Below are 57671 nucleotides of genomic sequence, written 5' to 3' on the forward strand. Positions count from 1 at the left end.
CCATCGGCGTCAGTCTTTCTTGAATGGAGGGATCGTTACTACGCCATAAGGGAGAAACGCGCTTAACGCGCTTCCAATCGATTCGTCGTTGGCCGTCCTCACCGACAATATCCAAAAAGTACTGGTCATCGTTTAAATAATCTGTTACCGCAACTGAATCGGCTACCCAGTTTACAAATTCCCGATACTGTTTGTTGGTAACTTCGGTTTCATCAATAAAGAATGCACTCAGACTAATATTTTTACCCACATTCCCACTATCTAAAGAACTCTTATAGAGAATGGTTCCAGATGGAACATACACCATGCCTGGAGGCGCAGGTAGTTTACCGCCTCGAAAAGCAGATACTTTGGGAGCATTATAGAAATTGTTTGATTTACAAGCCGCGACGACTATTAAGGATGTTAACAGAGCGATAACAATAGTCCGAGGCTGGGCTAATCTGTGTCTCAAATTCTTCTTATTCATTATAATAAATTTATAAGCTATGGATGTTTGATACTAATTACGATTAAACAAGGCTAATTTTACGCCTAAAGAAAGATAGGAGTACTGGTCCATCTTGCTGTTAATAACACCATCAACATTATCTTTTGGAAGCAAGGATTGTTGATAATTGATGTTGATTGCCCAACGTGGACCGTAAAGTGTTCGTCCTATCGGTATATCTAAACCGATGTTGAAAGGAATGGCCAATTGATAGGCGTTTAAATCTTCGGAAATTTCTCCTCCCACATTTTCGATTGATGTCCGATAGCTACCGTCTATGCGGTGATTAATATTGTTTTTCATTGCCCCTACACCAGCACCTACATAGATGTTAGCCAGAATCTTACTAAATGTGCTTGCACCTAGTGTATAGTAGCTGTAGTTGGCTGGAAGGGATAGAAACTGACCGAGCCTGACTTTCGCATTGGCATTGATGGCGAAGTAACGGTTCTCGAAATCGCTATTCCATCCATAAGCACTTAACATCCCTTTTTCGCCTTTCACACCGACCGAGATAAAAGGAGTTATTAATCCTTCGGCTTCTAAGTATCCCGCAAATCGCGTGTCGGTATTTCCCAAATCGGCCCAGACCATGGTCCCACCTGCACCCGCCCCTATACTTATAGGACGAGAAAATTGAGCAAAAACAGCTTGTGTCGAGAAAAAAGCGAACAAAACAAAAGCGGAAAATATACCTTTTTTCATTATATATAAATTGTTTTTTTAAAATCGATACTAGGAAAGCAATTATCTTGCCTTAATTTCTATGTTGTATTTTTTTTATTCTTTTTCCTATATTTAGCGCTATGAAGATAGCTTTCTTTTCCACCCAGCCTTATGACCGTATGTTTTTCAATCGCGAAAACCAAGACGAACGGTTTACATATCAGTTTTATGAAACACACTTAGGCCCGCATATTGTGCAAGCGGTAAACGATGTGGATGCGGTATGCGTTTTTGTGAACGATCGTGTGAACCGGGAAGTAATTGAAGTGCTCGCATCGCGTGGCGTGAAAATAATAGCATTGCGCTGTGCCGGCTTCAATAATGTAGATTTGGATGCAGCACGAGAATTTGGTATAGCTGTATGTCGTGTACCGGCCTATTCTCCGGAAGCAGTCGCAGAACATGCTATGGCACTGCTCTTGACGTTGAACCGCAAAACGCACAAAGCCTACAACCGGGTGCGAGAACAAAATTTTTCGTTAAATGGTTTGTTAGGTTTCAACCTTCACGGAAAAACAATTGGTGTTGTTGGAACCGGGAAGATCGGCAAAGCCTTTTGTCGGGTAGCAAAAGGGTTTGGCTGTAAATTACTCGCTTTTGATATCTATGAAGATGAACAACTAAAGGAAATGGGCGTGTCGTATGTTGATATGGATACGTTATACAGGTCTTCCGATATTATTTCGCTCCATTGTCCGCTAACGCCTGAGAACAAACACATGATTAATAACACGTCCATACGACAAATGAAAGATGGTGTTGTGGTGTTAAATACCAGTCGAGGGGCGTTAATCGATACATCGGCAGTAATCGACGCGTTAAAAACACGCAAAATCGGTGGTCTTGCTCTTGATGTGTACGAACAGGAAGAGAAATTGTTTTTTAAAGATTTAAGTGGTACCATCATCGAAGATGATACGATTCAACGGCTGATGAGCTTTCCAAATGTATTGGTCACTGCCCATCAGGCATTCTTTACGGAAGAGGCTTTGACACAGATAGCTGGAACGACACTTAGCAATATCGAAGGATTGCTCTTAGGACATGAACCGTCTAATAAACAAGCTATAGTGGTGTAGACACTACGATAGCAATAAAAAGGAAGATATAGTCGGTGTAAAGCGACTATATCTCCATACGGAAAGGCTCATTAAATAACTGAAACATCAATTACCACTAAATTTTACATACCTTATATAACCTTTGCCATCTGTTTTTGAAGACAGCCCTTCTTTAGTGAGCGGTACTTCTGCGTCCTTTTGGTAATAAGGATGATGCTCTACTGCACTTTCAAAACGGATCTTATAACCGGCATTAATCTTGGATTTGTCGATATTAATGATTACAATGGTACGGTCTCCTCCAGATATAGATGCGCCCGTTATAGCGCTGATGTCCGTTGGTTTCTTTTTATAAGCCTTATGTCATGCCTTGAGATCTGGGTACCATTTTTTGTCATCCCCTAGCACATACAGCGTTTTTTCGTATTCGTCGTTTTTGTTGATGAGCAATACGACAATATAAGCACCTTCCCCTGTGTAATTGTTCAGCTGTAGCATGCACTTATATTTCGTACTAGGTTGTGCATATACTTGGACGGTCGAAATGATAATAGCTAAGCAAGGTAATATGTATTTTATTTTTTGTAGCATACGCCATTACTTTAAAAAATCAATTGAAATATTAGCCTGCTTTAGAAGCTCATTTTCGTAGGCAAGGTCATAAGCAGTCTCCCCAAAAGAAGTGCCTATATCTTTTTTTGCGCCGGCAGAAAGCAGATAACGTAGAATTGTATCATCTTTGGCAAGCATGGCCGCTTTGTGCAAAACTGTAAGCTCTTCCTCATTTTTAACATTGATATCTATTCCGAAATACGAAATCTTTTTCATCAGTGCCAGATCGTTTTTGGTTATTGCCACATGATAGAGTGTACTGCCGTCGTTGAACGGAGAAGCAAGGTTCAGTCCGTTTTCTTTTAATACATGCAATTTGGCTCCCAGCTCGTCTGCCGGAGCGGTCTGGGCTGTTGCATTTTGACGACTGCCACGGCCACCGGCGCCTCTGTACGCATCGATTAAAAGATATGCCAGGTTCTGACCGTCTTTGTCTATGACGTTTACATCGGCGCCATTCTTTAACAGTAATGCCACTACCTCCGCATTCGAGCTTTTTACGGCATTGGTTAACGCGGATTCACCGTTACTGTTGACGGCATTTATATTTTTTACCGTTGGCAATATGCGTCCAATAAGCTCAACATTTTTGACACCTGCGGCGCCGATAAAAGGGGTATTACCTTCGGCATCCGTTTTATTGATATCTACGCCTTTTTTGAAAAAATAATCAATGACATCTCCTTGATTTTGCTTACGCACAACAAGGTGCAGGACATTGCGTCCATTTTTATCTGTTATAAGCGGATCGATATTCAAATCGTCTACCAGATATTGGTACACTTCTAATTTATTGGCACTGCGATAGGTACCACCCGCAGCCGAAAATAGAGCGGCTGGAGTATATTTTGCCCCTCTTTTTAACAGACCTTTCAGCACATCGAGATTACCGATCTTTGCCGCGTGGTTAAAAATGGTATTGCCACTGTTATCGGTAGAGTTAATAGACAGACCCTTGGAGATTAGGTAGTCCGTAGTGCTTAAATCTTTGTCGTAACCAACTGCCAACATCGATAGATTAGCACCATCTTTTTCGGTGTATTTTTGCTGGATATCCAGACCATGTTTGACAAATACATCAATTACTGCTGGGCTTAGGTGAGTGTTGAATGCTGCAAAGCTCAAAGCAGTATGATGGTTCGCATCCAAAAAGTTCATATCCGAACCTTTGGTTAAAAGATAGTCTACTACCGGAGCATTATTTTTCTGTGCGGCAACATGTAAGTAGATACGTCCCTCCATCAGTGTACGTTTTAGATCTACACCGGGTTGATCTATTAGATATTTGATGACCTCTATCGGAGCATCGTTGTTTATTGCCAAGAGGATCGGATCAGCTGTGCTGGTTATTTCTTTGAAATCAAACCCTTTTGCCAATTCAGCTTTTACGGTATTAACATCGGGTTTGCCCGCCCAAAATTCCTTGTTCAGTAAAATGTTTTCCTGTGCACCTGCATGCAAAGCGGCAAGTAAAAGTGCCGCGGTTAATAATCTCTTCATTTAGTGTTTTATTTAAATATGATTTCCCGATGATAATGTTCCGTAGCCTCTTTTGTTAAGTTAGACGCAACTATTATTTCGGGGATTATTGATAAGTATTTTTAGATTTCTCCGTGTCTACCAAGAGATAAGATACAAGTCTATGACCTTCGCTTTCACGTTGCAGGATACCACAGAGGGTCATTAATCGTAAGGTACTGTGAATTGTTGACCAAGAAACAGGTCGAGTTTCGCGCAATTCTAACCAAAACGTCTCAACATCTGGAATAAAGCCGGCTTGGCAGATAGCTTTCACAATCCATATCCGCTTCTCGGTCATCACCAGACCACGTTCTTTTAATGCTTCAATAATATCCGCTTCCATAATTTTTGTATGTCAGGTAATACTTATGGACGTCAAAGGAGCTATTATAGTCTCTTTGAGGTTTGTCCACATTAGGTAGCCTTATAAACTAATCCGAGAGATGATATCTCCGTTTGGATCATTGGACGGCTTTGGCTTTTCTCCTTGTTTAGGACGACCGGCACCGTTGGCTTTGTGGCTCGTATACGCCACACCATTTTGGTCAACAACGATGGTATTCGGTAACGATCCGGCTTCAAGATTAGCTTTCACACTGTAATCTTTGGCATCAATGATTGTCACCGTCTGCGCACCGCGATTGGCAACATAGATGATATCATTGGCCGGTGAATAGCGGATGCCCAAAGCGCCTTTGCCTGTCTCGACAGATTTAACGACTTCACCAGTGTTGGCATCCAATACAGAAACCGAGCCCGATCCCGTATGGGCTATGTACAAGCGGTTACGTTTTGCATCAAAATCCAGATTGATTGCCTTTTCACCTCCCGAAGGGAAGCTATCTATCACATTCTTTGTCTTTAGGTCGATAGCTACGATATTGCTCGTCTTGAAGTTGATGGCAAAAAGTTTACTGTTCTTGCCGTCTAAGGCAAGTCCGGTCACTGACGGGCCTGCTCCATTAATTTGTTGGATGTGTTTATTGGTTTTTCCATCGATCTCCCATATACCGCCACCAACATCCGAAACATATACCTTATTGTTTGCCTCGTCGACAACTACTTCACGGGTGTGGCCTTTTTCCTGACCATTGGTAATCGTAGCCAGGGTTTTGCCGGTTTTAATGTCTACCGCTATTACCGAACCGGCGCGTGTAGCCGTGCCGTATAATGTCTGTGTTTTTTGGTTAATCCCTAATCCAAAAGCACCGGTTTCCAATACAATGGAATCCTTAACCTGCAGTGTTTTACCATCCAAAGCATAGATGGTAGGCTTCTCGGCATTACCACGTGTGGTGGTTACATAGACCAGACCGTTTTTATGGTTATAGACCAGTTCGTAGACACCATCACCAATCTTACTTGATTTGGTAGCGATTTGGGCTGCACCATTTTGTGTAAGTCCTGCTACAAGAATACAGGCAGCCGTTATTTTTAATGTTTTTTTCATGATTTTCTATTTTTTCTACCGGCATATAATGCCATCGGTATCTGTCTTTTTTTAAAATTTAATACCGTAAAGTTTTTCGCCTATATCCGTGATCTTTTTATTGACCGAAAGAAGTCCGCTGCCGGACAGGTACCATATGGAACCCGGCAATAAGAATACTTTGTTGTTTTTATAGGCTTTTGTCTTTTTAACGTCGTCATTCAGCAAGTCCGTCCATACAGGCATTTCGCCTTTTATCCCCGTAGCACGGTCAAAAACGAACAGGTAATCCGGATTGATACTTTCCAATGATGGCGCTTGTACACGTTGTCTCTGTGTCTGCTCGCCCTGTTGTGGTGCAGATTCTCTTTCCGGGGCTGGTTCAGGGGTATAAGCCGGCTTTAGATCCAGCACATCGTAGGCAAAACCGAAACGGGAGTTGGGGCCGCTTGGATTGAAGCGACCATTTATGTGCATGGCCACAACCGTTTTCTTAGGATCAGCTTTTGCCTTTGCTTTCACTAAATCCTTTTTCTTACGCAAGGCAGCCAGTTTTTCCCCGGCAAGCTTTTCCTTTTCAAAAATAGACGCTATCGAGCGGACGTTAGCCTCGAATGTCGACCAGAAATTTTCTGTTTCCGTTCCAAATAACAGTGTAGGCGCTATCATTGCCAGGGAATCGTGCTGCGCACGCTGCCTGTTGGACGTAATAATCAGATCAGGTTTCAGCTGTGCTACAGTAGCGATATTTGCTTTCGGTACATTACCCGCCACGGTATATTTGGTAGCATCGCCATATTCGGGCATAAACTGCTTCACATTGGCCAGAACACCCACAACAGGGATACCCAACTCGTAGCAAGTCTCCAAGCTCCCCAGATCCAACACGACAACACGTTTTGGGTTTTTCTTTACCTGTACATCGCCGGTCGGTTGCTTGATGGTAACAACGTTATTTGACTGTGCCTGGATACCTTTAACCGATAGCAGTGCCAAAACAACGAGCAGAAGGCTTGTTGCTTTGAATAATATGTTGCTTTTGTTCATTAGCAGATTACTATTACATTAATTATCTTGAGGCGTCAAATATGCCACTCTCGGGATAGATGTAGCGCCACCTTTCACCACGATACCCGCTTTTCCAACACCTGTTTTTCCGTCGATGACATATACGGTAGGATCCTCATCAGGTGTTGTAATACCAATATATATTTTACCATTATGGATATATGGCCAACCTGCATTTGTAATCTCGTCTTTTGCAGGAATACCGGTCACCCAAGTGAAAGACTGAGTAGACATTTTGACGATGGCATATTGGGTTGCAGGGCTTTGGGATCCCGGTGCGCCTGTTTCGTTATACATCTCCAACAAAAAGTAGTCTTCGGAAATAGGGAATACTTTACGGAAACGGTGGCCACCTGACTTGGTCTCGATATCAAAGTAGTAGTCCGCATCAAAGTTGTTTGCACCACTATTTATCTTTAATGCCCCAGCCTTCTTCGTGGTTGCTGCACTGTACGAACCGGAGAAGACATACGTGTTCCCGTTGTTATCATTTCCAATCATGCCATAACGGGCACTTCTCATTTGGCCTGCCGAATAGCTTAGGCGATTATCGGTATAGAAATTCTTTACGACCATATTATCGGAATTAGCATCAAAGCCCACCTTAGCCACATAGACCATGTTAGGATCGCCATCCGTCAAGATTACTCCGGTGAAAAACTCATTGTTTCCGGCATCTACTACACCAACAAAGGAAGCCTCCAAGCCTGTCCCCTGAAAATTTTCGGATTCCAGATATTTTTGAAGCACAACGTTGTTGTTTTCAAAATCTATAAAATTGAATTTTCCAGCTTTTTTATCATTTGCCAAGGTTACCGTACGTCCGGCACCCACCACGTATCTGTCGGTAGACCCTACTGTGGTAAAGCCGTCCACGATTAGGATGTCTCCACCTGTACGCTGTAATTTTCCTTCTGCGCTCAGTTCAAATCCTGTGGCTGAGTAATCATTGCCCTGACCGTACAAAAAGCCAAAAGCTGCGTTGGTTCCACTTTCCGCCCAATGGGTAAAGGTATTTGCTTGGATGATTCCGTTGTCCACAATGGTGGTCTCACCACTTTCTACATCGCCTACCTGAAGAAAATAGGTCGTACCCTGTCCGGTACCGCCACTACCACCGCTACCGCCACTCAATGCCGCGGCAATCATAAACTGCGGGTCACCAGTGACATTGTTATCGCCACCGGGACCATCATTTTTTGAGCAAGAAGCCGTTGCCAAGAGCAAAAGGACTGCTCCCCATGGTCTCAATTTACTTACTGTTGAATTTTTCATTTTATATCTATTTTTAATATGTAATGATGAATTGTTATTTGTTCCTTTTCATAAAGAAGTATCTAAACTTCACATTAAAATTTCTACCCATTTTTTCTAACGCATAGTTGTCATATAACAGAACATTAGTGATATTCCTACCCTCGAGGGTAACATTATACTTACCGCCATCCATGATATAGGTGAGTATCACATCGTGTGATAGTTGTCTTGGGATGAGTGGCTTGTTTTCTGCGCCCAAACCTTCGGGACTTTGAGAAAATTCTTCCACAAAATTTAGCGTGTAGCCTACGTTTAAAGTATTACCTTTTTTAAAGAGGTCATGGAAATAATAGGCAGCATCCATATTACCGTAGAAATAAGGCACATTGGGCAACCTTTTGTTGTAGGTGCCGCTCAATGCCGTGCCGTTTGCGCCTCTGTACTTCTCTTTGTCCCGAAGATCCATCCAAGTAATCGTTCCGCCTATCATGGCCTTATTCTGATAGTAATATCTCACTTCGGTATCCAGCCCGATGTTGCGCGCTTTACCGTGATTAGAATTATAAGCTAGCCCATATCTGTCTTCAATGGTTCGGATAATATAATCTATTACATGTCTATAATAAGCATTGACATCTACATAGATCGTATTACTGGCATCCAGTTCTTTATTCAGTACGGCCCCGAGGTTGAAATTGTAAGAAGTTTCTGGTTTTAGGGAAATATTACCTGTTTCAAATAGTTCATCCCCAAAAAGTTCACGGTCTGTCGGCAATCTCAATGCCTTTTCAAGAGACGTTTTTAACTGTATATCCTTTAAAAAATAAGTTGTAGCCACGCCGTAACCCCAAGCAGGATACGTCACACGCTGTTGGTCGTACACCTCTTCTGCATTGCTTTCCGAGATATCCCGTGGTCCTTTGGATATGGTCAAGTATTGCTTTACAAACGTGTTGACGTTCCAGTTTCGGTTATGATTATAGCGGTGTGAAATGCCCAATACGTTCTTAATATTAACCCGGTCGATGAGTTCGCTTGCTGTCAGATCTTCAGAATTGTCCATGTTGGGTCTCCGCACAAAATAAGTATAGACATCATTGACAGAGATAGAATGCTTTGGACTGATCTGATAACCGATATTGGCGTTCCCGGAAGCATTTCTGTTAATGAATTGTGATAAGTTGTTGTTGGAAAAGCGAAACTCGCCTCTCCGGGCAGTTTGGAAACGTTCTCCATACCAGTTGTATCTATAGGTAGAAGTATCTGTTGTAACATTGTTATTTGCGTTGTAATTACCCGAAAGTCTTACACTTAATCCTTCCACAATAAGATTTCGCTTGTCATAAGAAAAGGACGGCTGAAAAGTAGTGGCGTGACTTGTCACTTCACCGAAGGAAGAGAAGAAGTTATTGGCATTCTGTATGCCTTTGTCTACTTGCCCTACAGTAAGATTTAAATACGCCCTGTCCGCCCAGGGTTTCCCCACAAAACCGACGCGACCGACAAGGCTATAGTTTTTATACTGATCGTTGAAACGTCTTACCTTCACAAGGTCTATAGACTGTGCTCCAGTTTCATAATCCACTATTCGTGCGTGTACAGGATAGTCGTTGTTCGAATAATTATATACCGCATTGACTTGTGCAGAGAAACCTGATTTTGCAGTGTAGTTCAAGTTGACGTTCGCACGATGGGTATTGTAGGATCCGTAAGAATAGGAAGCGTCCACGGAAGTATTGGCGCGTTGATTTGTCACAATGTTGATGACACCGCCCAATGCATCGGCACCAAACTCGATAGGAACGACACCTTTGTAAACTTCAATGCGCTCGGCCATCGTGACAGGGATGTTGTTTAGTTGAAATGCCGATCCAAAACCCTGCATGGGCAGACCGTCCATAAAAACTTTCACGTGTCTACCAGTAAATCCATTTAACGATATCGCCATATCTGATCCTACACCACCCGTTTCACGGATACGCACGCCCGAAGCTTTATTTAGCATGTGTCCGAGATCTAATGTGGTATTGTATTGTGATTTGGCATCTAAAGCCACAACGTTGAACGGCGATTCCCGCACTTCCTGAATAGCCGATTTACCATCCACAACCACCTGGTCAATGGTCGTATTGGGATCTACCCGAAGGCGAAACTGTAAACGTCTGCTCTCCCCTCTGGTCATCGTCACAACCTCGGTATGTGCCAGATAACCGGTTGCCGAACCGGTAACGTTATATGAACCTGGGGACACAACCAGTATGTAGTGCCCATCTTTGTCCGTCTCGGTACTATAAGCGGTATTATTTATATAGACGGTAACCCCAGGTAATCCTTTTCCTTCGCTGTCCCTGACATATCCGATTATTTTTCCCGCATCTCTATGCTGTGCGACAACCTGCAAAGTGATGAATAGAATAAATAAGAGTATAAGTTTCTTCATTTTTAATAACTGACCTAATTGATTTGTGATGCTTTAACTATTTGTTTTATTTAGATTAATTTTAAACTAACTTTAAATTGTGGCAAATGTAGAAAACGCGGACATCTCACATGTAACGTAAACCGGATTTTTGATACTGTTTTTGGGATTATCGTAAACTTTTCGACCAAAGGTAAATCAGCATCGACGAAATCCTTTTTGAGGCGATATAAACCATGCAACTTTGCACTGTTTAGAATGGTTAAAAATAATAGGTGGTGAAAAACGAGTCTGATATAAGAGTCTCTTTGTGGGAGGGCTATGCAAAATCTTTGCTGGAAATAGGAGTTCCTACTGAATATGCTGAAAGTGACATTTTGAATTATGAGCAACAGGACATCCATGGAGAGTGTGGAAATATCCATGTAAAGAAATGGTCGATGCCAGGTCTTTGTATTTTATGGCAGGAAATAGAAATGCTCAAGGACAATAGCTGTACTATTTTAGATATTAGAGAGCCTCATATAGCCATTGCCTGCTTTGGCAGTGACGGAAATCGGGATTTAGGAGATGAATCGATGTTGGGAAAACAACTTCCCGGAACATTGGAGCTTCATAATGCAGATAGGACTTTGATCCGGACATATCCAATGGAAAATGGTAAAAATAAGCAACTATCAATTATCTTGTCAAGACCTTTTTTGTCAAAGTTATTGTATGGAGAATACTGGTTCAAGAATCATAGTTGGCGAGATACGCTTCTTACAGATAAGGAAGGTTTTTATCAATATTTTATGGAGTTACCTCTACAGCATATTCTAAATGCTTTATGGAATGAGGATATTTTTGCACCATTAAAAAGATACTATTTCGAGATCAAGTTAAAGGAACTGTTTTTTATGCTGCACCTGCAGTCTGAAATATCCGATCTTGGTTCGGAGGTTCCGGTTGATATTCGGTCGAAACTGGTTGATGCAAAGGCATATTTACTTACGAACTACCATAAGGCACCTACGATAAAACAGTTGTCAAGAATAATAGGACTCAATGAGTTTAAATTGAAACACTTTTTTAAAATCATGTATGGTATGACCATAAAATCTTATGTGATCACTTTGCGGATGGAACAGGCGAAAAATCTCCTGTGGAATGGTTACGGCGTAAATGAAGTGGCCGGCCAACTAGGCTATAAGAATGTGTCTCACTTTATTTTGATTTTCAAAAGAACGTTTGGCGAAACACCCCGGCAAATGATACCGGAATCAAAAAAACACAGAAATCAGTCATTAACGATTTGATATGCTTCGTCATTTTTCCTCGAATCTGTCCGTCAATATGCGTCCACAGGCGCAGAAGGATACGCTTATTTGATCAACCCGGAGAAAACCGGATGTAGAGAATCTTTGTACTGTTTTCCAATAGTTATTTCCAGACCATCTATCCAGAGGCTGTTGGTCGCTAAAGAAGTGACAGCATCTAATGCCACAATATAGGACTTCTGCACGCGGCGAAATCTGTCCTGTGGCAATTTTTCGGATAAAGATTTCAATGTAGCGAGCGCAACGATACTTTTTTCGGAAGATTTAAGATGGATTTTTATATAATCTTTCAGTCCTTCTATATATTTAATCTCTTCCCACGGTACCCTAATTTGTTGATATCCCGACCGGACAAAGAGCGCATCCTCTTGTAAAAGTTCTGGGGCATGAAAGTCTGGTAAGGATTTAAAATACTTTATTGCCTTATCAACGGAGAGCAGGAAGTCTTCGTATTCGAACGGTTTTAATAGATAATCTAGCGCCTCCACTTGATAGCTTTCCATAGCAAATTGGTTGTAGGCTGTTGTAAAAATAATTTTAGGGCTGAATGGTCTGTCCATCTTTTTTAATGCGCGGGCTACTTCGATTCCGTTAATACCGGGCATGTGGATGTCAAGAAACAATAGATGGAAGTCAAGTTCTGTAACTTTTGCTATAATGCCCGAAGATGTATCGTAGGACTGTAATAAATTTAACACCGGAGTTCTTTCGACAAAAGAAGTGATCAACCCCAAAGCAGGTGGTTCATCATCAATGGCAATGCAGTTCAGTATCATGTCAGTTGTAAGATTAACTTTAGTTCAAACTCATTATTATCCGTGTCTATCGTAGTTGATAGCTGATGACGGCCGGGATATAGCAGCTCTAACCTTCTTTGCGCGTTTTGCAACCCTATTCCTCTGGAATTCCCATCTTCCAAAGATCCCGCTGTCGCGACGATCTTGTTTCTTGTCATAAGCGATAAAGTAGTTTCAGTCTGCTCGATAGCAATCAACATATTCCCTTTGGCTTCGGTATCTACGCCGTGCTTAAACACATTTTCGATGTAGCAAATCAATATCATTGGCGCGATGGGCATGTCTTTGACCGTTTTCGGTAAATGTAGCGCTACATTTATCTGTTCGTTCAATCTCGACCGCATGATATTGACATAATCTTTGATAAAAGCCAGTTCTTTTACTAAGGTAGTCTCTGCCCGCTGTACTTCGTATAATTGATACCTTAACAGTCGTGACATCCGCGCAAGTACGCTACGGGATGCTTCTTCATCAACAAAGCTGAGCGCATAAATGGTATTGAGCGTATTGAAAAGGAAATGTGGATGAATTTGTGCCCGTAGTGTAGATAGTTCAGACTGTATCTTCTCCCTTTCGAGCGTTGCAAGCCTAGTACTGTCTGCGCTCCATTTGCGCATGATAGACAGCAGCGTACTTATTCCGAGCACGATCAGTGTTGTCCATGTGGCAAATCGATCTAAGTATAACTTGTTCCATATCGATGGAATATTCAAAAATGGTATCTTATTATGCAAGTCAAGAAATCGCGATACGAAAGCCATAAAAAAAGATGCACTTAATAAGAATAGAATAATACTTATGGTAAAAAGCAGATATCGCTTCTTTATAAGAAACTTTGGCACCACGTAATAAGCGTTGAAATAATAGGCAATAAGGATAACACAAAAGTGTACAATCTGCTTGGTTATGAATTCCGGCGGATAAGATATTTCTTTTCGAACAGCGTGGGGATACCCCAGCAAAATAAAAGCAAGTAACGTCCAGATTAAAACATGTAATAAAAATTTGGTGTATCTATATCTGTTTATATCCATCTCAGCACATGCATATACCTATTCCTATAATTTAAAACCATTCCAATCTAGGGAAAAAGTAAGATAGAAAAAAAAGCTAATCAATAAAAATTACAGATTTTTTATTGTCATGATTTATCTATTAGGAAGAGGGATTTTGATGCAGATTTTTTTTAGTCTCTGTAATAAAATGTTATTTTTACATTTGTAATCAAGAAATCTAAGTAAACCTAGTAGAGCAGTGAGAGGAAGATTTGTTTGGAATAAAAGAATGTTGTTTGTCATCATGATGACCATCGGTGCTGTAATAGCAGCGGCTCAAGAACACTATATTTTCAGACATATTGATGCGAATAGCGGGTTGTCGGATAACATGGTCAAAGGCATAAATAGCCTGCCCGATGGTCGCATAGGTATCCGCACCCAAACCATCCTGAACCTCTATAACGGTGCAACATTTGATTATTTTAGAAAAGGAATCAACTCCGTATACCAATGGAATTTTAATGGCTATGAACGTGAGTACATAGATGCCCATGAGCGCTTATGGATTAAGCAACAGCAGCAACTTCAGTTGCTGGATCTAAAAACGAATAGGTTTGTCGGAGATATTGACGATGTGATTACATCCTGCGGTTTTCAGAAGAAACTTGCCGACTTTTTTATAGATAAATCAAAAAACCTCTGGTTTCTTGCTGACGATAACGAATTTTCATACTACGATATAGCGAATAAAGAATTGGTTTTTTTGCCAAAAATGGATTCGGTGTCGCGTAGAAGATATGGTGTGCCTCGACAGATCGAACAGGATGGTGATGATTGTTGGATTCTCTATTCCAAAGGACTGATACAAAAATGGAATTATAAAGCAAAAAAGATTATTGGCCATGACGAGAGTCTGGTCGAACGCATAAACCCCGATTCCCACAATATGGTCATGCGAATATCCTCCACGAGGGGGCTTTGGTTGATGCACCATACAGACGTTCTCTTTTATTCCTTTTCATCCGGACGTTGGGAAGTCATTAACAGCATTTCAGGTCTGTCCAACTTCTTCACCTGTATGGATGTCGATAAAGAAGGAGTGGTCTGGATTGGGACATCTCAATCCGAAATACGCATTGTCCGTGGAGGGGGGCAGAAGGTACAATCATTTGTGGGGATGCCATTGACTTCTGGCGGTGTATTGATAAACGACATAAGTTCACTGTATATTGACGATGATAATGGGGTGTGGATAGGAACATTGTTTCAGGGGGTATGTTACTACCATGCGAGTATGCGAAAGATTCATCTTTTGCACACGGTGGCACATGATAGCCCCATTACCAATGAAAATGTACGTTGTTTTCTGGAAGAACCAGACGGCTCGATACTCGTCGGTACGATAAACGGATTATTTCGATATTTTCCGCATTCTGGAAAGATTGTGTCGGTCTATAAAGAGTTGAATGGAAAACTCTGTATGTGGATTTATCGGGACAGCAAAGGACGCATATGGATTCCTACGTTTCTCAATGGGATTTTCTGTATTGAAAATGGAAAGGTAAGGCAATATGAAAAAAAAGGGATATCCATACATGCTGATCCCAATCCCAATAACGGACGTATGATTATGGAAGATGGGCAGGGGCAGTTATGGGTCAGTGTGTACGGAGGCGTTGGGCGTTTCGATCCAAATACGGGAAATATTGACTTTTTGCATGAAAAACATCCTGAGATCAAGCATCTCAAATTGGGGCTGACATTTTCACGCATGGATGACGAAACAATTGCTGTTGCCGCAGAGGAATTGTATTTCTACAATACCGTCAAGGACAGCGTTTGGTTTCCTTCTTATCGTAAACAGATAGATACACATGGTGCCGAATTTAACTTCATCCATCCCGATCACAGAGGTTTACACTGGATTAGTGTAGATGGGTTGAAAGTATGGGATGAGCAAGGCAAGAAACTGTATGAAGTCATGTTGCATGACGATATACCGAATCAAACCGTTTCAGCTATCCTAGAGGACAAGAATGGTGATATCTGGGTGTCTACGGTGAACGGAATAAGCAAAATTACAACAGAACGTCAAGAAAATGGATACATTTTTTCGGTCACGAATTTTGGACGTATAGATGGGGCGGGTACGCAGGCAGGGCGGTTCAATATTGGAGCATCCTTGAGAGCAAGCGACGGTACGATGTATTTTGGTGGTGTACATGGGGTCAGTGTTTTCAATCCCAGCCGCTTAATATACAATACAAGTAATCATAAACCTATTTTGACCGGTTTCCGGTTGTTTAATATACCTGTTCGGTTTGGAACGGAATATAATGGACGGGTTTTACTGGAACAACCAATCAACCATAGCCATCAAATTCGTCTCAAGCATGATGAAAACTTTATTACGCTTGAATTCGCTGGGATGAACTTTGTCAATCCATCTCGAACCTATTTCCGTTATATGATGGAAAATTACGATCAAGGTTGGACAGAAATACAATCTGATGGTGTGGGGCGTATCAATTATACCGGTTTACCGCCCGGAGATTATATATTTAAAATTTATACCGCCAATAGTGACAAAGTGTGGGGTGAGGAATATACCGAAATAAGTATTGTTATTGCTCCACCTTTTTGGGCGACCGTATGGGCCAAGATTTTTTACAGCCTGCTTTTTATTCTAGCTGTGATAGTGGTTCTCCGTTACTTCAACGAACGGAACCACCAACGACTTCTGCGACAACAAGAATTAGAGTCTCAACGCCAAAGGGAAGAGCTGGACCAGTTTAAGCTGAATTTTTTTACGAATCTTAGCCATGAGTTAAGGACGCCGCTGTCGCTCATCATGACGCCGCTGGACCTATTGATCAAAGAAGTGGCAGATTCATCTATAAAAGACAAACTTACATCGATATACCGGCGTTCTAAGGATTTACTCGTGATGGTCAATCAGCTGCTTGACTTCCGTAAGCTGGAGGTGAAGGGAGAGACATTACGCCTGAGCCATGGCGATATTGTCGAATTTGTGGAAGGTATTTATACCGCGTTTAAACCCTTGGCAGAAAGCAAAAAGCTGAATTTTATTTTTGAAGGACCCGATACAGCAATATATTTATATTTTGACAAAGACAAGGTATTAAAAGTTATCAATAATCTTTTGTCCAACGCTTTCAAGTTTACGGATATCGGCGACGTCGTTCGATTAACCATATCCAAGGAATATACTTCTTCACGCGATTATGTAAAGATTACGGTGACAGACACTGGGGAAGGTATTCCAGACGCAGATCTTTCGGGGATTTTTGATCGCTTCGGACAAGCTAATAATCAACGAGACGACCATACTGGCACAGGAATCGGGTTATATCTGGTAAAGGAATATATAGAATTGCATGAGGGAAAAGTTGATGTCCAAAGCAAACTAGGAGAGGGAAGTACCTTTATGGTGAAGCTTCCGACTGATCTATTTGAAAAGCAAGAGGAATCATTGCAAATGGAAGAAGTTGAAAAGCCTAAAGAAAATCTTTTAAAGCCTACCTCGACAAAAAAGATTCTCATCGCAGAAGACAATTCTGAATTTCGTAAGTTTCTAAGCCACGAGCTCGGCAAATATTATACGGTAACGGAGGCACCCGATGGAAAGCAGGCCTACGAATTGGCGTTAACGGAAGAACCGGATCTTATTCTCTCCGATATGATGATGCCCAATGTTGATGGTATTGCTTTATGTCAACAGCTGAAAAGCAATATCCAAACGTCACATATCCCCATCGTATTGCTCACAGCGCGTATGTCAGATGAGGTGCGTATGTCTGTATATGCAGCGGGCGCTGATTCTTATCTGTCCAAACCTGTTGTGTTCGATGTTTTGCACACTCGTATAGAGAATTTGATCGAACAGCAGGAAATGCGGAAGAAATTATTTCACACGACGATTGAAGTGACACCAAGCAGTATTACGATCAACTCACTGGATGAAGAACTCGTACAAAAAGCACTACAGAGTGTTGAAGCTAATATCGATAACCCGGATTATAGTGTTGAAGAGCTTGGTAGGGATATTGGTTTAAGTAGAGGTCATCTCTACCGTAAGTTACAATCCATCACCGGACAAAGCCCCGCTGATTTCATTCGGGCTATACGTTTGAAACGCGCTGCTCAGCTACTGCGCGATAGCCAGCTGAATGTAACGGAAATTGCCTACATGGTGGGGTTCAATACACTGAAGTATTTTAACAAACATTTTAAAAATACTTTCGGCGTGACACCATCACAGTTTAGAAATAGCGAAAACGATTCAATTTAAGTCCTTCCCCTCTCTTATAATACTATTTAAAACGGATGATTTGTAGTATTTTATGTGCTTATTTATGCCTTGTTAATATGTTATGCGCTCATCCATAGCGTTTTACATGATAAAACAAATGAACCCATTATTTGAGACAAAATGTACTAGTGTATCCGCACTAAAGGGCTGATATTTGTTTCGTTCAAGGTTGTAATACCAAGAATTGTCACGATGTTGATAGCCAATTTTAAACAGTTAATTATAAACTAATATGTATGAGACAAATTACAAATTTTAGATTTTTCGCGTTTGTTGCGATGTGTAGTATCTCGCTGTTTTATTTAACACCGATATTCGCACAGCAGATACAAGTGCGAGGACTTGTGAAAGATGCTGTTACAGGTAGTCCGCTAGCTGGCGTATCCATTCGTGTGAATAATGTTTCTCTTGGAAGTTCGGGAGAAGATGGACGATTTTCTCTTGGAGATGTTGCATCTGGTAGTTCAGTAGAGTTCCGGTTGATCGGTTACGAATCAATAATACAAAGAGCAACGGCCAATATGGAGGTATCGTTGGTTTCTAACGGTGATGAATTGGAAGAAGTGGTTGTTATTGGTTACGGTAGCGTAAAAAAATCCGACTTGACTGGTTCTGTAGGAAGTGTTTCTAACCAGACACTGACGAGAGGTGGCCAATTCAATGCTGCGGCAGGTATGCAAGGTGCAGTATCAGGAGTTAATATTGTTCGGAGCAATAATAAACCTGGTGGAGGATATGCTATTGAGGTGCGGGGATTAAGTTCTATTTCGAGCAGTAATGCTCCTTTAGTCGTTATTGACGGGGTGCCGGGAGCCGACTTAGATAAAATTAATCCAGACGATATTGAAAAGATCGATATTCTTAAGGATGCATCAGCTACAGCGATTTATGGTTCTCGCGGTGCGAACGGTGTAGTCATTGTGACAACCAAGCGCGGATTGGACGGTAAGCCGGCCATCTCATATTCGGGTTATGTCGGATTACGTAGATACATGAACATACCAGATATGATGTCGGGAGAAGAATATGTTCAACTTGCCCGGGAGGCACGCAGGGCGACTAATAACAATGAGTATGTTGCAGATGAGGCTATATTTTCGGATCCTTCAGAATTATTAGCTGTACAGAATGGTAATTACTTCGATTGGGTTGATGCTATTTCAAACAACGCTATGCAGACTAACCATACCATATCAGCTAACGGCGGGACGGAGGATGTAAAATATGCCCTGTCCGCTGGTTACTATAATGAAGGCGGTGTGTTGTACCCCCAAGGATACGACCGATATAGTCTGCGAGCAAACCTAGATTTAAAGGCGAACAGTTTTTTGGATTTTGGGGGAAGCCTTTATTTAACCCATGATATTCGGGAAACGGGAAATTCTGATTTGATGCAAGATGCAATACGCATGCGACCAACTCAACATCCTAACAGCCTTGTTGACGGTACAGAGCTATGGCGGTATCCCAGCAACGGATTATTCAATCCATTGGTAACGCAGCAAAACGAATTTAACAACACAAAGGGAACGAATATTTTAGCCAATGCTTATGTGAGTTTAAAACCGATAGCAGGTTTTGAACTACGTTCAACATTCTCTCCTTATATTGTCAATACGCAAGTGGGCCAATATCGCGGAGTATATACGAAAGCACTCCAGGGTACTGCGGCAGGCGCTACCAACAGCCTGCGCAAGTACACAGATATTAACTGGGTGTTTGACAACGTCGCTAATTACAAATGGGAATCAAGTGGGCACAAACTGGATTTTACAGGTGTTTTTTCCCTACAGCAGGATCAATACGAAAATATGCAGGCGGCTTCTCGCAATTTAAGTTTCAATTCATTATGGTACAACCTGCAGGGGGGCGAAATGACGGCACTTAATTCAGCTTATACACAAGTTAACTTAATGTCCTATCTTTTTAGAGCTAATTATACATTCAATGAAAAATATCTGTTGACGGCAAGTACCCGTTATGATGGATCTTCTAAATTGGCTCGGGGCAATAAATGGGCGCTATTCCCATCTGCAGCTATGGCGTGGCGACTTAAACAGGAGTCTTTTTTGAATGATGTGAATTGGTTGGACGACCTAAAACTCCGCATAAGTTACGGTAGAACCGGGAATGATTCGGTCTCTCCATATTCCACGGCTGGAACTATTTCTGGTCCTCGTTATTATGTTTTTGGCGAAGATGTGATTGGAAATATTCCGAACAATCTACGCAATGATGCCCTTACTTGGGAAAAAACAGCAGAATATAACCTGGGAGTTGATTTTGGATTATTCGGTAATCGGCTAAGCGGTAATGTAGAACTCTACAATCGGTTGACCACCGACTTGATTATGACAAGGAGTGTGCCCACCCACTTAGGCTACGGGTCCATTATGGACAATGTAGGTTCTGTTCGTAATAAAGGGATTGAAGCAACACTAAATAGTGTCAACATCAATAACGGCAATTTTAAGTGGAGTTCTGTTATCAATCTTGCCTATAATCATAATGCCATTGTCGATCTTGCCTTTAAAGAAGACTTGGGGCGATATTCTCCACAACTGGAAGGAATGGTCGGCGATTACAACAACCGTTGGTTCATCGGCCAACCTATCCGTTCGAACTGGAATCTCATGACGCTCGGTGTATGGCAGCTTGGCGAAGAAGCGGAGGCGGCAAAATATGGACAAAGTCCGGGGCAGTTTCGTGTCCGTGATTTTGATGGTGATGGTGCAATACATGCAGATCGTGATCGAGCACTTGACGGAAAAAGGCAAGCCGACTGGAATGGTGGTTTTACGAACATCTTTGAATATAAAGGATTTGATCTAGCTGTCCATGCGTATTGGAGAACCGGAGCTCGAGAAAGAAACCAATTTTATGTTTCATATGCCTTAGAAAACAATAACCTGAATTTCAATAACCTGCGGAAGAACTATTGGACGCCTGAAAATCCGTCGAATGATATGGCGCAACCTTCAAATATGGGGCCATATCGCGATCAGAACAGCACGGTTGCTTCGGTATCTCATGTCATGCAAAGTACAGATTTCTTGAAAATTGCTTACATGACTATTGGGTATACTTTCCAAAGTTCGTTTGCAGAGCAGATCAAAGCAAGAAATATACGTCTTTATGCAACTGTACAAAACCCGTTTATTTTTACCAGTTGGTCAGGATTCGATCCAGAGCAACCTAGTGCAAGTATCGGGGGAACTGATCTGATGACACGGAGTATTTTCTTCGGATTGAATGTATCATTCTAAAAATTAAGAAAGATGAAATTGAAAAAATATATCATTAAAGGAATCGCTATTTTGAGTATTACAGGTACCATGACTGCTTGTAGTAATTTTCTGGATGAGATAAATCATTCCAGCCAGTCCGCCGAAGAATTTTTTACCACGGCTTCGGGTTATGAAAATCTAATCATTGGATGTTATGCTGATTTAAGGAGTATATATAATAGCAAGGACTATCTCAACATGTCGCAGTTGGGTACGGATATCGTAACCCAGAATTTCATAGGTGCAATATCACCATTAAACCAGTATACGGTTACGTTCGATACTAATCAGGGAAGCAATAATGCACATTGGAATCGGCTTTATAGTGCGCTCAAAAATGTGAATGCGGCAATCGGGCGTGCACCAGATGTAGTGACGAAAGAGCAGGATTTAGACGGTATCGAACAGGACGTCTTAGATGTTCGGGTGGCTGAAGCGAAATTCTTACGTGCTCTTTATCTTTTCGAGATTGTAAAAAATTGGGGGCAAGGTCCATTATTAATAGAAGAACCGTTGGCTCCGGAGTATACTGTCCAAATGAGTTCTGCTCCCGCATTCTATGAACAGATTTTTACCGACTTGAATGACGCCATTACTAAATTGCCTGCGCGTCAGACCGGAAGCAACTACGGACGTGCTTCTGCTTCTGCTGCGAAACATCTCCGTGCATTGGCTTTGCTTACAAGAGGCTACGAAGATTACGGTACAACATCTGATTTTGAAAATGCGTATAATGAAGCCGTAGATGTAATTAACAATTCAGGTCACGTACTTGTAGATGATTATTTACAGATACATAGACGTGCAAACCAAAGAAATGAGGAGATCATATTTTCTATTGGCTTCTCTACAACGGCAAACAATAATGTAAACGAGCAGCATAAATATTATCTCTTTCCTTATCGCGAAGGCTGGCCGGGTTTGAGTAAAGATAATTATTATAGTAATGATGACGCCAGTTTTGTTCCTACGAAATACTTTTATATGCTGTTTGATTGGGCCAACGACCGTCGTGCTGAAGTAACCTTTATGAGTCCATTGAACGCGGAACCGGCGACCTCAATAGATGGCAGAAATACCGGCAAAAACTGGTTTCAGTGTACATCGCCTGTAGCGGGTCGATTTGCGCTTGGAGATACTGTTATTTATTTTCCCGTACCCAGTGATCCCAATTTTAAATTTTGGACACAGGCAGATAAAGATGCTGTTGAATTCACTGTTTACAATTTTCCTTCTGGTGATCCGGACGATATGTCACAAGATGATTATTTTCGTAACGCTTACCAAACGAGTAACTCCAATACCAGGGCATTTTTGCCGGTCTGGAAATTTAAAGATCCCAATACCATTTTCAATGAAAGCGGTGCTGCATCAAGTACCCGGGATATCTATTTCTATCGGTTAGCAGAAACGTATCTCATCGCTGCGGAAGCTGCTCTCCAAAAAGGTGACAATGGACAAGCGTTACACTATTTAAACGAAATTCGAGAACGGGCGGAAAAAGTTCCTGGTAGTTTGTCTAAAACCGGTACGGTAACACTGGATGACATCCTGGATGAACGGGCATTAGAATTGTTTGGTGAAGTGCCCCACTGGAATGATCTACAACGGACTCGTCGTTTGGGAGAGCGCGTACTGGCACACAACTGGGATGTAACACATATATACGGAGGAGCCCAAACACAATTGACGACAGGAACTTCAAAATTCTATTTGCGTCCCCTTCCATTGGCATGGTTGAATTCGCTCACAAATGGTTCTGAAATCGGAAATAATCCTGGCTGGTAAAATTATGAAAAGAAATTGGTTGTTATTTTTTTGCCTGTTGCTGAGTAAGATGATCTCTGCGCAGCAGGTTGGTGATAAATTTATTCATCCTGGAATATTGCATACCGGGGGGGCTCTTGAGGCAATTAAACAAGCCGTCACCGAAAAAAGAGAGCCTTGGTTATCAGCTTATCTTCTGTTTCGGCAGGATACGAGGGCGTCTTATGCGTATAGTGTCAATGGACCTTATGAGCTGGTGTCGCGTACTGGAAGTAAGCCGGGAGAGTCGAATCTGTATAAAAAAGAATTTGAAGATGACTGTCTGGCGGCATACTACAACGCACTACAGTGGATATTAACCGATGATCGACGACATGCGGACAAAGCAATCGAAATTTTAGAAGGTTATTCTCAAACATTAAAAGGTGTTATCAATAGGGATAAAGAACTCATGGCATCGCTATGTGGTCATATCCTAGTCAATGCAGCCGAGCTCATAAGATATAGCGACGCTGGATGGAATCAAAATCAAGTGGCTGCATTCGAACTGATGGTACGACAGGTCCTGTACCCAGTCATCGCCGAATTTGCCACATTTGCAAATGGTAATTGGGATGCAGCCTGTATCAAAGCAATGATGACGTTTGGCGTATTTTTGGACGATCGTCAGATGTTCGGTCGTGCAGTAGAATATTTTCATAATGGTGAAGGAAATGGACGTCTGACACACTATGTCATCAACGAGACAGGTCAATGCCAGGAAAGCGGGCGCGATCAGGCACATACTCAGTTTGGTCTCGGATGTCTTGCAGAGGCATGTGAGATAGGTTATAATCAGGGATTGGATTTATATAGTGCTTCAGAAAACCGTCTGCTTGCAGGATTTGAATATACCGCAAAATATAATTTGGGATTCGATGTTCCCTTTTCGAGTTGGCTAGATAGGACGGGTAAGTATTATCATACAGAAATAGCACAACATGATCGGGATAAATTTCGAGGAGTTTTTGAAATTGTTCTTAATCATTATGAAAAGCGTGCAAAATTGAACCCCTTCTACACACGTAAGGTAGTGGGAATAATTGCTCCTGAGGGAGAGCCTTGGACTGCCGATCATCCGGGTTATGGTACATTGTTGTTTCGATCTCCAAATTAATTTTCTCATACTAATGAAGCAGCTAATTTTTATAATTATATTTTTCATCTCGTATGCACGAGTCGGTTATGCACAGTCTTATACGCTGGAATCGCCGGATGGAAATTATCAAGTCGAGGTTTATACGGCGAACGATACGCTTTGGTATTCGATAACTTATCAAAATACGCCCATTATCCTCAAATCTCAACTTGGTGTCCATGCAGCTGAAAGTTGGTCGACTGAACTGGAAATAATAGGTAAACAAGAGAGCGCGATAGATACGTGGTGGAAACCTGTGTATGGAGAGCGTTCAACTGTTAGGGACCATTATAGATTTTGCGAAATAACGATAAGAAAAAAACAACAGCCCGATGGATTACTGAAATTGGAGTTTAGAGCTTATAATGAGGGGATAGCTTTTCGGTACGTATTTCCGGGAGGAAGATATCTTCAAATAACCGAAGAATTTACCGAGTTTCAAATGCCGACAAATACCCACGCTTATTTTACAACTCGGGCTCAAAGTATGTATGAAAAATTGCCATTAAAAGACTGGCCTGGAGAAAGCGAACGACCATTGATTCTCGCGTTGGATAACGGACCGTACGTGTTATTAACCGAAGCGGCAGTGACCGACTATGTGCGTAGCAAATTTTCCCTCAGTGACCATCAATCTAATACGATAGCGACATCCATGTATGGTCCGGTAGATCAAATCGCACCTTTCAAAACACCTTGGCGGGTGGTTATGGCTGCGGAGCAGCCAGGGGAGTTTATCGAGCATAACGATCTGCTGCTTAACCTCAATCCTTCTAACGAAATTGATGATCCGTCGTGGATTAAGCCGGGCAAAGCCATGCGAGAAGTAACGTTGACCACCGAAGGAGCAAAATCTGTTGTTGATTTTGCAGTAAAACGTAATATGCAATACATTATGTTCGATGCCGGTTGGTATGGGCCTGAAGGTAGCAAAGCCTCTGATGCGACAACAGTTACATTGGATCCAGCACGTAATCCTGACCCGGATGCACTTGATCTCAAAGCGGCTATCGCTTATGCTAAACAACATCATATTCGTGTGATTCTCTATGTCAATCAGCGTGCATTGTTCCAGCAATTAGATGAGATTTTGCCGCTGTACAAATCATGGGGAGTGGATGGAATAAAATTTGGATTTGTCATGGTGGGCTCACATTATTGGACAGCGTGGGTGCACAATGCAGTTCGAAAGTGTGCCGAATACGGTTTGGTAGTTGATATTCATGATGAGTATCGCCCCACGGGGTTCAGTCGTACATATCCAAATCTATTGACGCAGGAAGGAATTTACGGTAATGAAGAGATGCCGGATGCCACGCATAACACCACCTTGCCCTTCACGCGCTATAGTCAAGGGGCTGCGGATTATACGATTTGTTATTACAGTAATCGTATCAAAACAACTCGTGCCCATCAGCTTGCGTTATCTGTCATTTATTATAGTCCGCTACAATTTCTGTATTGGTACGACAAGCCAAGTGATAGTCAAAATGAACCTGAGCTGGAGTTTTTTGACCAAGTGCCGACAGTATGGGATGATACCAAAGTCTTACAGGGAGAAATTGGTAAATATATTACTGTTGCGCGCCGAAGTAACGAACAGTGGTTTCTCGGGACAATAAGCAACAATGATTTCCGTGAACTACGGATTCCGTTAGATTTTCTGGAAAAAGGAAAAGAATATACTGCTAAAATCTATAAAGACGACTTGGATGTACAGACGAGGACAAAAGTCGGAATTAAGGAGATAACGGTAAATCACTCCACAATCCTTGAAGCGAACCTATTAGCCTCGGGAGGACAAGCTATCTGGATTTTTCCAAATGAATAAAAGATAAAATATTTCAGTGTTCACTATCTTGAAGATAAAAACGGGGTATATATGAGAATAAGTGGTGTTTATTTGCAGTCTATATCTTGTTGTAGGTTCATAATAAGTGTTTTATGTGTTTGAACAAATGAACCTATTATTTGAGACAAAACGTCCTAGCGTATCCACGTTAAAGCATTGATATTTGTTTCGTTCAAGGTTGTGATACCAAGAATTGTCAACGTCAGTTGACAACCAATTTTAAACAATTATTTTATTATTTAATATGAAGCCATTTATAAATCTATCCAACAGTGTTTTTAGAAAACATCAAAAAAAGAATATGCCACTAAAAGAACAATCAAAATTTTATTACAGCATTGTTTAACGCGGTTTTTAAGAAAGACTATTTATTATAAACTAAATATGTATGAAACAAATTACAAATTTTAAATTTTTCGCATTTGTTGTGCTATGCAGTCTTTCGGTGTTTTATTTAACACCGATATACGCACAACAGATTCAGATGCGTGGACTCGTGAAGGATGCCACTACGGGGAATCCGCTGGCTGGCGTGTCCATTCGCGTAAACAACGTGTCGCTGGGTAGTTCTGGGGATAACGGACGGTTTTCACTGGAAGGTGTTTCGTCCGGTGCTTCCGTAGAGTTCCGGTTGATCGGGTACGAGACACAAATACAAAAAGCCGTGGCAAATATGGAGGTGTCCTTAGTTTCTACCGGGGATGAATTGGAAGAAGTAGTTGTGGTGGGATATGGTACGCAAAGGAAGGAGACATTAACCGGTTCTGTTGCCCAAGTGGATGGCCAGATATTTGAAGATCGCGGGGCATTGAGTACACCTTTGCAAGCCTTGCAGGGGCAGGTTCCGGGGGCAATCATCACAAGAAGTTCAGGCGCCCCAGGAGATGAAGGGTGGGGGATGCGCGTACGGGGAGCTGTTTCGGCAAAGACTGCGGAGCCCTTGGTAATCATCGATGGTGTGGCTTACGATAGTTTTAGGGAACTACGTTTGCTGAACCCTTCGGATATTGAAAGCATGTCCTTCCTGAAAGATGCCGCCGCCGCGATATACGGCTCACGTGCCGCGGGTGGTGTTATGTTGGTCACCACAAAGAAAGGTAAATCCGGAAAAGGCAGGGTAGAGTTTAATACCTTGTATGGCTATAAAAAGCCAGGACTGCAACCACGCTTGATGAGCCTTGAAGAATGGGCTGACGGCGTTATTGTCGCCCGCACCAACGATGGTTTTGGAGAAAGTGATCCCTGGATTCGTTATGCGAACCTGGCACTAGCCAATCAAGGCGGTTATATCGATACCAGAGATGCTAATAATGCACCGATCGGCGGCGCATTCGGTGATGTAGCAGATTTTGTATTCCTGGATAATAACTGGACCGATGTATTATGGGGCGGAGCAAGTTCGACACAAAATGACTTAAATATCTCTGGTGGAAACGAAAAAAGTACCTACCGTTTATCGTTAGGGTATATGTATGATCAGGGAACCTTGCAGTGGGGGAACAATAACAACAGCAGGTATAATATCCGCCTAAACAATGTATTTAATGTTTCGGACCGTTTTACGATCGAATCGGTCATTTCTTTTGGTTATCAAAATCAGGTCATGCCATCCATGATCGGGCGCACGTTAGGAGGGGGATATCCTCAACCTGGATTGCCGGTGAGTACGATAGATGGTAAGCCATACGCCTGGGGCGGGCAGTACACGCCACATTGGTTTTCCGAACTCGGCGGTGATAACAACTTAAAGGTGAAATCGACCAATATCAGTGAAACATTCAAATTTAAAATTACGGATAAATTACAGTGGGTTACCAATTTGGGTTTCAATACAAGCACTGCTTCTCGTGATATTCAGGAAAAAAGTATAGAATGGTTCAATTATACGGGAGACCTGTTGGGGCAGATAAACCCGACACAGGCGAATAGTTTTTATCAAAAAAGTACTGCCGGAACAGATTTTTACTCCGGCTCAACCTTTTTACAATATACGGACTCTTTTAAAGATGCGCACAATATCTCGCTGACCGCCGGCGGGCAATACGAGTTTAACGATTACGATCGGTACGAGGTCAGGATTACCGATATCAACAGTTCGTTGTCTGCTTTGAATGGTTCAGGTGTTATTACGTCAAATACGAATCGTACACAATATGCAATGGGGTCTTACTTTTCAAGATTGAATTATGATTACAACGCGAAATACTTATTTGAGGCAAACGCCAGGTACGATGGGTCTTCAAAATTTGCACGGGAGAACAGGTGGAATCTGTTTTACGGTGTTTCTGCCGGATGGCGGATTGCCGAAGAGACCTTTGTAAAAGATCTGGGTATTTTCGATGAATTGAAACTAAGGGCTTCCTATGGTGCCGTCGGAAACCAAACAGGTATAGATATTTATGATGGCGCACAGCTGTACAACCAAAATACCGCGAGTGGCGCTTATCTGGGTGCAGGCAGGGTCAGTTTTGTAAGGGCCAATGCCCGGTTGGTATCTTATGACCGTACCTGGGAACGTATCCACAATTACAACATCGCATTGGATTTTGCTTTGTTGCAGAATAGATTGTCCGGTACGTTGGAACGTTTTATCAAGAAAAATAACAACATGTTCCTCAGTCAACAATATCCCGCGGCTCTTGGAGCGACTGCTCCGGAAGCCAATATCGGTACTTTTAAAGGAAATGGCTGGGAGTTGACCGCAAATTGGTCAGATACAAAGGGAGATTTCGGCTATAGTTTAGGAGGGGTATTTACTTTTGTTGAAAATGAATTAATAGATTTTGGTGGGACAAATATTATTAATTCCGGTGGTCTCCACGGAGCTATCCAGGGCTTCCCCCTAAATTCAGTCGTTGGTTTGATGTACGATGGCCGTATCCAGAATGAGGAGCAGCGGCAGGAATATTTAGCCACCTATCAGATGGGAAATACCATTGGACTTACCGACCAGATCCGCGTGGGTGATAATATGTACAGGGATGTGAATGGGGATGGCGTATTGACCTATGATGACCTGGTTTATTTGGGCACTGACGATCCAAAAATTCAATATTCGTTCCATGCAGGTGCAAACTATAAAGGTTTTGATGTCAATGTTCTTTTTCAAGGCGCGGCTGAGCGTACCATTTTCCGTGGAGATCTAAACTGGAGACAGCCTTTCCGGCAAGTCTTTGTGAACACCACCAATCAGTCGGTCAATAACCATTGGACGGAAAGTAATCCGGACGCGCATTTCCCCAAATACTCTACCATCGGAAATATTAACGCCTACAATTATCAGGCATCCTCGTGGGCTGTCGAGAATGGCGCATACCTGCGGTTGAAAAATGTCGTTTTGGGTTATTCGTTGCCATACCATGTATTGGATAGGGTAAAAGGGCTTTCCCGGTTCAGAGTGTATGTCGCTGCACAGGATCTTTGGGAAACCACAAAGATCAATGATAGCTGGGATCCGGAGGCTACCAGTGCGGTGAGTAATGGTATTCAGCGTTATCCGTTCAACCGTTCGTTCACTTTTGGTATTAACGCTTCATTTTAGTCAAGGTTATGAAAAGAAATATAATTAAAAGTATAGCTTATACGATGTTAGTCTCGTCGACTTTAGTCCAGACGAGATGTAATAAAATATTGGACCTGGACCCTTTGGTTCAGATAGCGGACGGAAACTATTGGCAGTCCGCAAAAGACTTTCAGCTTTTCGCCAATGATTTCTATAGTTATCGCAGAGGGTTTTCAGCCGTTGTTTCCGATGCACCACACAGTGATCTTCGCTCAGATTTAATCAAAGCACCGGATCCCAATGTATTTAGCAACGGAACCAATACCATTCCGGCGAGTGATGGTAATTATTCAGGGGCTTTTTCAAGAATCCGTGCGATCAATATGTTGTTGCAGAAAGCAGCAGAATATAGCCGGCCCGAAGAGATTGCACAATACGTCGCCGAGGCTCATTTTTTCCGTGCCTACGTATATTTTGATCTGCTTCAATTATATGGCAATGCACAGATTATTGAAGATGTACTGGACGTGAGTGATCCGATACTTTACGGTCCGAGAAACAATAGAACCGAGGTGGCTGATTTTATTATTGCAGATCTGCAAAAAGCCATTCCCGGCCTGCCGTTGGAAAGCGACATCGCTACAGCCGATAAAGGGCGGGTGAGCCGTGGTGCGGCACAAGCTTTCTTGTCGAGAGTCGCCCTGTTCGAAGGAACCTGGCAAAAATTCAGAAGTAACACGGAGCGTGGATCGGCATTACTGGATATTGCCGCACGATCAGCGAGAGATGTGATAAACAGTGCGCAATATGAACTCTTTAAACCCGCGGTCTTAGGCGATTCTGCACAGAAATATCTTTTTATCCTCGAAGATGAAAAATCAAATCCGGCGAGCATCACAAAAAGTGCGAACAGAGAATATATTTTTTCCAATCGCTATGACGAAGTATTGAATCGTATCGGAATTAATATTTCAAGGGGGCAATTGGCAAATGTGGTATGGGTGACCCGCAAATTTGCCAATATGTACTTGTCGCAAAATGGTTTACCTATTGACCACCCGGACAATGCCCAGTTTGAAGGATATGCTACGATGACATCAGAATACCAGAACAGGGATAACCGGATGAAATATACATTGATGCCGCCTAAACAAGCTTATTGGGTAAACTTTAATCCACGGGTCACGTGGCTTAGCGATGCCGCGGATCTGGCATCGGCTATTCATCGTAATTATATCCCTGCATCCACCGCGAGTGGCTACAACAATCAAAAATGGGCTTCCGAACGGGAGGTGCAGGATGCGTATGAAGGGTTTGATTTCCCGATCATCCGTTATGCGGAGGTCTTGCTAAACTATGCAGAAGCTGTCTACGAGCGGGATGGTGCTATATCGGATGATGACCTGAATATTTCGCTGAACCTGGTGCGTAACCGCGTAAATGCCGACATGCCCCGGTTAAGCAACGCTTTTGTCGGTACGCACGATCTGAACATGCGTGTCGAGATCAGGAGGGAGCGTACCATAGAGTTGTATAATGAGGGGTTCCGCATAGATGACCTGAAGCGTTGGAAGACAGCAGAAGTGGAGATGCCTCAGATAATGCTCGGTATAAAATGGGAAGGAACGGAATACCAAACGACCACCACAAACAGTTGGAATACCGTAAGCAGGCCCCGGAATGCGGATGGTATATTGATTATGGAAAGCGGCAGGTCCTGGACGGAAAAAAATTACTTGTATCCGATTCCGGCAGACCAACTTCGTTTAAACCCGGAGTTAGGGCAAAATCCAGATTGGTAGTCAGTTACAGCGTGATTATATAGGCTTTTCTTCAAGGCATGGATATGCCCGGAAGAAAAGCCTTTCAAAGAAAATATTCAGACATGAAAAGATTAAAATCGAATAAGAAAAGTAAGTTGTTGCAACTTGTAGCTGTTGCCACATTATTACTCGGAGTAATATTGGCTTGCTCCAAAAAAGAATGGAACCAAATAGCAGAAGAGCATGTTTTGGTCAACACGGTGAGTATAACCCCAAACGGTACTATTCCGCTCCTGATCGGGCGGGATACCACTCTAGAATTGTCTTATCAGCCATCAGAAGTGACCAACGACAAGTTGATCTGGTACAGTTCCGATGAATCGGTGGCTACGGTAGACCAATCCGGAAAAGTGACCGCGGTAGCGGTCGGTACAGCGACCATTACCGTCGAATCTACGGATGGCGGACTGCGGAGAGCTACGGCATTATTTGACGTAATCGATCAGATCATCTATACCGAAGCATTAATCCTGGAACCGGCAGAATTAGAGATTTTTGAAGAAATGAGAGCTACCGTCGCGGTTACTTTCGCCCCTGAAAATACAACGTACAAGCACCTGCGATGGTCTACCGACAATCCTGAGGTAGCTACAGTAGATCATCAGGGTAATGTTACTGGTGTTTCATTGGGTACAGCAACGATCACTGCACACGCTTTGGATGGCAGTGCGGTGGTCGGAACAGTGGCGGTGGCGGTTGTCGAACCGATCTATATCGAAGATGTCATTGTCGTTTCGGGATTAGGAGAAGTATTTGGTCCCGGAGAGAAACACTTGATTGATTTTTCTGTACTTCCTGTAGAAGCTTCCGCGCAGTTTGTGACGTGGAGCAGTGCAGACGAAAGCGTAGTCACCGTTACAGACGAAGGGCTGATAACGACCGTTGGCTATGGCGAGACCCAGGTCATTGCTACCAGCACGGACGATGCCGGTTTCACGAAATCATTTACGGTCAAAGTAGAAGAGGGCAAGGTCAATGACCATTTCTATAACGGTGTTGCACATTCCTGGGTAACCCCGACGAACGGGGCGTCACTAAATGTACAAAACAATATTCTGTGGGTAACCATGAATACCGGTACTAATCGTCGGGGGGATTTCCGGAGGCCCAATACGACATTGCATATTGGAAATTATCCGATTGTTGCATTCAAGTTTACAAGACCTTTGCCTAGCGCGGGAAATATTTTCCTTGACACGAACTTAGGTCGCTGGAGACAGACGACAGGGAACGGTAACAACCAAATGACGATCCTGACGGGTAGCGACGGCATACAGGTGTTCTATGCGGATATGGGAGCATACAATACGTATGGCACAACCGGAGCGACTATTTCTGAAACACAGGCACATACCTTTAGCCAAATAGCCGTGGGCGTTGCAGATTTCCCGACAGCACAGAATCCGTTGAGCCCTTTCCCGGTATATTGGATGAAAACGTTTAAAACGGTAGCAGAGCTGGAGGCTTATATTAATCAATAGAGGATAAGAGAAGGCAAAGGCGCTTGTTCGTTTAACAGCCTTGCCTTCACCAATTTATTTCATTATGATCAAGATACATAAAACATATATCGCCACTTTGCTGGCATCGGTACTTTTTCTATCATCTTGCGGGAAAGATAAATACAAGTTGGTGAATCCGCAGGAAGATGTTCAGATAGGGGTGCCGGTTGATGAAGTCGAAGAATTTGTGCATCCGGGTATATTACATGATGTAGACGACCTTAATAGAATTAAGCAGGTCGTAGCCGAAGAGAAACAACCTGGTATGGGTTCTTATCTGCTTTTAAAAGCACAAGCCGCGGCGTCATCTACTTATAACGTTAGAGGTCCCTTTGAAAGGATTGCCCGGGATGGTGCCGAAGGCAACACAAAGAATGCATTTGAGCAAGACTTCAATGCGGCTTACTATAATGCGTTGATGTGGGTAATTACGGAGGATGAAGCGCATGCAAAAAAAGCTATCGAAATAATAAATGCGTATAGTTCTACCTTAAAGGAGATTACAGGCACGAATGACAACGCCCTATTGGCAGGGTTGAGCGGTTTTCATATCGTAAATGCGGCAGAGATTATGCGGTACACGTATGATGAGTGGGATGCAACTGATATTGAAAAATGTGAAGAAATGTTGAGAAATGTCTTCGTCAAAGAACTGACAGCCTTTTTCGCACGTGAAGCTTCGACAAATGGTAATTGGGGTGCAGCGGCTACCAAGACCATGATGGCACTCGGCGTTTTTTTGGATGATACAGCTATTTTTAACAATGCGGTCAGGTTTTACTATACGGGGAACGATAACGGCACTTTACGGAATTATATCGTAACAGAAGAGGGACAAGCTCAGGAAAGCGGAAGAGATCAGCCACATACCATGCTGGGTATTGGCTGTTTGGCAGAATCCTGTGAAATAGGGCAGAAACAAGGGTTAGATATGTATGCGTCTCTTAACAATAGGCTATTGGCAGGGTTTGAATATACAGCTGCATATAACTTAGGGCATTCGGTACCCTATATCCAGTGGACTGATATTACAGGGAAGTATTCCAATTGGGAAACGATATCAGCTATAGGGAGAGGAGAGTTCCGTCCTGTATTTGAAATAGCCTACAATGCCTATGTCGTGCGCAAAAATCTTTCTATGCCGTTTACAGAGCAAGTTTTAGATAGAATAGGACCTGAAGGCGCATCGCCTTATAATGATAATGTAGGTTTTGGTACATTGTTGTTTTATTCAGGAGAATAAATGTCACTCTTAGCTTTATATAAAAAATAATGAAAAAAAATTCCAATCTATATGTTTGGCTATTGTTGCCCCTCATGTTGACCGGAGCCTGTGCAAAGGATAAATACAAACTAGTGAATCCGCAAGCTGATATTATTGAGGAAGCCCCGAATGCGGAGATCAACATCGTACACCCGGGGGCTTTGCATACTGCGGAAGATTTCGATTTTATAAAAGGGAAGCTGGCAGCAAATGCTTCTCCTTGGACGGAAGGGTATGATCGATTGAATACCAGCACACATCTGACGTTAAGCTATGTTGCCAGACCGTCTGAAAAACTGATAAGGGGTGGTGGCAGTACGGAAGAACCGGAATCGGACAATTATGCAAATGCGATGCGGGATTCTCATGCTGCATATCAGATGGGCTTAAAATGGCGGCTCACCGGTGATGAAGCCTGGGCTGCAAAAGGCGTGGAGATATTGAATGCGTGGGCATCGACCTGTAAACGAATCACAGGAGACAGCAACAGAGCTTTAGGGGCCGGTATCTACGGTTTTACGTTTGCAAATGCCGCCGAAGTGTTGCGGGATTATTCTGGTTGGAGTGAGAATGATTTTACTGCCTATAAACAATGGATGGTCGATGTATTCTATCCCGTAAATATGGAATTTTTACAGACCCATTGGGGAGTATGTAACTTTCATTACTGGACAAACTGGGATGCCGCCAATATGTGTTCCATATTATCTATAGGCATTTTGACGGATGATCACGCTAAAATTGACTATGCTATCAGCTATTTTAAGCGCGGTGTAGGCAACGGGAATATCAATAATGCCGTTACGCATATCCATAATGTTAATGGTGAAATATTAGGACAGGGACAGGAAAGTGGCAGGGATCAAGGACATGCTGTGTTAGTGATTTCGTTGCTGGGATCGTTCTGCCAGATGGCTTATAATGTAGGAGAAGACCTTTTCGCCTATGATAATAATAAGTTTTTAGCATTATGTGAATATACAGCGAAATACAATTATGCAGACAATGATGGTATATTCCCTTTTACCGTTCCTTTTTCGGAATATACGAGATACTATGCTGCCAATTGCGGTTCGACGGAAATACATACTGCGGTATCTGCTGTAGCACGTGGGGAAATTCGTCCGGCATGGGAATTAGTATACAATCACTATGGAAAAGTAAAAGGACTTGATGCGAAATACTCCCAAATGTTTGCTGAGAAAGTCAGACCTGAAGGTGGCGGCAGTCACTATAGCCCGAACAGCGGTGGATATGATCAGTTGGGGTTCGGTACATTGATGTTTACGCGTGACTAATAAAATATATGAAGATAGATAAGATATGGTGCTTGTTGGTGTTGGGGTTAGCTTCCTGTGGAACCCCATCAACGTTAGATGTCGAAAAAGAATTAAATTACGGTGTGTCACAAATAGAAGCCACCTTAACAGCTATCCCTGATGGTAATCCCAACATCCCCCGTAATATCCGGGAAGATGGGAAAACCTGGCGTTATGTAGACTATAAGGACTGGACGAGCGGTTTCTGGGCAGGGCAACTTTGGTATGCCTACGAATTTGACGATAAACTGGAACTGAAAGAAGCAGCAGAACGCTTCACGAGCGAGCTTAAACCGCTGGCATACGAACCGGTTATTGATCATGATCTGGGCTTTCAGATTTTCAACTCGTTTGGACACGGTTATCGTTTAACCGGGAACGAATCGTATAAGAACGTGGTTTTAGCTGCCGCGGATTCGTTAGCAACACTTTACAATCCGGTAGTAGGAACAATACTTTCCTGGCCCCGTTCAGTGCCCAATATGGAGTGGCCCCAGCACAACACCATCATCGATAACATGATCAATCTGGAGTTGTTGTTCTGGGCTTCCAAAAATGGTGGGGCAGATTCATTGTATGACATCGCTTTAAAACATGCGGAAACAACGATGGAAAACCATTTTCGGGATGATTACACCTCTTATCATGCGGTTGTGTACGACAAGGATACGGGAAAAAGAATTAAACAGGTAACGCATCAAGGTTATGCGGACGATAGCATGTGGGCGCGTGGTCAGTCCTGGGCAATTTATGGTTACACCATGGTATACCGAGAGACAAAAGATGTACGATTCTTGGATTTCGCACAAAAAGTGACCGATGTCTATCTGGAGCATCTACCCGAAGATTTGGTTCCCTATTGGGATTTCAACGCACCGGATATTCCGGATGCACCCCGTGATGCATCCGCCGCCGCCGTCGTTGCTTCTGCTCTGTTAGAGTTATCGCAATACTTACCGCAGGATAAGCAGCAGCTTTATCGTAGCAAAGCCGAAGGTATGTTGAAATCGTTGGCAAAACATTATCACGCAGCACCCAAAAATTCTGCGCTTTTGGGGCAGTCAACAGGACATTATCCGGCGGGAACCGAAATCAATACATCGATTAACTATGCCGATTATTATTACTTGGAAGCGTTGTTAAGACAGAAGAATTATAGCAAAGATGGGTATCTGGCGAGGAGCAACGATTAGTCGTTAATGGTGAATTTTAACTTTATAATAAACATATGGCAAACTTTGTAGCAGCAGCCGATATAGGAGGCTCTCATATCACGGTAAGATTTATAGAGATAGACAGACTGACGGCTGAAGAATCTGTTGTTCGTCTCAAGGTGAACAGTAAGGCTGATAAGGAGACCATTTTGAGTACTTGGATACAAGCATTTGAACAGCTTTCCCAAAACACCGGTATAAAAATAGAGAAAATCGCTTTTGCTATGCCTGGTCCATTCGACTATAGCGAAGGGATAAGCCTGATTCAAGGAGTAGATAAATATGAAAGTCTATACGGAGAGAATATCCGAAAAACGTTTTCGGATCACTTTGATATAGAACCGAACAAGGTCGTCTTTCGAAATGATGCGGAGGCTTTTCTTCAAGGGGAGGTTCTATTGGGTGGTTACAATCTGGAAGACTGTGTTTTGGGGTTTACCTTAGGAACAGGCTTCGGATCAGCATATAGTCGTAATGGATGTACCTGTGATCTAGTTGCGGGACTTTCCCCATTTAAAGATAGCATTGCCGATGATTACCTCTCCACCCGATGGTTCAGAAAAAAAAGTCTGGAATTACTTGGCGAAGATATGGAAGTTAAGGAGCTTGCCGTACGAGCGGAGGAAGGCAATAAATTGGTGCTAGGTATATTTGATGAGTTTGCCCAGAATTTCTGTGATGTGGTCGCACCTAAAGTAGAGGATCATGAAGCTGCTTACATTATTATTGGTGGAAATATAGCGAAGGCACATACCTATTTTTTACCGAAAATCTATCAACTGTTCAATGCTTCGGGGCTAGCGGTCAATATCAAATTGGCGCAGGCAAGCGAATACGCCGCTATGGTCGGCAGTGCATATTTCTTTCAAACTAAGGTAATAAACAAAAGTGATGTCTAGAAATTACCCGTCTCAAATCGCATTGATCGCTGCCTTGGGCGGTTTCCTATTCGGATTTGAAGTATCTGTTATTTCCGGAGCAGAACAAGTTATTCAAAAACTATGGACATTGGATTCTTTTTGGCTAGGCTTCACAGTTGCCTCTAGTCTCATCGGTACCGTGTTAGGTTCGCTGATTATTGGCAAACCTGCTCAACAATATGGACGCAAACCTATTCTTTTCTTGATAGCATTACTTTATTTGGTGTCTGCGATAGGCTGTGCCCTAGGATCTTCTTGGTCGCTTTTCGTGCTGTTCCGTTTCCTGGGTGGTATCGCGGTAGGAGCATCTTCGGTAGTCGGGCCGATGTATATTTCCGAAATAGCGCCGGCAAAAACCCGCGGGCGTCTGGCAGGTATGTTCCAATTGAATATCGTCGCAGGTATCTTAGCGGCTTATCTGACCAATTACCTGTTGGCTGGTTATGGTGGAGAAGATTCATGGCGTTATATGCTGGCGGTGATGGGCGTGCCGGCTATCGTATTTTTTGTGCTGTTGTTCTTTATACCGGAAAGTCCGCGTTGGTTAGCAGTAACTGGAAAAATTGCAGAAGCGCAAGACGTTTTCCGTAAGTTAGGACAGGAAGAGGCACTGCAGCAAGTATTGGACGATCACCACAAGCAAAATAACGGGATAAAAGAAAACCTTTTTAACGGAAAATATAACAAGCCTATTTTATACGCTATGCTACTGGCGATGTTCAACCAGCTTTCGGGTATAAACGCTATTCTGTATTATGCGCCACGTGTGTTCGAGATGGCCGGATTTGACCGCGCCGATGCTTTTCAACAGTCTGTCTTCATCGGTCTGGCAAACTTTGTTTTTACCATTCTGGCAATGACCGTTATCGATAGGTTCGGGCGTAAAAAATTGTTGCTGATCGGTGCCGGTGGGATGACTGTCTTTTTGATATTGACAGCTGTCAATTTAATGGGTGTATCAGCTGCTAACCCGCTAACATTAGTATATTTAGTCGGTTTTATAGCTTTTTTTGCCTTCTCCCAAGGAGCTGTCATCTGGGTGTTTATTGCAGAAATTTTTCCGAATGCGGTGCGTGCACAGGGCGCGGCATTAGGAAGCTTTACCCATTGGATCATGGCAGCGATTATCTCTTGGGTGTTCCCGGTTATTGTAGAGGGTAGTCCAATGGGCGGAGTCTATTCATTTGTTTTCTATGGTGTGATGATGTTGTTGTCTTTCCTGTTTATCTGGCGTGTAATGCCGGAAACAAAAGGGAAAAGTTTAGAACAGATACAGCAGGAGCTGGGTATAAAGTAGTCCCGTTACACAAAAATGGAAAAAGCAAAGAACAAATTTGAATTGGAAACGATATGAGTAATAAAAAAAATAAAACAAGCATGATAAAATACGTAACACTATTAATTGCTTTTACCGTTAGCTTGAACGATATCTATGCCCAACCCGGTAAAAAGTTGCAGGAGTGGACATTGCATTCGCCTGATGGAAATTATAATATCTACATAACCCAACATGAAACTGCCAAAGATAAACGTCAACTTTATTATACAGTTGATTATAAAGGCAAAAACATTATTAAGACTTCGGCACTGGGTATCCAATTAGAAAACCAACTGTTTGAATCTGCTTTGGGTATTGAAAACGATCCTTCCGAGTGGTGGTGCGAAAATCTGGATTTTCAGAAAGAGGAGAGAAATGAGGTACGGGATCAATGGGAACCACTCTACGGTGAACGCAATAACGTTAAGAACCATTATAAGGAATTGAGGCTCGTGTTCACGAAATTTGGTGAGGGCGATGCCGTAACTGACGGACAGCACGGAACGAGCTACGATAAACGACGTAGTTATGAAATACATTTGGTTTTTAGAGCGTTTGACGAAGGAGTCGCTTTCCATTATCATTTCCCCGAAAGTAGTAATGGTCTATTTTTGCACATCGTTGGTGAACAGACGGAGTTTGCGTTTGAACCGGGAACGGAGGCATATTACGAACGTTGGGCACAAGGACCATACTCGGTAAAGCCTTTGGCGGATTGGGAAGACGAGAGTGAACGCCCGTTGACCATGAAGTTAAAAAATGGTTTATATGTCTCTCTACTGGAAGCCCAGATGGTCGACTACGCGCGAACAAAATTTAAATTGCATCCGGAGAAGAAAAATACATTGCAAGTGTCTATTTATGATGCGGTGGATGCGATTAGTCCTTTTTCTACCTCTTGGCGTGTCATCATGGCTGCTGAGCAACCGGGACAGCTTATTGAAAATAATGATATCGTCCTGAATTTGAATTCACCAAACGCGATTCAGAATACTTCCTGGATCAAACCGGGGAAAGTTATCCGTTCCAATCTCACTACGGCTGATGCGCTGGAATGTATTGATTTCGCTGCGGAGCGTGGACTTCAATACGTGCATTTGGATGCCGGCTGGTATGGTCCGGAGATGTTGGTCAGCTCTAAAGCGGATAAAGTAGCAGAACACAGGGACGTCGATATGCAGAAGATTATCAATTATGGTGCGACTAAAGGCATCGGGATATTTGTGTATGTCAATCAGCGGGCGTTGTATGGTAATCTAGATGAGTTGTTTTCCCTGTACCAAAAATGGGGATTGAAAGGTGTAAAATTCGGATTTGTACAGATTGGATCTAACCGTTGGTCTACCTGGTTGCATGAAGCAATCAAGAAGGCTGCAAAATATCAGCTATTAGTGGATATCCACGATGAATACCGCCCCACCGGTTTCAGCCGGACGTATCCTAATCTGTTGACACAGGAAGGTATCAAAGGGAATGAGGAAATGCCGGATGCTACACATAATACGATATTGCCGTTCACACGCTTCCTCGCTGGAGCGGGGGATTATACGATCTGTTATTACAACAGCCGTATCAAAACGACACGCGCCCACCAGTTGGCGCTGTCCGTAGTGTATTACAGTCCGTTACAGTTTTTGTATTGGTATGATAAGCCTGGCGATTATAACGGCGAACCGGAAATTGCCTTCTTTGATAAGGTAAAGACGGTGTGGGATGATACTAAGGTATTAAACGGAGAGATTGGCGAATATATTACGATGGCGAGACGGAGTGGTGAAGAGTGGTTTATCGGCGCTATCGGTAATAACGAAGCACAGCAGGTTTCTGTTTCATTTGATTTTCTGGAACAAGGGAAAACGTATCTGGCAGACATATACGTCGATGATGATACAGCAAATACACGTACGAAAGTTGGCGTTACGCAAGTGGAAGTGGATGCAACCACCTTAAAGAAATTTGACTTAAAGAAGAGCGGTGGCGTAGCGATACATGTATACCCGAAATAACGTTGAATAGATTTGAAAGACTAGATGATGAGATACTTTTTAGTTGTACTATGCTTTTTTTGTAGTTTTATGGCTATTTCTTATGGTAAAGAGGACAATAAATTGGTTGTTTACGATGCTCCGAAGGGTGCGTTGCTGAACGATGATTTTGTCGTTAAGGTTAAAAGTTCAAGCGGAAGTTGGAAAGGTATTCCAAGCCATTTGGTCAAAGTAGATGAAGTGCGGAACACAAAACATCAGGTTGAAAACGCATCGATGGTTTTTTTTGACTTCTCGGGAGAAGCTGAAGTCTCGATAACCTATACCAAAGGCAATATTGATAGGGCGCAGATCAGACCAATATCCTACGGAATTGAACCAAAAGTAGAAGGAAACACATTAACGTTCAAACTTCAGGAAGCGGCTAATCTCTCCGTAGAGATTAACGATGATATTTTTCATAATCTTCATCTCTTTGCCAACCCATTAATGACAGACATTCCGGATAAAAATAATCCTGATGTTATCTACTTTGGCCCAGGAATCCATACGTTTGAGGATAATAAATTTGAAGTGCCATCCAACAGTACGGTGTATGTAGATGGAGGAGCAATACTAAGAGGGCAGCTGTTAGTGCATAATGTCAAGAATGTAAAAATAATCGGCAGCGGCATGGTCGAGCATACGGTAAAAATGGGTATCCATATCGCTGGGTCAGAAAATGTACATGTAGAAGGATTATTTGTAACCCAATGTGCTACGGGAGGGTCGGATAACGTGACTATCCGAAACGTCAAGAGCATCAGCTACTATGGCTGGGGCGATGGGTTGAATGTCTTTGCTAGCAGCAATGTGCATTATGATCGCGTGTTTTGCCGCAACTCGGATGACTGTACGACGGTTTATGCGACACGGAAAGGATTTGAAGGCGACGCTCGCAATATTACCATGGAGAACTCCACGTTGTGGGCGGATGTAGCTCATCCGATTTTTATCGGTATACATGGTAACGCGGATAGACCGGATACGATTGAAAATCTGGTCTATCGCAATATAGACATCTTAGATCATAAAGAAGCTCAATTGGATTATCAAGGTTGTTTGGCGATTAACGCAGGAGACAACAACGTGATACGTGACGTCACATTTGAAGATATTCGTATCGAAGATTTTCGGCAAGGCCAGCTCTTTAATGTGCGTATTTTCTTCAATGAGAAATACTGTCCGGCACCGGGTCAATCTATTGAAAATATCTTGTTTAAGGATATTTCCTATAACGGTGTCGGAGACGAAATATCGATTATTGCAGGTTACAATGAAGAACGAAAAATCAAGAATATTACATTCCAAAATTTGAAGATTAATGGGAAGTTGATAACAGACGATATGCCTGACAAACCGAAATGGTACAAAACAGGTGATATGGCTCGAATTTTCATAGGCGAGCATGTCGACAATGTAAAATTTATTCCTTAATCGTTAACGACTATGATAGGGAACTTCTATAAACTGCTTTTACTCTTCATCTGCATTTGGACACCTCTAGGGTACGTTTTATCCGCTGAATGGCAATGGTCCGTGCCCTTAGAAGGATATATCTCTGACGAAACAAAGGATCACCCGAGCGCATTTCTCTGGATTCCGGAAGATTGTGATCAGGTAAAAGCAATTGTTTTCAGCCAGCAGAACATGTGCGAGGAAACCATCTTTGCACATCCGAATTTTCGGAAAGCGATGGCAGAACTTGGCTTTGCCATCGTTTGGGTTGCGCCAGGTATCGATTATCAATGGAATACCACGAACGGATGTCAGGAGGTATTTGACAAGATGATGGATGATTTCGCTGATGTTAGCGGGTATACGGAGATAAAACACGTACCGATTGTTCCGTTGGGACATTCCGCAATGGCTACTTTCCCGTGGAATTTTGCCGCATGGAATCCGGAACGCACATTGGCGGTCATTTCGTATAAAGGAGATGCGCCTCGGACTAACCTAACTGGGTATGGAAGAGAGAATCTGGAATGGGGAAGAACGCGGAATATCGATGGCATACCGGGATTGATGATAGAAGGCGAGTATGAGTGGTGGGAGGCCCGTGTCAATCCTGCGTTAGCCTTTCGGATGATGTATCCCGAAAGTTGTGTTTCATTCTTATACGACCGGGGACAAGGACATTTTGATGTGTCGGATAAGGTGGTTGATTATATGATTCTCTTTTTGCAAAAAGCCGCAAAATATCGCTTACCGGATAGTCAACCAATGGACAGCCGAACTAAATTGATAACAATAAATCCTACAGATGGGTGGTTGGGCAGTCGTTGGATAACGGATGTGAAGCGCGAAAAGGCCGCTCCTTTCTCGATCTATAAAGGAAATAAACATGATGCTTTTTGGTATTTCGATCAAGAAATGGCAGAAGTAACGGAAAATTACTATAAAGAGGCTCGGGGAAAAGAAATGCGGTATATTGGTTTTGAAATGGACGGGGAGTGGTTACCTTTTGACAAATCATCGCACGGACAATATCAGGCAACGCCGGCGTTAGGAGATGACCTAACTTTTACGGTATCGGCGGCGTTTACCGACTCCTTACACAGTCAGAGATTATCCTCCCCTTCAAAAAATGCGATCCGCATTCATAAAATAAACGGACCGGTAAAGCAAGTGAACGATACAACGTTTATCGTCGATTTTTACCGAATGGGAATGAACAACCCACGACGAACGGGAGATATCTGGCTGTTTGCACAGGCCGAAGAGGATAATCGCTATAAAAGTGTCGTCCAACAGCTGAACATAAAGGTTCCTTATCCATTAACGACAGGGGAACGGCAATATATTTTGTTCCCTGGATTGCCGGATGTCGAATATGGAATAAAGGAAATGCTGCTAAATGCTACAAGTGACAAGAACCTGGATGTGTCTTATTATGTAAAAGAAGGGCCTGCGAAAATAGCAAGAAATAAGGTGATTTTTACCAAATTTCCCCCGCGTACAAAGTTCCCGGTTAAGGTAACAGTAGTCGCGTGGCAATATGGTTTGAAAGATAGCATACAGAGCGCGTCTCCGGTAGAACGGAGTTTCTATGTGCAACGTTAATAGTATGCAACCAGATGTGGTATCGAATGAAGAAATTGATCAATATATTTATGAGAAAGAAGATTTTATTAATTGGATTGGGATTGTTATTTGGTGAATTAACGAACGCACAGTCCGTATACCCCGGGCAGTACCAGAGTAAGCTGACACAACCTGTGCAAGCCGATATTAAAGCCTACAGTTTCGAACTGAAAGATGTAAAGCTCCTGCCTTCTATTTTTAAGGAGAATATGGAGCGTGATGCTGCTTGGATACTTTCGCTGGAAGTGCCGAGCCTGTTGCAAAGTTTTCGCAACACCGCGGGAGCGTTCTCGAGTCGTGAAGGCGGTTACATGACCGTCAAAAAATTAGGTGGATGGGAGTCGTTGGACTGTGATCTGCGCGGGCATAGCATTGGGCATTTGATGTCTGCCCTGTCGTATCTCTATGCATCTACCGGAGAAGAGAAATATAAGCTAAAGGGCGATAGCATTGTTGCTGGACTGGCAGAAGTCCAGACTGCTTTGGAGCAAATCGGTGGTAAAGGCTACATCAGTGCTTATTCAGAAAACCTGATTAACAGAAATATCGCAGGTGGTAGCGTGTGGGCACCTTGGTATACACTTCATAAGATTTATGCAGGCCTAATAAATCAGTACCTAAATGCAGACAACGAACAAGCGTTAGAAGTAATGAAAAAGGCGGCCTCTTGGGCGTACCAAAAGCTAAAACCACTCACAGCGGATCAACGCGCGCTAATGTTGCGCAATGAGTTTGGTGGTGTGAATGAGGCTTTCTATAATTTGTACGCGATTACGGGTAATGCCGAGCATAAAGAACTGGCCGAGTTTTTCTACCACAATGTCGTGATTGATCCATTGGCGGAAGGCGAGGCAGATTTCTATTTTAAACATGCGAATACGTTCATTCCGAAAGTGATCGGCGAAGCACGGAACTACGAATTGCATAATACACCACGTGCCCGCAATATTGCCCGTTTCTTTTGGAAAGCAGTGATTGACCACCAGACATATGCTACCGGAGGAAATAGCCATAAAGAAAAGTTTATTCACAACGACAGTATCTCCAAAAACCTGACAGGCTATACGCAAGAAACTTGTAATACCAACAACATGTTGAAGCTGACACGTCACTTGTTTAGCTGGGATACGAATCCGGAGTATGCGGACTATTATGAACGTGCGTTGTATAATCATATCTTGGGACAGCAAGATCCGGAGTCAGGCATGGTTTCCTATTTCCTGCCCTTATTACCGGGCTCGCATAAGGTATACAGCACCCCTGAAAACTCGTTTTGGTGTTGCGTAGGTACGGGCTTTGAAAATCACTCGAAATACAATGAAGCGATCTATTATCATAAGGATAGCGATCTTTTTGTCAACCTATTTATTCCCTCCGAATTAAACTGGGAGCAGAAAGGCGTCAAGTTAACACAACAGACGAATTTTCCGGCAGAAGGAACAACAAGCTTGACGGTGTCGTCGGCATCCGATGCTAAATGGAAATTAAATTTGCGCTATCCATATTGGGCGTCAGGAGTGCAGGTCAAGGTGAATGGTAAAGCGGTTAAAATCAAGCAAACACCATCGTCCTATATCAGCATCGACCGTGTATGGAAAGACGGTGATCGGGTAGAAGTCACGTATCCGATGTCCCTGCACCTAGCGGAAGCAAACGATGATCCCAATACCGCTGCGGTGATGTACGGTCCGTTAGTATTGGCAGGAACAATGGGGACGGAAGGGATGACGGGTACTGCGCCGTTCTCCGACCCAACAGCATATAACGATTACTATACGTATGCGTACAATGTACCTGAAAGTATCAAGACATCGTTGACCTTGGACAAGAAAAACTTAGCAGAGGCAATTCAACCTGTAGAAGGACAGCCGCTAGTGTTCATAACAAATGACAATATACGTTTAGAACCGATTCATCAGATTCACCGGCAACGGTATGTAGTCTATTGGGATTTGCAATAAAACCTAATGGTGTACGATTACGAATACAATAAAATATTAAACACGAATAAAATGAAATTAAACTTGTTCCTCCTCCTATTATCATTTTGGGTTTGTTCAAGCCCGAGTTTACAGGCACAACAAATCCCGCTGCCATCAGATTTACCGCAGTCCAGACCTCGATTGTTGACCACGCCGGAGCAGAAACCAAAACTTTTGGAACAGATGGAGAATGAACCGTGGGCGAAAAACGTGATGCAGGGCATTGTGGAGCGGATAGATCCCTACCTATCCAGGGTAGCAGAACAACCTGATTGGTTGTATTCCCGCTTAATGATGTATTGGAAGAGTAAAGCCACACAGGTCTATATCAATGGGGGCGTATATGCGCGTGCAGACGGAGAAGCTCCAGTACCTACGGTACGTTTTGGAAGTACACGTGGCGTGAGCTCGCCTATTAAGCGACCGAAACTGGAAGATATTGTTCCGTATATGGATGATACGAAAGGTGTGTATTTCCATAACACCGCCAAAGAAGGAAACCCGTTGGAATGGACCGAACAGGCGAATGTCTCGGGAGGACAGATAGAAAGTGTTAACCACGAGATTATCCGTATCGGGCGGGATGCTGCTTTTCTATATTGGATGACCAGTGAGGAACGTTATGCGAAATTGGCGTATGATGTTTTGAACACGTACTTGATGGGAATTTATCATCGGAGCGAACCTATCGATATAGGAAACGGCCATGCGCAGACATTGGTCGCGATGACAACTTTTGAAGTGATACAAGAAGGTATCCTCCCCGATCTGGCAGAGTATTATGATTTTCTACATAGTTACATCAGAGAAAAACACACAGATAAAATAGCTGTTTTCGAAACAGCGTTTAAAAAATGGATAGACATTACCCTTAAGAATGGGGTGCCTCATAATAACTGGAACTTGCACGGAGATAAATTTATCCTGCCCGTGGCGATGATCTTGGAGGATAATGCAGCGTATGACGACGGTAAGGGACGGGAATATTATATCGATTATATCCTCAACCGAAATGTTGCGCGGCAATGGTCTATTCCACGGCTGATGCAATATGGTTATGATTTTAATAACGGGGTATGGAACGAATCTCCGGGCTATGCGCAGAGTGTAACCAGTATCTTTATGGATTTTATGGTGCATTATGACCATACGTTTAACCAGAATTTACTTCCTTATATGCCGGTGATGCGCAAAGCGGTGGACGTGCTGCCCCAGTATCTTTTCCCGAATGGGCAGACTACTGCATTCGGTGACTCCTATTATGGCAGTGTCAATACGTCGTCGATGTATAGCATGATTAGAATGGCGCAAAAATATAGGCAGAAGGACGATGAGCGCCATTTTACGGGTATGTATAAGTTGTTTGGAGGTGAACAAACAGAAGGGCAGGACAGAAACCGACCCACACAGGTATCCTCGTTCTTTTCCAGCAACCCGATTACACTCCGTAAGGACGTGCAACCGGGCAAAATAACAGATTATGTAACCCCAACATTTTATGCTCCGAACGTCAGCTGGTTTGTGCAGCGGAATAAATTTTCAGATGCTGAAAATGGCATGATGATATCACAATATGGCTCGTATGGTAATCATGCGCATGCTAATGGGTTGGCTATCGAGTTATATGGCAAAGGATATGTACTTGGAGCGGAATCCGGTATAGGGTCTTCTTATTTTGAAAAACCATATTTAGAATACTATTCCCAATTTCCGGCACATAATACGGTGATGGTAGATGGCATTTCGAAATATCCGGAGATGTTGAGCAACCATCCTTTTGATTTGCTGGCTAATTACCCGGCATCCGGACAGAAAGAAGGATATTATGACGGGATTACTTACTCGGATGCTTATTTCTTAGAGCCGGAAAGCCGTAGTGATCAGCGTCGTTTTTTAAGTATCGTGAGTACAGGTGAGACTAGTGGTTATTATGTGGATATCTTCCGCTCGAAAAAACAACGTGCCGGTGATAAGTTCCATGATTATTTCTATCACAATCTCGGTTTGGAGATGGCGATAAAAGATACCGAAGGTAATCGATTGGAGTTGAAACCCAACAATGAAATGGCTTTTGCCGGAGGACACTTATTTGCACTCGATTATATGTGGGATAAGCGTTCTGTAAAAACAGATAAAGATTACGAAGCTATATGGAAAATGGCGAGACCGGACAGCAATCACGTGTACATGCATTTGTGGATGAAAGGATATGCCGACCGGGAAGTCTTCTCCATTAAATCGCCTCCGGCGAAGTCTTTTCGTGGAAATGGCGGATTGCCTTATACGCCTTCAGAAGTACCTTTCTTAACTATTGCAGCAAGACAGCATGGGGAAGCATGGGACAGGCCATTTGTTTCTATATTTGAACCGTATACTACCGATGAAGGACGTTCTATAGACAAGATAGAATCCTTTCATGCAGAAGATGTTTCCGATGACTTTGTAGGATTGGAAGTGAAAAGTAAAAGCGGGCAAGTCGATTATATTTTCTCTTCCGTAAACGAAGAAAAGGCACGTTATAAGGATATGATTGCTTCGGCTACCTACGCCGTTGTGAGCGAAAAAGGCGATGATTTTACGTTGTTTTTAGGTCATGGCAAGCTGTTGCAAGGTAAGGGGTTTACGATACAATCAGAAGTAGCGACGAATACAGTATTGGAATATCGTGAAGGAAAATATTATGTACATACCGAAGAACCGATAACTATACGAAGGGGGACACGGAAAAAAATAAAAGTGGATGCCCGGGATTTTGGAGAGATAAAGTTGTAGCATAACGAAATAGATGGCGTTGCAATGCTCGGGATACCGCTATCCTCTATAGCCGCAAATGTGTTTTGGGTAAATTAAACTCAACGCGCTAGGGTATACACAGTGGCAATGATGAAAAATAGTATTTATGGGATTCTTTTATAGAAGAATACTTGAGTGGCTCTTATAAAATATATGATCATATCGAAAAATAAATTTATTAACAAAAAGATATAAGATGAAAAAGTATTTAACGTTTTTCCTTTCGCTGATCGTGCTAAGCACGTCTGCACAGAAGTTCCAAATTACATCTCCGGACCGAAGTATTAAAATGGAGGTAAACTATGAAAATGAGTTATTCTACTCAATAACTTATCATGATAAGTTATTAATAGACAATTCACCATTAGGTTTTGAGTTTAAGAATGAAGAACCTATGAAAAGCGGAATGTCTTTACTCAACGTTCCAAATGTTTCTTTGGAAAAAGATTCTTGGGTGCCTGTGGTGAAAAACAAACATTCAAGTATCTCCTTAATATGGAATGAAGCTAAGCTAAGTTTTAAAGAGACGAAAGGAGACCGACGGCAAATGGATTTTTTTATTAGGGTCTATGATAACGGGGTAGCCTTCCGGTATCAGCTTTATGGCGGGCGGAAAATCGGTAACAGGCAAATTACACGCGAACTAACGGGATTTTCACTTCCTGAAACATCTTCTGGGTGGGTAGCTGAATATCCGAGACCTTATACATCCTCACAGGAAACGGAATTTGTAAAAACTGCTCTTACCGACCTAGCAACAACTACTGTTGCGGGATTACCGTTCCTGGTAGAGGTTGATAAAGAAAACTATGTAGCCATTACAGAAGCAAATATAGACGATTTTTCCGGATTTTATATTGGAAAATCAGCTGAGGACAACGTAGGTCAGATTATGTTGACCACCAAACTTTCGCCTTTGCCGGGCGAAAATGAAAACGGGGTCAAAACTCGCTTTGTGGAAAAGACGCAAACACCTTGGCGCGTATTAATGATTGGAAATCATCCTGGGAAGTTTATTGAGTCTGAAATCATTCATGGGCTGAACCCTCCATGTGCCATTGAAGATCCTTCCTGGATAAAGCCGGGAATGTCTGCCTGGGACCATTGGTGGAGTGGAGAAGTGAAGATGGAGATGGATGTGATTAAAGAGTACATAGACTTGGCGGCTGCACAAGGATGGCCTTATATGCTTATCGATTGGCAATGGTACGGTCCCTTTAATAGACCGGAAGCAGATATTACGAAGCCTGCTCCTCAACTCAATATGCCGGAAATTTTGGAATATGCCCGTTCTAAGAATGTACGTTGTTGGTTATGGTTGTATAATACCGATGTAAATAAAAACGATAGCTATAAAGAAGCTTTTGCTTTGTATGAGAAGTGGGGTATAGCTGGTATAAAGATCGATTTTATGGATAGAGACGATCAAGAAATGGTAAATTGGTATAGGAGAATAATCAAAAAAGCTGCTGAACATAAATTATTAGTAAACTTTCATGGGGCCTATAAACCCGATGGCATCGATCGTACCTATCCCAATATGATTACTCGTGAAGGGGTGTTAGGTGAAGAGTATTCAAAATTCAGTAATCGGATAATACCGGAGCATAATATAACACTTGCTTTTACACGTATGCTCGCCGGACAAATGGATTATACTCCTGGAGGTTTTTTGAATGTTACTCGCGAAGGTTTTAAACAACAGAGTCCAACACTGATCGCCAATACGCGTTGTGCGGAACTTTCAAAATTCATTATATATGAAAGTCCATTGACTGTTTTCAGTGAACATCCGAAATATGTATTGGGTCAGCCAGGAGCGGATTTTCTGAAAATAGTACCAACAGTCTGGGATGATACTCGTTTCATTGATGGTTATCCCGGAGAGTATATTGTTATGGCAAAAAGATCGGGTAAACAATGGTTTGTTGGCGCAATGAATAATCGCGTACAGCGAACAATTGAGATTGAGACTTCTTTTTTGCCGGAAGGTAGATACATCCTTGAGTATTGGGAAGATGGAAAAGATGCGAATAAAAAGCCGACAAATCTTAATAAAAAGAAAATACGTTTTGGATCGGATAAACCTCTGAAAATAAAAATGGCTAATTCTGGAGGATATGTTGCTGTTTTTACGCCTGAGAAGTAAACTAAAGTATTACTAGTGATACATGAGTTTTTAAATATCGCATCAGAAATACCGACGAATGCAGTATTGGAATACCGTGAAGGGAAATATTATGTGCATGCTGAAGGACCGATAACTATCCGAAAGGGAAAAGGAAAGAAGGTAGCTATAAAAGCACAAGATTTCGGCGAAATACAGTTTTAGATATAGAAGACTTTAGATATAGAAGACGGATAAGATGATAAAACTAACTATTTATAAACTTCTTATAGTAGCCTGTATAGGTTTCTGCTACATAATGCCATCACTAAGACTTAACGCTCAAGTTTCACAAACATGGGTTCCCGATCAAGGTAATGGTACATATAAGAATCCTATTTTATATGCGGATTATTCTGATCCGGATGTTATACGTGTGGGCGACGATTATTATATGACGGCCTCAAGCTTTAACAGCGTGCCCGGTTTACCCATATTACATTCCAAGGATTTAGTGAATTGGCAAATCGTCAATTACGCACTTGGGGATTTGAATCTCGAAGGAGTGCCAACAGGATTTTTTGATAAACCTCAGCACGGAAAAGGCGTGTGGGCGCCTTGTATCCGTTACCATAGGGGTGAGTATATAATTTATTGGGGCGATCCGGATTTTGGTATTTATGTGGTTAAGACAAAAGATATTCTAGGACCTTGGGATAAACCAATCTTAGTATTACCGGGCAAGGGACGTATCGATCCAAGTCCGCTGTTCGATGATAATGGTAAAGTCTATTTAACGCATGCTTGGGCAGGGAGCCGTGCGCAGTTTAATAGCGTGATGACTGTTTGTGAAATGGACGAAACGGGAAAAAATGTGATTGGTGAAGAAAGCCTGATTTTTGATGGTAACGATGGTATCAATCATACGATAGAAGGGGGCAAGTTTTATAAGAAGGACGGTTATTATTATCTGCTGGCACCGGCAGGTGGGGTAGAAATGGGGTGGCAGATCGCGTTACGTTCCAAAAATGTATATGGCCCTTACGAGGTGAAACGGGTTCTCGATCAGGGAAAAACGGAGATAAACGGACCGCATCAAGGCGGACTTGTACAAACGCAAACGGGTGAATGGTGGTTTATCCATTTTCAAGATAAAGGGCCATATGGTCGTGTGACGCATTTGCAGCCTGTCCAGTGGAAAGATGGCTGGCCGGTAATGGGCATAAATGATAAAGATTATTGTGGCGAACCGGTTACCACGTATCGTAAACCGGATGTCGGAAAAACATACCCCATGGTAACGCCGGTAGAAAGTGATGATTTCAATGCGGCGAAGCTCGGATTACAATGGCAATGGCATGCCAACCCGCAACAAGGATGGGGATTCCCATCGACCAATGGCTATATACGCTTGTATGGACAATATTTTCCGGATGGATATACAAACTTTTGGAACATTCCTAATTTGTTGTTACAAAAGTTACCTGCTCCAAAATTTACAGCTACTGTGAAACTTACTGCTATATTGCAAAATGAAGGCGATCAGGCTGGTTTGATTATGATGGGCTGGGATTATAGCTATATTGCACTCCGTAAAACAAAGGAGGGGTATACAATAGGTCAAGCTGTTTGTGAGGATGCAGAGCAAAAAGGAAAAGAAAAATTAGTGGAAGTACTATCCGTCAAAAATCTACATACAGAGGTGAAATATAATTACCAAACCCGATTGGAAGCGACCGAAATACATCTACGTATGGAAGTTTCTGATGGCGGGGTATGTCAATTCTTGTATAGCGTTGATGGGAAAGAATTTAGGCCGGTCGGGGAACAATTTCAAGCTAGACAAGGGAAGTGGGTTGGTGCAAAAATGGGAATGTTTATATTGAATAAGGAACATAATACAATACGTTCGTGGATGGATGTGGATTGGTTTAGAATACATAAATAGTATCCTAGATACCGAGCGTATAAAACAATTTGTACACCTACCAGACGCAAATTAATAGATAGGATTTAGTTTATGTAAGCTGCTCCCAAAATGTGGGGCAGCTTTTGTCTCATATGCTGTAGGGAGTGAGAAAGGAGCCGATTTTATATTATATTTGGGACACGGGACTTTTTTACAAGGTAAAGGGTCAAAAGGGAAGAAGACAACGATAAAGGTGCAAGATATTAAAGAAATACAATTATGAAGTATGCTATTATATTAATCTGTATGAGTGTTCTTATGAATGCTTGCGACAGCTCGAAATCGCAAAAAAATGATGAAGAATGGATAGCGCTCTTTAATGGAAAAGATTTAGACGACTGGTTTGTAAAAATAAACGGTCACGACTTTGGCGTAAACTATGGGCAAACCTTCGGGGTGGATAGTGGTATTCTAAAAGTAAGTTATGATCAATACGGTGATTTTAACGATCAGTTTGGTCATTTATATTACAAAGTTCCATTTTCTCATTACCATTTGATTGCCTAGTATCGGTTTGTTGGCGAACTTCATCAGGGAGCACCAAGCTATACTTTACGTAATAGTGGGATTATGTTTCATTCCCAAGATCCTCGTAAAATGCTTAAAAATCAAGATTGGCCAATATCTATTGAGATGCAATTTCTTGGAGGCTTGGGAGATGGGAAAGAAAGGCCCACAGGAAATATGTGTTCTCCTGGCACGCATGTCGTGTACAACGGAAAACTGTCTGAAGAGCATTGTATTAATTCTACATCCAAAACATACCATGGCGATCAATGGGTTACGGCAGAACTTATCGTTCATGGGGATTCTGTAATTCAACATGTGATCAATGGGGACACGGTGTTGCAGTATTCAAAACCCCAAATCGGTGGATCTGTGGTCAATGGTCACGATCCAAAAGAAAAAATCGACGGTAAATTATTGAACAATGGTTTTATTGCATTGCAAAGTGAGGGACAACCAGTGCAATTTCGAACAGTGAAGTTATTAGATCTTAGTCAGAAAACACGATCCGGAGATAGATCCATAAATTAAAAAGGTACATAAATGATAAGCGTAAACACAGATGTTTTCCACTAAAAACCGAACGGTCCACGGTTTTTGGCAATCCCTTTGTCACATAAAGGGAATGGTTTATCTGATCCAGTACCCACTTTTTCGGCAGGAGTGTTCCCCTTTTGTTGTACGGTGATCCCTTTATCATATACAGTGAATGGTTTGTCTGATCTAGTGTCCACTTTTCGGGTTGGAGTGTTCCCTTTTTGTTATACAGTAATCCCTTTATCATATACAGTGAGTGGTCTGTCTGATCCAGTGCCCACTTTTTCGGCAGGAGTGTTCCCCTTTTGTTGTACAGTGATCCCTTTATCATATACAGTGAATGGTTTGTCTGATCTAGTGTCCACTTTTTGGGCTGAAGTGTTCCCTTTTTGTTATACAGTGAATGGTTTGTCTGATCTAGTGTCCACTTTTTGGGCTGAAGTGTTCCCTTTTTGTTATACAGTGAATGGTTTGTCTGATCTAGTGTCCACTTTTTCGGCAGAAGTGTTCCCTTTTTGCTGTGCAGCGATCCCTGTATCGTATACAGTGAATGGTTTATCTGATCCAGTGTCTACTTTTTCGGCAGGAGTGTTCCCTTTTTGTTGTACCGTGATTACCTATTCGGCATAGTGTAATCACACTACGTCATAAAGTGTTCGGTAAAAGCGACAAACCGTACGGTTTTTGACCCATATATAGGCCCCATTCCCGCTAAGTGTTTAAGTTAACTTGATCTTATTCCGTTGAAAGTTCCTTTGCGTCTGAATCCAAAGCCTGTAAAACTTCATCCATATTTTTCGTGTGAAATTTACGGAGAATGTTTTGCCGATGGGCTTCCACGGTACGAATACTAACATTCAAAATTTCAGCGACTTCTTTTGTGCTGAGATGATCACGCGTCATCTTTATTATTTCGAGTTCTCTTCTGGAGAGAGATATACTGCCCGGAGAAGCCAACTTGTTAGCGTTAGTATGGGTTCGGGAGTCGAGGTATTTTTTTACTAAAATATCGGTTACTTCACCAATGAAATAAAACCGACCAGCATAAACGGAACGGATGGCATTCAGGAAAATTTTATTGCTTGTATCTTTTAATATAAATCCGCTGGCTTTCATATCTAAAGCTCTCGTTACATAATCTGGACTATCATACAAACTAAAGAAAATTATTTTGCTATTGGGGCGCAGCCGTAATATGGCTTCTGCAGTTTCAATGCCATTAATTCCCGGCATTCGGATATCCATGATAATCACATCCGGAATTATGGTGACCAAATCTTCCAGTGCAGTCTCGCCGTCCGCGGCTTCACCAACCACTTCCATATCTTCTTCACGGTCTATAAGTTGTTTCAATCCATTCCTGAATATTTCGTGATCATCTACCAAAAAAACTTTAATCGCTGTGTTCATGTTAACATGGTATTTCTAGTACAACAGTTGTTCCTTTCCCCGGCTCTGTATCGAGCGTGAATATACCGCCCAATAGTTCAGCGCGTTCTTTCATGCCTTTTAAACCGTTCATCTTACGCGTTCTGTTAGGGTCATATAAGTGGTTCTCTTCAAAATAAAAGCCGCTGCCATTGTCTTTGACGATTAAATTAAGAAAATCTTGCGAAGTATCAACATATATTTCCACTAAAGTAGCCTCGGCGTGCTTGATAATATTATTTAGGCTTTCTTGCATAATACGGTATAATGTAACTTCAAGTTCCGGCGAGAGTATTTTCTGCCCAATATTGCTCTCCAGCACAAAAGAAATGGAACGATCTGCATCCTTACACGTCTTAATAAGATCCTCGATGGCAGATAGCAGGCCGAAATCTTCCAGGACACTTGGTAATAGGTCTGCACATATTCGACGAGTTTCGATAATCAGTTTGTGGAGCATGGAGTTAACGGCAAGCATATCGGCACTTTTATCACTATTTTCATCCGCTATCTGTTCCAACTTCATACGGAGGCTGGTCAGCATTTGCCCAATACCGTCATGTATTTCAGTGGCTACACGCTTGCGCTCCTTCTCTTGTCCGTTAATAATGGCAAACGAACGTATATGTTTATCCTGCGTCTCGCGTTTGAGCTTTTCTTCAATGAGTAACCTATTCTCACGTTCTGCGTTCTTTCGTTTCGTAATATCGTTCGCAATGACCAAGTATTGATATAGGCTCCCCATTTTATCGAAGACAGGAATTAAGGTCACATCTAGCCAGAATCCACTTCCATCAGATGCATAATCAAAGATTTCGTCCTGCCACACCTCGAAACGTTTTTTCGGATGGCGTATATGTTCGTAGATGATACATTCGCTCGCAGTCGTGTTATTGTAAAATATGAATTTGTCACGCAGTTGAGACATCGTATACCGCGTAACGTGGCCATACTTTTCATTCGCATAGAGGATCTTACCTTCTGGATCAATCTTAACAAGATAGGTAGCTTTATCTAATGCAAAATTTATTTCGCGGATTTCATTGTAGGAATGTTCCATGGCGACATGAGCCTCCTGCAGTTTTTCGGAAAGTTGTGTGGAACGCTTTTCCGATTTTACCAATCCGATGACAACACGTCTGATATATATGGACAACGGATAAAAAATAAATAATACCTCTAACGTGATTGTCAGGAGGAGTACGCCGCACATAATATAATCGGTGTCTTTCAGCCGGCTGATTCGCTCTCTGGCAAATCGATCATATTCAAATACAATTAAATCCATTCCCAGTAGATAGGATTGTTCATTGTTCAGTATAGTTTCTACATATGGCCGCAAAAGGGTAGGATTTGCCGAAGTAGTTGTATCAATAATAGCGATTATATGTTCTGCTGCCAGCATCATTTCATTACGTGGATGACTGACCAGTTCAAAAAGCTCTTTTATTTCCCCTAAATTGTAAGTGGGCAATTCGAGAAATTTATTTCCATCTTCCAGGCTTTTTTGTACTTTCTCCCACTGGCGGAGCGTATTCAGAAATTCTTTCTTACTATTTTCGTAATCGTAACCATTTTGCAGCATAAGGGCCGTCTTACTAAGTGTTTGGCTGTGGGTGCGCAAACGTGCCGTGAAATTGATTACATGCGAATCGTCTAAAGAGCGACTCAGGTGTTGCTGTATCCGCCATTGGCTCGCTATTGTTAGGAATGCAATGATGGACAAGGCGATGATATACCGCGATGTGAATTTTTTAAATAGCTTTCCTTCTACAGATTTTTTCACAGGATTTTTTTGTTAGTCCGATACGCACGGCAGCGCTGTCATGCCGTTGTTTTAAAGCAACAGAAGCCGCTATGGCTTCTGTTGAAAATCGCGATTTCTAAAATAGGCTATACAGCTGTGTCAATGGGAGTTTTTCTGCCGGTTCACAGCTTATCGGTGTTCCATCGGCAGTTACTTCATATGTATCCGGGTCAACCTTTATTTTCGGAAGAGCATCGTTGAAGACCATATCTTTTTTTCGTATATTTCGTGTATTTCGTACAGGTTGGATCATTTTATTTAATCCGTAAGTTTCCACGTTATCTACCGAAGCTTGTGATACGAAAGCGATGGAAGTATTACCTACAGCGCTACCTAATGCGCCGTACATTGGTCTAGAAAATATCGGCTCCGTCGTTGCAATAGAGCCATTTGGATCTCCCATCTGTGCTTGTACAACAGTCCCTCCTTTAAGCGTAAGTTCAGGTTTAATACCAAAA

Annotated in this window: 37 protein-coding genes and 2 pseudogenes (2 of these 39 cut by a window edge); 25 read left to right on the forward strand and 14 right to left on the reverse strand. The window is 42.4% G+C overall.

Annotated elements, in window-relative coordinates:
* Positions 1-469 carry the 5' portion of a T9SS ring complex lipoprotein PorK/GldK gene (porK, locus tag EWE74_RS20655; RefSeq protein WP_130143560.1) on the reverse strand. Its footprint begins 830 nt before the window's first position, so only the first 469 of its 1299 coding nucleotides appear in the window; the start codon lies at positions 467-469; its stop codon lies beyond the left edge, outside the window.
* A gap of 33 nt (positions 470-502) precedes the next feature.
* Positions 503-1195 carry a hypothetical protein gene (locus tag EWE74_RS20660; protein WP_130143561.1) on the reverse strand — a complete coding sequence of 231 codons (693 nt, stop codon included), beginning with the start codon at positions 1193-1195 and terminating at the stop codon, positions 503-505.
* 101 nt (positions 1196-1296) lie between these two features.
* Here EWE74_RS20660 and EWE74_RS20665 point away from each other — a divergent pair, with 101 nt between their 5' ends.
* A complete protein-coding gene (locus EWE74_RS20665) occupies positions 1297-2295 on the forward strand; it encodes a 2-hydroxyacid dehydrogenase (protein ID WP_130143562.1) in 999 nt (332 codons plus the stop codon).
* An 87-nt stretch (positions 2296-2382) separates the two neighbouring features.
* Here the strand turns inward: EWE74_RS20665 and EWE74_RS20670 are convergent.
* From EWE74_RS20670 to EWE74_RS20700, 7 genes and pseudogenes are all read right to left on the reverse strand, one after another.
* Positions 2383-2868, reverse strand: a pseudogene (locus tag EWE74_RS20670) (DUF2271 domain-containing protein).
* Between the two features lie 6 nt (positions 2869-2874).
* Positions 2875-4389 (reverse strand): ankyrin repeat domain-containing protein, encoded by a 1515-nt coding sequence (locus EWE74_RS20675; protein ID WP_130143563.1) that lies wholly within the window; start codon positions 4387-4389, stop codon positions 2875-2877.
* Positions 4390-4474: 85 nt separating this feature from the next.
* Positions 4475-4753: a hypothetical protein gene (locus EWE74_RS20680; protein ID WP_130143564.1), complete on the reverse strand. Its 279-nt coding sequence runs from the start codon at positions 4751-4753 to the stop codon at positions 4475-4477.
* 81 nt (positions 4754-4834) lie between these two features.
* Positions 4835-5860: a YncE family protein gene (locus EWE74_RS20685; RefSeq protein ID WP_130143565.1), complete on the reverse strand. Its 1026-nt coding sequence runs from the start codon at positions 5858-5860 to the stop codon at positions 4835-4837.
* Positions 5861-5911: 51 nt separating this feature from the next.
* Positions 5912-6886, reverse strand: coding sequence for an ABC transporter substrate-binding protein (locus tag EWE74_RS20690; protein ID WP_130143566.1), 975 nt, complete (start codon positions 6884-6886; stop codon positions 5912-5914).
* Between the two features lie 18 nt (positions 6887-6904).
* Positions 6905-8182 (reverse strand): DUF4374 domain-containing protein, encoded by a 1278-nt coding sequence (locus EWE74_RS20695; protein WP_130143567.1) that lies wholly within the window; start codon positions 8180-8182, stop codon positions 6905-6907.
* A 34-nt stretch (positions 8183-8216) separates the two neighbouring features.
* Positions 8217-10604 (reverse strand): TonB-dependent receptor, encoded by a 2388-nt coding sequence (locus EWE74_RS20700; protein WP_130143568.1) that lies wholly within the window; start codon positions 10602-10604, stop codon positions 8217-8219.
* 257 nt (positions 10605-10861) lie between these two features.
* Here EWE74_RS20700 and EWE74_RS20705 point away from each other — a divergent pair, with 257 nt between their 5' ends.
* Entirely contained in the window at positions 10862-11881 is a 1020-nt protein-coding gene (locus EWE74_RS20705) for a helix-turn-helix transcriptional regulator (RefSeq protein ID WP_130143569.1), read from the forward strand.
* Between the two features lie 65 nt (positions 11882-11946).
* On the opposite strand, the gene EWE74_RS20710 is transcribed toward EWE74_RS20705, so the two are convergent.
* Positions 11947-12678, reverse strand: coding sequence for a LytR/AlgR family response regulator transcription factor (locus EWE74_RS20710; protein ID WP_130143570.1), 732 nt, complete (start codon positions 12676-12678; stop codon positions 11947-11949).
* Positions 12675-13733, reverse strand: coding sequence for a sensor histidine kinase (locus tag EWE74_RS20715; protein WP_130143571.1), 1059 nt, complete (start codon positions 13731-13733; stop codon positions 12675-12677). The genes EWE74_RS20710 and EWE74_RS20715 overlap by 4 nt, the downstream gene beginning before the upstream one ends.
* A 220-nt stretch (positions 13734-13953) precedes the next feature.
* Here EWE74_RS20715 and EWE74_RS20720 point away from each other — a divergent pair, with 220 nt between their 5' ends.
* The 23 genes and pseudogenes from EWE74_RS20720 to EWE74_RS21405 all read left to right on the forward strand — a co-directional run.
* A complete protein-coding gene (locus EWE74_RS20720; RefSeq protein ID WP_130143572.1) occupies positions 13954-18009 on the forward strand; it encodes a hybrid sensor histidine kinase/response regulator transcription factor in 4056 nt (1351 codons plus the stop codon).
* A gap of 257 nt (positions 18010-18266) precedes the next feature.
* Positions 18267-21296 (forward strand): SusC/RagA family TonB-linked outer membrane protein, encoded by a 3030-nt coding sequence (locus EWE74_RS20725; RefSeq protein WP_130143573.1) that lies wholly within the window; start codon positions 18267-18269, stop codon positions 21294-21296.
* A 12-nt stretch (positions 21297-21308) separates the two neighbouring features.
* The gene (locus tag EWE74_RS20730; protein ID WP_130143574.1) at positions 21309-23105 is read left to right on the forward strand and encodes a RagB/SusD family nutrient uptake outer membrane protein; all 1797 of its coding nucleotides are present in this window, start codon (positions 21309-21311) and stop codon (positions 23103-23105) included.
* Between the two features lie 4 nt (positions 23106-23109).
* On the forward strand, positions 23110-24240 hold the full coding sequence (locus EWE74_RS20735; protein ID WP_165384783.1) for an alginate lyase family protein: 1131 nt from the start codon (positions 23110-23112) through the stop codon (positions 24238-24240).
* A 13-nt stretch (positions 24241-24253) separates the two neighbouring features.
* Positions 24254-26092 (forward strand): glycoside hydrolase family 97 protein, encoded by a 1839-nt coding sequence (locus EWE74_RS20740; protein WP_130143576.1) that lies wholly within the window; start codon positions 24254-24256, stop codon positions 26090-26092.
* A 409-nt stretch (positions 26093-26501) separates the two neighbouring features.
* Positions 26502-29654 (forward strand): SusC/RagA family TonB-linked outer membrane protein, encoded by a 3153-nt coding sequence (locus EWE74_RS20745; RefSeq protein WP_130143577.1) that lies wholly within the window; start codon positions 26502-26504, stop codon positions 29652-29654.
* A gap of 8 nt (positions 29655-29662) precedes the next feature.
* Positions 29663-31417 carry a RagB/SusD family nutrient uptake outer membrane protein gene (locus EWE74_RS20750; protein ID WP_130143578.1) on the forward strand — a complete coding sequence of 585 codons (1755 nt, stop codon included), beginning with the start codon at positions 29663-29665 and terminating at the stop codon, positions 31415-31417.
* Between the two features lie 83 nt (positions 31418-31500).
* On the forward strand, positions 31501-32919 hold the full coding sequence (locus tag EWE74_RS20755) for an Ig-like domain-containing protein (protein ID WP_165384784.1): 1419 nt from the start codon (positions 31501-31503) through the stop codon (positions 32917-32919).
* Positions 32920-32983: 64 nt separating this feature from the next.
* Positions 32984-34183 (forward strand): alginate lyase family protein, encoded by a 1200-nt coding sequence (locus EWE74_RS20760; RefSeq protein WP_130143580.1) that lies wholly within the window; start codon positions 32984-32986, stop codon positions 34181-34183.
* A gap of 29 nt (positions 34184-34212) precedes the next feature.
* Positions 34213-35502 (forward strand): alginate lyase family protein, encoded by a 1290-nt coding sequence (locus EWE74_RS20765; RefSeq protein ID WP_130143581.1) that lies wholly within the window; start codon positions 34213-34215, stop codon positions 35500-35502.
* Between the two features lie 8 nt (positions 35503-35510).
* The gene (locus EWE74_RS20770; RefSeq protein ID WP_130143582.1) at positions 35511-36716 is read left to right on the forward strand and encodes a glycoside hydrolase family 88 protein; all 1206 of its coding nucleotides are present in this window, start codon (positions 35511-35513) and stop codon (positions 36714-36716) included.
* A gap of 35 nt (positions 36717-36751) precedes the next feature.
* Positions 36752-37636, forward strand: coding sequence for an ROK family protein (locus EWE74_RS20775; protein WP_130143583.1), 885 nt, complete (start codon positions 36752-36754; stop codon positions 37634-37636).
* Complete coding sequence (locus EWE74_RS20780) at positions 37629-38954, forward strand: sugar porter family MFS transporter (RefSeq protein WP_130143584.1); 1326 nt, start codon at positions 37629-37631, stop codon at positions 38952-38954. The genes EWE74_RS20775 and EWE74_RS20780 overlap by 8 nt, the downstream gene beginning before the upstream one ends.
* Before the next feature lie 80 nt (positions 38955-39034).
* On the forward strand, positions 39035-40981 hold the full coding sequence (locus tag EWE74_RS20785) for a glycoside hydrolase family 97 protein (RefSeq protein ID WP_130143585.1): 1947 nt from the start codon (positions 39035-39037) through the stop codon (positions 40979-40981).
* A 69-nt stretch (positions 40982-41050) separates the two neighbouring features.
* On the forward strand, positions 41051-42436 hold the full coding sequence (locus EWE74_RS20790) for a glycosyl hydrolase family 28 protein (protein WP_206365320.1): 1386 nt from the start codon (positions 41051-41053) through the stop codon (positions 42434-42436).
* A gap of 12 nt (positions 42437-42448) precedes the next feature.
* Positions 42449-44062 carry a hypothetical protein gene (locus tag EWE74_RS20795; RefSeq protein WP_206365321.1) on the forward strand — a complete coding sequence of 538 codons (1614 nt, stop codon included), beginning with the start codon at positions 42449-42451 and terminating at the stop codon, positions 44060-44062.
* Positions 44063-44112: 50 nt separating this feature from the next.
* The gene (locus EWE74_RS20800) at positions 44113-46044 is read left to right on the forward strand and encodes a glycoside hydrolase family 127 protein (RefSeq protein WP_130143586.1); all 1932 of its coding nucleotides are present in this window, start codon (positions 44113-44115) and stop codon (positions 46042-46044) included.
* 51 nt (positions 46045-46095) lie between these two features.
* Complete coding sequence (locus EWE74_RS20805) at positions 46096-48837, forward strand: heparinase II/III domain-containing protein (RefSeq protein WP_130143587.1); 2742 nt, start codon at positions 46096-46098, stop codon at positions 48835-48837.
* Positions 48838-49054: 217 nt separating this feature from the next.
* Positions 49055-51007 (forward strand): glycoside hydrolase family 97 protein, encoded by a 1953-nt coding sequence (locus EWE74_RS21245; protein WP_130143588.1) that lies wholly within the window; start codon positions 49055-49057, stop codon positions 51005-51007.
* 15 nt (positions 51008-51022) lie between these two features.
* Positions 51023-51190, forward strand: coding sequence for a hypothetical protein (locus EWE74_RS21160; RefSeq protein ID WP_165384785.1), 168 nt, complete (start codon positions 51023-51025; stop codon positions 51188-51190).
* 94 nt (positions 51191-51284) lie between these two features.
* Positions 51285-52913, forward strand: coding sequence for a glycoside hydrolase family 43 protein (locus EWE74_RS20815; protein ID WP_239018740.1), 1629 nt, complete (start codon positions 51285-51287; stop codon positions 52911-52913).
* A 267-nt stretch (positions 52914-53180) separates the two neighbouring features.
* Positions 53181-53441, forward strand: a complete 261-nt coding sequence (locus tag EWE74_RS21400; RefSeq protein WP_239018741.1) for a DUF1080 domain-containing protein — start codon at positions 53181-53183, stop codon at positions 53439-53441.
* Positions 53442-53492: 51 nt separating this feature from the next.
* Positions 53493-53972 (forward strand): annotated as a pseudogene (locus EWE74_RS21405) (3-keto-disaccharide hydrolase); the annotation flags it as partial.
* Between the two features lie 741 nt (positions 53973-54713).
* Here EWE74_RS21405 and EWE74_RS20825 read toward each other — a convergent pair.
* The 3 genes from EWE74_RS20825 to ureC all read right to left on the reverse strand — a co-directional run.
* Positions 54714-55388, reverse strand: coding sequence for a response regulator transcription factor (locus tag EWE74_RS20825; RefSeq protein ID WP_130143590.1), 675 nt, complete (start codon positions 55386-55388; stop codon positions 54714-54716).
* 1 nt (position 55389) lies between these two features.
* Entirely contained in the window at positions 55390-57192 is a 1803-nt protein-coding gene (locus tag EWE74_RS20830; protein WP_130143591.1) for a sensor histidine kinase, read from the reverse strand.
* Positions 57193-57289: 97 nt separating this feature from the next.
* Positions 57290-57671: the end of an urease subunit alpha gene (gene ureC / locus EWE74_RS20835; RefSeq protein ID WP_130143592.1), read on the reverse strand. 1331 nt of this gene lie beyond the right edge of the window; the window shows 382 of its 1713 coding nt (coding positions 1332-1713); the start codon falls outside the window, past its right edge; it ends in the stop codon at positions 57290-57292.

It is taken from the genome of Sphingobacterium corticibacterium, assembly GCF_004208525.1.
Taxonomy (GTDB): Bacteria; Bacteroidota; Bacteroidia; order Sphingobacteriales; family Sphingobacteriaceae; genus Sphingobacterium; species Sphingobacterium corticibacterium.

Coding starts and splice junctions, on each gene's coding strand:
- EWE74_RS20660 (WP_130143561.1), bottom strand. CDS start 1,195: ATGAAAAAAGGTATATTTTCCGCTTTTGTTTTGTTCGCTTTTTTCTCG.
- EWE74_RS20665 (WP_130143562.1), top strand. CDS start 1,297: ATGAAGATAGCTTTCTTTTCCACCCAGCCTTATGACCGTATGTTTTTC.
- EWE74_RS20675 (WP_130143563.1), bottom strand. CDS start 4,389: ATGAAGAGATTATTAACCGCGGCACTTTTACTTGCCGCTTTGCATGCA.
- EWE74_RS20680 (WP_130143564.1), bottom strand. CDS start 4,753: ATGGAAGCGGATATTATTGAAGCATTAAAAGAACGTGGTCTGGTGATG.
- EWE74_RS20685 (WP_130143565.1), bottom strand. CDS start 5,860: ATGAAAAAAACATTAAAAATAACGGCTGCCTGTATTCTTGTAGCAGGA.
- EWE74_RS20690 (WP_130143566.1), bottom strand. CDS start 6,886: ATGAACAAAAGCAACATATTATTCAAAGCAACAAGCCTTCTGCTCGTT.
- EWE74_RS20695 (WP_130143567.1), bottom strand. CDS start 8,182: ATGAAAAATTCAACAGTAAGTAAATTGAGACCATGGGGAGCAGTCCTT.
- EWE74_RS20700 (WP_130143568.1), bottom strand. CDS start 10,604: ATGAAGAAACTTATACTCTTATTTATTCTATTCATCACTTTGCAGGTT.
- EWE74_RS20710 (WP_130143570.1), bottom strand. CDS start 12,678: ATGATACTGAACTGCATTGCCATTGATGATGAACCACCTGCTTTGGGG.
- EWE74_RS20715 (WP_130143571.1), bottom strand. CDS start 13,733: ATGGATATAAACAGATATAGATACACCAAATTTTTATTACATGTTTTA.
- EWE74_RS20725 (WP_130143573.1), top strand. CDS start 18,267: ATGAGACAAATTACAAATTTTAGATTTTTCGCGTTTGTTGCGATGTGT.
- EWE74_RS20730 (WP_130143574.1), top strand. CDS start 21,309: ATGAAATTGAAAAAATATATCATTAAAGGAATCGCTATTTTGAGTATT.
- EWE74_RS20735 (WP_165384783.1), top strand. CDS start 23,110: ATGAAAAGAAATTGGTTGTTATTTTTTTGCCTGTTGCTGAGTAAGATG.
- EWE74_RS20740 (WP_130143576.1), top strand. CDS start 24,254: ATGAAGCAGCTAATTTTTATAATTATATTTTTCATCTCGTATGCACGA.
- EWE74_RS20745 (WP_130143577.1), top strand. CDS start 26,502: ATGAAACAAATTACAAATTTTAAATTTTTCGCATTTGTTGTGCTATGC.
- EWE74_RS20750 (WP_130143578.1), top strand. CDS start 29,663: ATGAAAAGAAATATAATTAAAAGTATAGCTTATACGATGTTAGTCTCG.
- EWE74_RS20755 (WP_165384784.1), top strand. CDS start 31,501: ATGAAAAGATTAAAATCGAATAAGAAAAGTAAGTTGTTGCAACTTGTA.
- EWE74_RS20760 (WP_130143580.1), top strand. CDS start 32,984: ATGATCAAGATACATAAAACATATATCGCCACTTTGCTGGCATCGGTA.
- EWE74_RS20765 (WP_130143581.1), top strand. CDS start 34,213: ATGAAAAAAAATTCCAATCTATATGTTTGGCTATTGTTGCCCCTCATG.
- EWE74_RS20770 (WP_130143582.1), top strand. CDS start 35,511: ATGAAGATAGATAAGATATGGTGCTTGTTGGTGTTGGGGTTAGCTTCC.
- EWE74_RS20775 (WP_130143583.1), top strand. CDS start 36,752: ATGGCAAACTTTGTAGCAGCAGCCGATATAGGAGGCTCTCATATCACG.
- EWE74_RS20780 (WP_130143584.1), top strand. CDS start 37,629: ATGTCTAGAAATTACCCGTCTCAAATCGCATTGATCGCTGCCTTGGGC.
- EWE74_RS20785 (WP_130143585.1), top strand. CDS start 39,035: ATGATAAAATACGTAACACTATTAATTGCTTTTACCGTTAGCTTGAAC.
- EWE74_RS20790 (WP_206365320.1), top strand. CDS start 41,051: ATGGCTATTTCTTATGGTAAAGAGGACAATAAATTGGTTGTTTACGAT.
- EWE74_RS20795 (WP_206365321.1), top strand. CDS start 42,449: ATGATAGGGAACTTCTATAAACTGCTTTTACTCTTCATCTGCATTTGG.
- EWE74_RS20800 (WP_130143586.1), top strand. CDS start 44,113: ATGAGAAAGAAGATTTTATTAATTGGATTGGGATTGTTATTTGGTGAA.
- EWE74_RS20805 (WP_130143587.1), top strand. CDS start 46,096: ATGAAATTAAACTTGTTCCTCCTCCTATTATCATTTTGGGTTTGTTCA.
- EWE74_RS21245 (WP_130143588.1), top strand. CDS start 49,055: ATGAAAAAGTATTTAACGTTTTTCCTTTCGCTGATCGTGCTAAGCACG.
- EWE74_RS20815 (WP_239018740.1), top strand. CDS start 51,285: ATGCCATCACTAAGACTTAACGCTCAAGTTTCACAAACATGGGTTCCC.
- EWE74_RS21400 (WP_239018741.1), top strand. CDS start 53,181: ATGAGTGTTCTTATGAATGCTTGCGACAGCTCGAAATCGCAAAAAAAT.
- EWE74_RS20825 (WP_130143590.1), bottom strand. CDS start 55,388: ATGAACACAGCGATTAAAGTTTTTTTGGTAGATGATCACGAAATATTC.